This window comes from Catellatospora coxensis (assembly GCF_016862635.1).
Classification (GTDB): Bacteria; Actinomycetota; Actinomycetes; order Mycobacteriales; family Micromonosporaceae; genus Catellatospora; species Catellatospora coxensis.
In genome coordinates this window covers 57672-115342 of record NZ_BONI01000009.1, presented here as the reverse complement: position 1 = coordinate 115342, position 57671 = coordinate 57672, and the positions used below count along the sequence as shown (strand labels likewise).

Sequence of the window (57671 nt, the reverse complement as noted above, 5' to 3'; positions counted from 1 at the left end):
CCAATCCGGTTGCGGACGCGCGCACCTGAGGGCATCCTCTACCCGGACCCGGGAGGCGATCTTGGAACGGCGGTTCGTCGAGCGCGAGCAGATGGCCGCTCTCGTACGCGCGGCCTTCGGCGCGGCGCGGCGGCCGGTCGACGTCGTCCGGCTCACCGGCGGCAGCAAGAAGGGGGTGTACCGGCTCACCCTCGACGACGGCGGGTCGGTGATCCTCTACGTCTGGGGCGCCGACGAGAACTACTGGCCCGAAGGCGGCGACGACGTCGCCGATCCGTTCGCCGACGCCTCGGGCGCGGACCTGTTCGAGGCGAGCCGCGCGCGGTTCGACGCCCTCGGGGTCCGCACGCCCCGGCTGTACCTGATGGACCGCAGCGGCAGCCACCACCCGGCGGACGTGGCCCTCGTCGAGGACGTCCGGGGCGGCACGCTGGAGGCGCTCCTCGCCCGTGACCCGCAGGGGGCTGAGGCGACGCTGCAGACACTCGGTGCGGCGCTGCGGGCGATGGCGCGGCACCGGAGCCCGCACCTCGGCAAGGTCGCGCTCGTCGCGAACGGGACGGCCCCGCAGGACCGCAGGCCGGAGCAGGTCGTCCTCGACCGGGCCCTGCGGCACCTGGCGAGCGCCGCCGAACGCGCCGAGCGCCTCCGGCCGTCGCGGAGCCGGATCGAGGACCTGGTCCGCGAACGTGCCGCCGCCGTACGGCCGCGCGAGGAGTACGGCCTGATCCACGGTGAACTCGGACCCGATCACATCCTCGTCGACGGGCGGGGACGGCCCGTGCTCATCGACATCGAAGGCGCCATGTTTTTCGACGTCGAATGGGAGCACGCGTTCACGGGCATGCGGTTCGGCAGCGCGTACGCACCGCTGCGGCAGCCCGGCCTCGACCCCGCCCGCCTGGACCTCTACCGGCTCGCGCACTCCCTGGCGCTGATCGAGGGCCCGCTGCGCATCGCCGACGGCGACTTCCCCGGCCGTGAGTTCATGCTCGGCATCGCGGACTGGCACATCGAGCAGGTGCTGGCGGCCGCCGGGGCGCGCTGAACACGATCGACACTGGTGACATCGCCGATGCGGGCGCGGGCGCGGCTGGCCAGGATGCTGCTGTATGAAGCATCGTCGCTTGTGCCGCGCGGCCGTGGCCGCCGCTGTGATCGTGACGCTCGTCCCGGCCGTGCCCGCGGTCGCCGCCGAGCGCTCGCCCGTCCCGGTTCCGGTGGTCTCCGCGCCGATCCCGGGCACGGTGCCGGGCGACCGGCTCGCGCCCGCCGTCGAGGACACCTACCCGTTCTTCTCCACACCCGACGACCTGGCCGCGAAAGGCTACGTCGAGCAGGAGTTCCACCTCTCGGGCGTCGCCGACGGCTGGGACACGTCGGGCAACCAGGTCGCCACCGACGTGCCCTACCGGACCCGGATCGTGGTGCGCCGCCCGGCCGCCGACCGCGCGTTCAACGGCACCGCGCTGGTCGAGTGGCAGAACGTGACCGCCGGCTACGACCTGGACGCGCTGTGGAACGGCGCGGCCATGATGCGCGCCGGGTACGCCTGGATCGGCGTGTCCGCCCAGCGGGTCGGCGTCGACCAGCTGCGCGGCTGGAGCCCCGCGCGGTACGGCGCCCTCGACGTCACCGGCGGCGGGCGGTACGTGGCCGACGAGCTGTCGTACGACATCTTCGCCCAGGCCGCCAAGGCCCTCGGCGTGCGCGGCAACGGCGCACCGCTGGGGCGGCTCGACGTGCGCACCGTGCTCGCGATCGGCGCGTCGCAGTCCGCCGCGCGGATGACCGTCTACTACCAGAGCATCCTGCCGAAGGTCGAGCCGGTGTTCGACGGGTACGCCTTCATCGTCGGCAACGCGCCGACCCGGGTGGGCCCGGAGCCGGTGTTCCAGGTGCTGTCCGAGACCGACGTGCGCACCCCCGTCCGGCCGTCGCCGGACACCGACCGGTTCCGCCGCTGGGAGGTCGCCGGCGGCGCCCACTCCGGCTGGCGCGGCCAGCAGTACCGGGCCCCGATCTCGGTCCGCGACCTCGGGGCGGCTCCGGTCTACGACTGCGCCCAGCCGCCGTTCAGCCGGGTCCCGGTCGACCACGCCACCGCGGCGGCCTACGACCACCTGGTGCGCTGGGTCCGCTCGGGCGTCGCGCCGCCGACCGCGCCGCCGCTGCTGTTCAACGCCGACGGCACCAAGGCCCGGGACGAGCTGGGGCTGGCCCTCGGCGGCATCCGGTATTCGCAGGTGACGGTGCCGACGGCACGCAACACGGGCGACAACGCCGGGCAGTCGTTCTGCTTCCTGTTCGGCAGCCACCAGCCGTTCGACGAGGCCACCCTCGACGGGCTGTACCGCACCCGGGGCGGCTACGTCGCGAAGGTCGTGCACGCCGACCTCGGCAACGTGCGCTCCGGCTACCTGCTGCCGGCCGACGCCCTCGGCAATCTCCGCGACGCGCTCGCCTCCGGCGTGGGCGGGTGAGCCGCAGCGCTCACCGGGTCACCGCGCCGGCCTGCGCACCCATCAGCTGACCGGCCCGGACGGGCTGACGCGGCGCGCGACCCGCGCCGCGTCAGCCCTTTGCCGTCAGGTGCCGGGCGAGCACGTCGACGTGGCTGCCGGGGAACTCCTTCACCGCGGTCAGCAGGGTCACCGGGCCGTCGTGCAGGGCCCGGCGCAGCCCGGCCAGCGCCTGCTGCGCGGCGGGGTCGTCGAGTTCGGCCTCGTAGCGGGCCACGAACTCGGCCTGGCGTGCGTCCGGAGCCTCGTGATACCAGCGGCGCAGCTCGGTGGACGGGGTCAGCTCCTTGGGCCACAGCGCGATCTCCGCCCGCTCCTTGGCCAGGCCGCGCGGCCACAGCCGGTCCACGAGCACCCGCAGGCCGTCGTCGGGCGAGGGCGGGTCGTACACGCGGCGCATCCGCAGGTTCGCCGCCGGGGCGGTGCGTCTTGTCGGCATACGCCCATTGTCGCCACGGCGCGGGCTCGCCGAGGTGCGATGTCGGACGTGTCGCATGGGGGATGGCGACCGTCGATGGCGGACCGTACAGTCACCGGCAGTCATGTCGCGTCGACCCGAGGATCGGTCATGTCGTCGAAGCTCGCGCCGTTCGCCCCCGCGGTCAACACGCTCGCCGCCGTGGTGGTGCTGGTCGCCGCGGTGCCGCTGCTGGGTTGGGGCGCCGACACCGGCACCGCGCACAGCCACACGGTGACGGATTCGACGAGCTGGCTGCTCTGGCGGGCCGTCGGCGCGGCCAGCCTGCTGCTGTTCCTCGTCGTCGGCTCCCGTGGCGTGGCGCAGCTCCGGCAGAGCCGTCGTGAGTCCGATCCGGCCGGCCGGCGTCGCATCACGGTGTTCACCTGGCTGGCGCTGCTCTTCGTCGTGGTGACCGCCACCGCGGTCACCCTGGGCGCACGCGCCGTGGCCGCGCACCGTGAGCCGGTGCCGATCGGCTACGGCAGCGTACGGACCTCCGGCCTGGTCGCCATCGGCGCGCTCGCCCTGGTGCCGTGGCTGGCGCAGGTCTGGCTGGTGCACGCGCGCATCCGCGACCTCGGCCGGGAGATCAGCCAGGTGTCGATCGAACCCACCACGGCGCAGACCGGTCCGTCGCCGCTGTACGCGCCGCTGCAGCAGCTCCTCGCGCTCTGGGAGGTGATCACACGCTGCGTCCTGGCCTTCGCGCTCACCGTCGTCGCCGCCATCGTCACCACCGGAGCGATGCGCAGTGTCACCCTGGAGGCGTTCCCGCCCCCGAAGGACGGGCCCGACCCGTTCCCGTCGAGCTACGTGCTGCTGTACGGCGCGGCGTTCGCGTTCCTGCTGCTGCTGGTGACCGTGCCGATGATCGCCGCGTGGCGGGCGCGGGCGACCCTGGCCGTCGAGGCGATCGTGCCGATCCCGGACACGCTCGCCTTCGACCCCGCCTGGGACGACCAGCGCAAGCGGTGGGAGGGACTGCTGCAGCTGGACGTCTCGCTGCTGCGCTCGCCGCTGACCGCGCTGAGCGTCTTCGCTCCGCTGGCCACCAGCGCTCTGGCGGCGTTCCTGCCCGAACTGGCGAAGTAGCCCGCGAAGCGAGGCGCTATCGAGCGCGCTTGGCGTCGAGCCGCTCGGGCACCGGCCAGCGCACGTCCCGGGCGAGCCCGAGCTTCTCGAAGATCCAGATGAGCCGGGCGGCGGGGTCGAGCTGGCCGCGCAGCACGCCGTGCCGCGCTCCGGTCGGATCGGCGTGGTGGGAGTTGTGCCAGCTCTCGCCGAAGGAGAGAAGCGCCAGCGGCCAGAAGTTGGTGGCCCGGTCCTTGCTGACGAAGGGGCGCTCGCCGACGACGTGGCAGATGGAGTTGACCGACCAGGTGACGTGGTGCAGCACGGCCATCCGGACCAGCCCGGCCCAGAAGAACGCGCTCAACGCGCCCACCCAGGTGCCGGTGACCAGGCCGCCGATCAGGGCGGGGGAGAGCAGCGACACCGCGACCAGCGGGCCGAACAGGCGGTCGACCACCTGGATGTCGCGGTCGGCGACCAGGTCGGGGGCGAACCGGGCCCGGTTGCTCACCTCTCGCCGGAACATCCAGCCGATGTGGGCGTGGAACAGCCCCTTGAGCACCGCGGTGACGCTGGTTCCGTAGCGCCAGGGGGAGTGCGGGTCGCCTTCCCGGTCGGAGAAGGCGTGGTGGCGGCGGTGATTGGCGACCCACTGGGTCGGCGAACCTTCGACAGCCAGCGATCCGGCCACGGCCAGCGCGACGCGCAGCCCGCGGCGTGCCTTGAACGATCCGTGGGTCAGGTGGCGGTGGTACCCGGCCGCGATGCCGAAGCCGCTGACCAGGTAGGTGGTGATCGCCAGGGTCAGGTCGACACCGGACAGGCCCCAGCCCCAGGCGATCGGCATGGCGGCGAGCAGGGCGAGGAACGGGGTGACCACGAAGATCCAGATCGCGATCGCGCCCGCTCTGCTCTGCGGCGCGGCGAGCATCGGTTTCGGTCCCTGCACGGTACGGGGGACATCGAGGTGATCGACGACTGCCGTCGGAGTGGTCGCGCCCATGCGACTCCTGTCTGAGATCCGGTGGTGGGTTCGAGCAGGCCGGTAACGACATGGCCGGGAGCCCGACGGGTTCCCGGCCATGATCAGGTTTGCTCAGAGGACGCGAACGCCCGCCGCCTGGGGGCCCTTCTGGCCCTGCACGATGTCGAACTCGACCTTCTGGTTCTCCTCGAGGCTGCGGAAGCCGTTCGACTGGATCTCGGAGAAGTGGACGAAGACGTCGGCGCCGCCGCCGTCGACGGAGATGAAGCCGAAGCCCTTGTCGGCGTTGAACCACTTCACGGTGCCCTGTGCCATGTTTTCCTCCTAGGAAGTGGGGCCGCACTCTGCGGCGCCCAGCCGTTGTCCCGGCGGCAACATCCGCCCCAAGAGGAAGACGAAACCACCCGCGTGACCTGATTCGCGGGCGTCAAAAGATCAACTACTGAACACGCAAAATCACGACTGAATGAGTACAACTCTCCCATACGCGTGACCATTCCCGGCAGGCGGCTCCAAATTTACGGAAACCGCAGGCCGGGGCAGGTCGGAGGGGTGGTTGGCAGAATAAGATCGTCGATGTCAGGACAGCGTGCAGCGCACCGTCGGCACCTCGTTGGCGACGTTGTTCCAGCCGGCGAGGAAGCCGAAACTCGCGGTAGCGCCGGCCGCCAGGCTGCCGTTGTAGCTCACGTTGCGCGCCGTGACGCCGGTTCCGCTCTGGGTGAGGGTGGTGCCCCACGACTGGGTGATCTGCTGCCCGCCGGCGTACGACCAGACGGCCGTCCACGCCGAGGAGGCTGCCGCGGAGCTGTTGCGCACCGTCACCTCGCCTTGGAAGCCGCCAGCCCACTGGGAGACCACCCGGTAGGTGGCCGTGCAGGCGCCGCCGGTCGAGCTCGGCGATGGCGTCGGGCTGGCCGACGGGGAGGCCGAGGGGCGAGGGCTGGCCGACGGCGACGGGGAGGCCGACGGACTGGGGCTGGCCGAGGGCGTCGCGGAGGCGGACGGCGTCGCGCCGCCGAGCACCTGCGCGAGCGCCGGATACCAGCGGTCGGCCATCTTCTGGTGGCCGGTGTTGTTCGGGTGCACCCCGTCGCCGGTGTCGACCGCCGGGTCGAAGCCGGTCCACTGGTCGACGACCGTGATCGGCGACTGCGCCGTGCTGAGGCCGGCCGCCCAGCCCGGGATCGCGCTGTTGAACTCCACGATGTCGGCCGGGCAGGTGGAGCAGCTCGACGCGCTCATCGGGATGATCTTCGCGACGATGATCCGCATGTTCGGGTTGGCGGCCCGCATCTGCCCGATCAGCTTCGTGAACGCGGCCAGCTTGGTCGCGGTGGAGATGTAGTGGCCCCACATGTCGTTGGTGCCGAGGTGCATGAGCACGACGTCCGGCCTGGCCGCGCTGAGCCAGGGCGGGAGCTGGTTGTTGTCGGCGATGCCGGTGGCCGAGTAGCCGCCGTGGCCCTCGTGGTCCCAGTCGTAGGAGTATCCGGGGTTGCAGCCGCCGCCGTCGGACACGCCGCCGACGAAGTCGATGCCGGTGTACCCGGTCGTCTGCAGTCGGTGCCAGAGCATGGCACGCCAGCAGCCGGTGCCGGCGGTGATGGAGTCCCCGAGCGCCATGACGCGCACGGGTGCGGCCGCGGACCGGGCCGGTGGGGCCGCGGCGAGCACGGCCGCGCCGAGCAGGGCCGTGAGCAGTGCTGCGAGCAGGGAGTACGGGACGGATCTGCGGAACATGGGCATCCCCTTGGGAGTGGTGCGGTCAGGGATGCGGTCGCCGCGGATCGGGTCGCGTCGAGCGGCCGGTGCTGGAGCGGATTCATTGCATAGAGGGCGGTCGTTGTCTGGACGGGAACGTACACGATGGGGCGCTGGGAGCGCTACCACAGCAGGTGCGCGGTCCGCGGCCTCCTCCGGTACGGCACCGGTCGAGGGTCGTGCGCGGCTACGCTCCGGGAAGGCGGGCTGAGCCGATCGCCGTCAGCGCCGCGTACCGGCCGAGGAGGAATCGTGGCAGCCGCATCCACCGCCCCGCGCGAGCCCGTCCTGTCCGGCGCGACCGTCGTCGTGATCGGCGGCAGCGCCGGCATCGGCCTGGAGACCGCCCGGCTGGCCCGCGCCGAGGGCGCCGAGGTCATCCTCACCGGCCGCGACGCCGACCGGCTGGCCCGGGCCGCCGCGGACCTCGGCGCGCTGCGCAGCGCGGCGTTCGACGCCACCGACCCGGCCGCGCTCGAACGCTTCTTCCAGGACCTGCCCGGACCGGTCGACCACGTGCTGATCACGGCCGGCCGGCCCTACTACGGGCTGCTCGCCGACATGGACGTCGAGCGGGCACGACGCTCGTTCGACGAGCACATGTGGCTGCCCATCAACGTGGCCCGGCTGGCCCCGGGCCGGGTCCGGCCCGGCGGCACGCTCATCTTCATGGGCGGCACCGGCTCGCGCCGCCCGCACCCGGGCCTGACGGTCGCCGCGATGGGCACCGCGGCCCTGCCCGCGATGACCGCCAACCTCGCCCTGGAACTCGCGCCGATCCGGGTCAACCTCATCGCCGCCGGGTTCGTCGACACGCCGCTGTCGGCGGAACTGCTCGGCGACGACCTCGACCAGCGGCGCGAGCAGCTGCGCGCCACGCTGCCGATCCGCCGCGTCGTCGGGCCGGCCGACGTGGCAGCGCTCGCCGTGCACCTCATGACGAACACGGCGCTGACCGGGGCGACGTACGACATCGACGGCGGGCAGCAGCTCCTGCCCGGGTGACGGACCGCAGGTCAGAGCCCGTCGACGACGTCCTTCGCCTCGCGCAGGCCCAGCCCGGTGTGCTGGCGTACCAGCTTGATCGCCTCGATCGCTCGGCCCTGCCGCTTGAGGTCGCGGGCGTCGGTCATCAGTGCCGGCCCGAGCAGCGGATCCGCCGGCCGTCCGGCCGCCGCCGACAGGCCCGACTTCGGCAGGGCAGGCGTGCCGCCGGCCGCGATCAGCTCGACGGCCTTGACCGCGTCGGCGAGAGACGCCCCGGTGGCGTCGCGCCACAGCTTCACGGCAGGGATCTTCTGGCGCTGGTTCATCAGCATCCGCACCTGCTGCACGAGGAACTCGGCCTCCGGCGCGCCGGCCCCCGCGGTGCCGGCGCCGCTCGCGCGGGCGTGCTCGGCCTCGCGGGCGGCCATCGCTGATCCGAGCAGATCGGTCGAGTCGCGGCGGCTCCGCCGGCCGAGCAGCAGAGCGATGACGACAAGCAGCACCACGATGACGGCCAGCAGGATCTCGGTCATGGCGCACACGGTAGCGGGCGCCCGCCCGTCGCCGTCGGCGTCCGGCGGGCGGTGAACGGCCCGCGCCGAGAGTCGACGCGGGCCGTTCACGGGACCTGCCGCCGGCCGTGGCCGGGAGCGGGTGCGCGGCGGGTCATCCCGACCGGTGGGCCGACGCCCGCCGGGTCGCGGTCAGCGTCGCGGCCACCGCCACGGCGGCCGTGGCCAGCACCGTCGCCACCAGCACCGGCCAGTGCAGGCGCAGCGCAACCGGCACGCCGACCTCCTCCGCCAGCCCGCCGGCCATGCCCAGCAGCGGCGGGATGGTCACCGCCAGGCCGAGGCCCGTGCCCAGCGCCACCACCAGCAGCGCCTCGGCCGCCGCATAGCGCAGGGTCTGCCGTGGTGTGGCCCCGGCACGGCGCAGCACGGCCAGGTCAGGGCGTCGGCTCTCGGCCGACATGGCCATCGTGTTGACGACCGCGATACCCGTGTACCCGACGGACAGTGCGATCAGCACCGTCGCGAACAGCCACAGCAGCCGGGTGTCCTCGCTGCTCTCGCGGTCGGCGTACGCCTTCGCGTCGAGCACCTCGACGCCGGGCAGCCCGGCCGGCGCGGCGGCGTCCACCCCGATCACCGCTCCGGCCAGGGCGGACGGGTCGTGCCGGCGGACCAGCTCCCGCGGCAGGATGAGGTCGTCGTCGACCTGCCCGTCGGGGGTCAGCTTCGCGATGGTCAGCCGCTCGGCGTTCCCGTCGGCGAAGACGACGCTGAGGGTGTCGCCGACCCGCACGCCGAGGGCGTCGGCGACGTCGGCCGCCACGCTGACCGGGGCGGTGGCGGTGCCGAACGCGGCGATGGACAGGCCGTTGGCGTACACCCGGGTCGGCAGGACCGCCCGGCCGCCCGCGGCGGCCTCGGTCAACCCGGGGGTGCCGTCCGGCACCGCGACGGTGATCCCGGCCAGCTTCGCGGCCTGCCCGGCCGGGTACGCCTCCCGCATGGTGGAGACCATGCCGGACAGCAGCACCGCGAACCCGACCGTGGCGATCACCGGGGCCGCGGTGGCGGCGGTGCGCCGGGCGGCGGTCAGCGACTCGGCCCGCACCAGCATCGGCCCGGCTCCCCGGGCGCCGCGCAGCGGCCAGGAGACCAGCCGCACCAGCGGCGGCACCAGCACCGGGGCGAGCAGGGCCGCGGCGGCGGTCAGTGCCATCGCGGCGAACAGCGCCGAGTTGACGCGCTCGTCGGCCGCGGCGGCGGCGGTGCGGATCGCCAGGAAGCCGCCGAGCAGCAGCGCGCCGCCGCCGAGCAGCCAGCGGCCCGGCCCCATGGCCCGCGCCTCGACCGAGGCCTCGCGCAGCGCGTCCATCGGCGGCACCTTCGCGGCGCGGCGTCCGGCCGCGTACGCGCCGACCAGCGCGACCCCGACGCCGACCGCGACCGCCGCGAGCACCGGCAGCAGCTGCGGCCGGACCTCCAGTCCCGGCTCGGCCAGGCCCCACCGCACCAGCAGCCCGCCCGCCGGACCGGCCGCCGCGGTGCCCAGCAGCGCCCCGGCGACGCCACCGGCCGCCCCGACGAGCATCGCCTCACCCAGCACGAACCGCCGGATCTGGCGCGGGGTCGCCCCGACGGTGCGCAGCAGGCCCAGCTCACGCCGCCGCTGCGCGACGTTGAGCGCGAACGTCGACGCGACCACGAACACGGTCACGAACACGGCCAGGCTCGCCATCGCGATCAGCAGCTGGGTGCCCAGCCAGCGGGTCTTGGCCTGCTGCACCGGTTCCAGCGCGGCCCGCTGCTCGCCGGTCGCGACCACGGCCCCGGTCGCGACGTCGCGCGCGGCGGCGGCGGCACCGGCCGGATCGGCCCCGTCCCGCAGCAGCAGCCCGATCACCGGCACGCCGGGCGACAGCCGCGCCGCCTCGGCATCGGACACGTACACGCCCGGCCCGCCGACCAGCCCGGTGACGATCACCTCCGCCGGGCCGCCGGCGGTCAGCAGCGTGGTGCGCGCGCCGACCGCGAGCCCGGTCGCGACGTCGGCGGCGACCTGCCCGGCGGCGGCCGGGGCCACCCCCTCGACCAGCGGGTACGCGCCCAGCGCGGCGCTGGACCAGCCGTGCCCGGCCCCGGCGTCCTCGGCGTCGCCGACCGGCTCGCCCCCGATGACGAGCTGCGCGTAGAACGAGCGGTCGGGCACCGCCGCGGCGACACCGGGCAGCCCGGCCAGGCGTCCGGCGAGCGCGGCGGCGTCGGAGCCCGTCCACGGCCGCACCCCGCTGCCGACCCCGGCCGCGTCCGGCGCGACCGGCCCGTGCACCAGCACCGGCGCGGCCGCCAGCCGCTGGGGTGTGCGCGGCTGCGCCGAGACGTGCACGAGCAGCGCCATCGCGATCAGCGCCACCCCGAGGGTGAGGCCGGCGAACGTGCCGGCCAGCGACGCGGCCCGGCCGCGTACCGCCGCGAGCGCGATCATCGCTGCTCCAGGCGGGCCATCAGGCCGGCGATCTGCTCGGCGCGGCCGGGCACCTGGGCGGCCCCGCCGAGCCGGTCGGCGATCCGCCCGTCGCGCAGGAACACCACCTCGTCGGCGTACGAGGCGGCGACCGGGTCGTGGGTGACCATCACGACCGTCTGCCCGTGCCCGTCCACGGCGGCCCGCAGCAGGCCCAGCACCTCGCGCGAGGCCGCGGTGTCCAGTGCGCCCGTCGGCTCGTCGGCGAAGACCACGTCCGGGCGGGTGATCAGGGCACGGGCGATGGCGACGCGCTGCTGCTGCCCACCGGACAGCTCGGCGGGCCGATGCGTCGCCCGGTCGGCCAGGCCCACCTCGGCGAGCGCGGCCCGCACCGCCGCCGCTGCCGGACGGCGGCCCGCCAGGCGCAGCGGCAGCTCCACGTTCTGCGCCGCGGTCAGCGACGCGACCAGGTTGAACGACTGGAACACGAAGCCGATCCGCTCCCGGCGCAGCACGGTGCGCCGCTGCTCGTTCAGCCCGCCCAGGTCGACCCCGCCGACGCGGACGGCGCCCGAGGTCAGCCGGTCCAGCCCGGCGGCGCACTGCAGCAGGGTGGACTTGCCGGACCCCGACGGACCCATGACCGCGGTGAAGGTCCCCTGCGGGAAGGCCAGGGTCAGCTCGTCCAGCGCCGTGACGGCCTGGGCTCCGGTCCCGTACACCTTGCGGGCGCCGGTCAGCCCGACCGCCTCGGCGGCGGGGGATGGTGTGATCGTCATGCGGTCCAGTCCACTCGTGCGTCGGCCCCGGCGCATTGGCGTGGACGGGACTTCGGAGGTAGTGCGTGCACTACCGTCACGAGATCAACCGGCGGGTACCGTCGAGCCGTGCATGCGCGTACCGCCTGGCAGGCCCTGGCTCAGCGGCCGCTGCGGTTCCTGACCTCCTGGTGGCCGTGGCGCTCCCTGGCGTACCTGGTCTCCGGGGTGCTCGTCGGCGGGCTGGTCGGCACGGTCGTGCTCATGCTCGCCGCGGCCGGGCTGGTGCTGCTGATAGTGCTGGTCGGCGTGCTGGCGATCCTGGCGCTGCTGCTGTCGGGCATCTACGTGGCCCGGTTCGAGCGCTGGCGGCTGCGGCTGGTCGACCTCGACCCGGCGCCCGACCCGCACCAGCGGCCGGCCGAAGCGGGCCTGCGGGCCTGGCTGACGACCCGGCTGCGCGAGCCCGCGACCTGGCGCGAGCTGGGCTTCACCGCGCTGTCGCTGGTCGGGCTGTGGTGGATGGATCTCGGCGTGCTGTTCGGCGCGCTCGCCGTGCCCGTCATCGTGATGCTGTCCCCGGTCGACGACTCCGACGTGTGGGGGCTGGCCATCCTCGGGTTCGTCCTGCTGCTGCCGGCCCCGTACACCATCACCGCCTGGGCCGGGGCCAGGGCCGCGTTCACCCGCGCCGTGCTCGCCCCGCGCGACGACGAGCTCGGCGCGCAGCTGCGCGAGGTACGCGCCTCCCGGGCCCGGCTGATGGACGCGTTCGAGCTGGAGCGCCGCCGGATCGAGCGGGACCTGCACGACGGCGCGCAGCAGCGCCTCGTCTCGCTGAGCGTGCAGCTGGGCCTGGCCGGGCTCGACGCCGAACCGGGCTCGCCGGTCGCCCGGCACCTGGCCGCCGCGCAGGACCAGGTCGCGCTGACGTTGCAGGAACTGCGGGCGCTGATCCGCGGCGTGCATCCGCAGGTGCTCACCGACCACGGCCTCGCCGACGCGGTCGGCGAGCTGGCGACGCTGTCGCAGGTCCCGGTGGGCGTCGACATCCGGCTGCCGCACCGTCTGCCCGCGCCGGTCGAGGTGACCGCGTACTACGTCGTGGCCGAGGCGCTGGCCAACATCGCCAAGCACAGCGGCGCGCAGCGGGCCGAGGTGACCGGGCGGCTGCACACCGACCTGCTCGTACTGGAGATCCGCGACAACGGAACGGGCGGAGCCGACGCCGCCGCGGGCAGCGGCCTGGCCGGGCTGGCCGACCGCCTGTCCGTCCTCGACGGACGGATGCGCCTGTCCAGCCCGCCGGGCGGGCCGACCCTGCTGCACGTGGAGGTGCCGTGCCACTCCGGATCGTGATCGCCGAGGACAGCGTGCTGCTCCGCGAGGGCCTCACCAGCCTGCTGGAACGCTTCGGCCACACCGTCGCCGCGGCCGTCGGCGACGCCCCGGCGCTGATCGCCGCGGTCACGGCAGACCGCCCCGACCTGGTCGTCACCGACGTACGCATGCCGCCGAGCCACACCGACGACGGCCTGCGCGCCGCCGTCACCCTGCGCGCCGCCGACCCCGGCCTGCCCGTGCTCGTGCTGAGCCAGTACGTCGAGCAGTCCTATGCCGCGAAGCTGCTCGACACCGGCGGCGGCCACGCGGTGGGTTACCTGCTCAAGGACCGCGTCGGTGCGGTCGCGGAGTTCGCACAGGCCGCCGAACGGGTCGCCGCCGGGGCCACCGTCGTCGACCCCGAGGTCGTACGCCAGCTGCTGCGCCGTAGGCAGGACCCGTTGCAGCGGCTGAGCCCACGCGAACGCGAGGTTCTGGAGCAGATGGCCCAGGGCCAGGCCAACGCAGCAATCGCGCGCAGCCTGTTCGTCACCGAGGCGGCCGTGAACAAGCACGTCAGCAGCATCTTCTCCAAACTCGACCTGCCGCCGGCCGGCGACCAGCACCGCCGCGTCCTGGCCGTGCTCGCCTTCCTCCGCGCCTGAGGAAAGGAAGGGCACCTTCTACAACACATAGCGATGTGAAGGTGCCCTTCCTTACCGCAAGGCGGTTGCATCGGCGTCGGACAATGCGTGAGGGTGTCCGACGTGGATCTTCAGAAGGCTCTCGCCTGGGCCGTCGTCGTCGTGGCCGTGGTGTTCCTGGTCTGGCAGGGAATCGCCGACGCCAGGAAGGACCGGGCCCAGCGCCGGTCCACCGTCGCGGGCAAGGACATCGTGTACCGGGGCAGCGGCCACAGCCGTCTCGGCGGTGTCTGGAAGGGCCTGATCCTGCTCTGGCTCGGCGGTAACGCCGCCGTGTCATTGCTGTTCGTGCGGTACGCGCCGGAGCGCTGGCAGGTGCCGGTCGCCGCGGGCACGGCGATCGTCGCGGGCATCCTGCTGCTGCTAGCCGTGCTCTCGTTCGCCGACCAGGTGCGCACCGAGCACGTCGAAGGGCGGGTGGTGCAACGCCGGATCACCTACAGCGGCGAGGACGGGCAGACCCGCCACCACTGGATCGCCGTCGACGACAGCCGCGGGGCCACCCGGATCCGCGGTATCGCCGTCAGCCACGCCGAATACCGGCGGGTGGTCGCCGGATCCACGGTCCGGCTGCACGTCACCCCGCGCGCGCGGCGGGTCAAGGCCATCGAGGTGCTGGCCCATCCCGCCGCCGCCAACGAGTTCCCCGGTGAGCACGCCGCCCTGTTCCCGCACGGGGTGGCGGACCTGAAGGTCGGCCCGGACCGGGCCGCGGCGTTCCTCGGCGGCCCGGTCGAGGTGGTCGCCGTAGCCGTGGCCGTCCCCGGCGCTCGCCGGTACGTCTACGTGCCCGTCGGCACGCGCCTGTTCGGCGACAGCCCGGGCGGGCCGCACCTGCAGGTCACCGAGGCCGACACACCCGACGCGGCGGCCGGGGTCGACCGCCTGGCCGCCCAGCGCGGCGGCAAGCAGCCACGCTGGCGGCCCGGCGAGCGCGGCGTCATCGACTACGGCTCGGTCGCCTACGTCATGAGCTGGGGCGCGGGCGTGCTCGCCGTCGCGGGCCGGTCCGACCCGGACACCTCCGTCGGCGTGCGCAACCTCGCCCACACTCTCAAGCCGCCAAGGTCATGACGCCTGTGGCCGGTCAGTGGCGGCGCGGTGCGACGGGGGCGGACAGGCCCGCGCTGAACAGGCGGGTGTCGACCTCGTTCAGGGACAGCTTCAGTGCGCCGAGGGCGACCGAGTCGGCGCCCAGCGTGGACGCGCGCACCTCCGGCATCCGCAGGCATAGGCGCTGGAGTTCGTGGCGCAGCGGGTCGAGCACCAGATCGGCGGACCGGGAGAAGCCGCCGCCGAACACGACCACCTGCGGGTCCAGGGTGAGCACCAGCGCGGCCGCGCCGACGGCGAGGTCCTTGACGTAGCGATTGACCGCGCCACGGGCCGCCTTGTCGCCCTGCCGGGCGGCGTTGAAGACCCAGGCCGCGGCGTCGTCGGGGCTGACCGTGTCGGGCACGCCGGGGCAGTTCTGCAGGTGCGAGGGGGCGTTGAGCCAGCGCACGTGCTTGAGCGCGCCGATCTCACCGGCCGCGCCGCCGAACCCGCGCCGCAGCACCCCGTCGATGATCAGGCCGGCGCCGTTGCGCATGCCGCCGAGCAGGTAGACGATGTCGTCGGCGTCGGTCGCCGCGCCTTTCCACCGCTCGGCCAGCGCGGCCAGCTTGCAGTCGTTCTCCACCACGATCGGGCAGGAGAAGCGCCCGCCGAGGTGCCCGGCCAGGTCGACGCTCTTCCAGCCCGGCAGCGGGGTGAAGAAGCTGGTCCGCCCGGCGGCGTCCACGGCGCCGGTGACCGCGGCGGTGACGGCCCAGATGTCGCCCGGGGACTTGCCGGCCCCGGCCACGCAGGCGTCCAGCACGGCGTCGAGCACGGCGAGACGTTCGGCGGGCGCGGCCTCGGCGGCGACGGACTGCCGTACGGACTGCACGATGTTGCCGTCGAGGTCGGCCAGCAGCGCCAGGATCTTGTGCACGCCCACGTCGACGCCCACCACGTACCCGGCTCCGGCGCGGAACTGGTAGCGCCGGGCGGGGCGGCCGACGGCGCTGCTCGCGCCGGGTTCGAGTACCGTGGCCCAGCCGTCGGTGACCAGCCCCTGGGCGATGACGTCCACGGCGGGCCGGGACAGGCCGGTGCGCTGGGACAGTTCGGTGACGGTGGACGGCGGGTGGTCACGCAGCGCGCGCACGATGCTCAACGAGTTGAGCTCGCGCAGCCGCGGCAGATCCGTTCCGGTGGTAGCTAACTCTGTCACGTTCTGTCCCTTGTTTGCGTGCGGGAATGCCCGCGCAATACGCTTTGATCTTTACAAAATCGTGGAGTGATGGCAAGCCCACTGACAGTGAGCTGACGGGTCGGGCCCGGCTGCGTCCTCCCCCAGGTGGGGGAGTGCAACCGGGCCTGGTCCGCCGCCGGAGCCATCTCAGGAGATGGGGTACGCCTGCGCCGCGGGGGTGACCGCCGCGGTGAAGTCCGCCCGCCGCCCACCGACGGCGTACTCGTAACGGCCCAGCCGCCGGACGTCCGGCCGCGCCGCCAGGTAACCGGTCATGTCGTCCAGCTCGGTGGCCGACAGCCAGCTCGGCGGGTCGGACACGGCCCGGAACCGGCAGATGTCGGCCAGGTCCCGCAGCCACTCCAGCTGCTGCTCGGTGAGCAGGTTCAGCCGGCTGCGGAAGTAGATGACATCGGGGTCGACCTCGGCCAGCGGCTGCTGCCACAACCGGTGCAGCGTGTTCACGACGGCGTTGCGGGCCATCGCGTCCGACGGGTCGTCGCTGGCGTAGTTCTGCCACATCGGCGCGACGTCCGGCCCGCTGCGCAGCCCGTCGAGGATGCCCAGCGACGGCAGCAGCATCGCCCCGCTGCCCAGCAGGTAGACGTCGTCCCCGGCGACCTCGCGGATCAGCGCCAGCGCGTCGCGGTAGGACTGCTCGCGCTCGCCGCCGTCGGCGCGTACGCCCGGGGCCGCCCCGGCGTTGACGAAGTCGAGCTTCAGGTACTTGAAGCCCCACTCGTGCACCACCCGCTGGGTCAGCTCGGCCAGGTACTCGCGGGTGTCGGGCCGGGACAGGTCGAGGGCGTGATACCCGCTGCCCCAGTTGTTGCCGGCGATCACGAGCTTGCCGCGCGCGTCGCGCAGCAGCAGCTCCGGGTGCTCGCGGGCCAGCTCGGAGCCGGGCAGGGCGATGAACGGGGCCAGCCACAGCCCGGCCGTCATGCCCGCGTCGGTGATCCGGTCCGCGAGGGCCTTCATGCCGGACGGGAACTTGTGGTTGGGCTGCCAGTCGCCGACCAGCCGCTCCCAGCCGTCGTCGACCTGCACCACGTCGAACGGCAACCCGCGCAGGTCGTCGACGTCCTTGGCCAGCTGCTGCTCGGTGATGGTCTCGTAGTAGGCGTACCAGGAGCACCAGACGTTGCCGGCGCGGCGGCTGCTGCTGCCCAGGCGCTCGGCCAGCTGCCGGGTGTACGCGGCGAACACCTCGTCCTCGGGGCCGTACGCGGCGAACCACGGGTGCGCGCCGGTCTCGTACCAGCCGGAGATGGTGTCCCGGTCGGCGGCCAGCCGCGGCACGCCCAGTCCGAGCGCGCCCAGCAGCAGGATGTCGCCGTCACCGGCGTCCAGGGCGGCCACCGCGGAGGAGTGGTGGCGGGCCGGGTCGTCCCAGACGGTGTCGTCGGCGGTGAGCCGCCGCTGCGGGTTGGCGATGCGCAGCGGAGCCTCGCTCAGCCGCCGCCAGCCGCAGGGGCTCCAAGAGTTGTGCCCGTGCCGGTAGAACAGGGCATCGCCCAGTCCGTGCAGCAACGCGACCCGTCCCGGTGGCAGGACCAGGCCCCCGTCGGCTGCTTGCGGGCTGCCGGGGCCGTCGTGTTCGAGGGCGAAAGTGTGGCCGGCCAGCTCGATGAGCAGTGCCATGGTTCTCCTTGGCGGGTGAGATGCAGATGAGTCGCTGAGGTGGGGGTGCGGCGGGCCGCGACCGTGCGTCCCGCCGCACCTGTTCGTGCGGGGCCTACTTGAACAGGGCGTTGACCTGGTCGTTGGCCTTCTTCAGCGCGGTGGCCGAGTCGCTCTGGCCGAGGATCGCCGACTGGATGGCGTCCTGCACGAGCTGGCTGACCTCGTTGCCGTGCTCGGTGATCGGCACGAAGAACGTGCCACCGGGCGCGGCGGCCTCGTCGACGAACACCTTCACGTCGCGGCCCTTGGCGGTGTGCGCGGCCAGGGCCTTCTCGCTGGCGGTCTTGATGGCGGGGAAGACCACGCCGTTGCCGCCCACGATGTTCTGGCAGTCGGCCGAGCCCAGGAACTTGACCCACTTCCAGGCCTCGTCCTTGTGCTTGGTGCCGGCCCAGATCGCGTCCGACAGGCCGTTGATCGCCGTCTTGCGGCCCTGCGGGCCGGCCGGCAGCGGCGCGAACGCGAACTTCAGCTTCGCGCCCTCACCCAGGTAGCTGTTGATCATCCAGGAGCCCGCGAAGGTGATCGCGCCCTTGCCCGCGTTGAGCAGGGAGTCCCGGCTCAGCGTGGACGCCTTGTCCAGCGCGGGGGCGTAACCCTTGGCGCTCAGCGACTTGAACCAGTCGATGGTCTGGGCCAGCTTGGGGTCGTCGTACTTGTACTGGGTGCCCCACGGGTTCTTGTCGAGGTAGGTGAACCCGTTGCTGGCGGCCAGGTTGCCCCAGCCGTTCTGGCCCTGCGAGCCGTCGGCCCACTCCGGCAGGTAGCCGAACACCTTGACCTTGGTCTTGTCGAACGCCGGGTCCAGGCCGTTGCGACCCTTCTCGTCGACCGTGGCCTTGGCGATGAGCTGCTCGAAGGTGCCACCGTCGGTCGGGTTCCAGGTCAGGTTCGCCAGTGACGCGGCGTCGATGCCCTGGGCCTTGAGGTGCTCGGTGTTGTAGACCAGGGCCATGGTGTCCCAGTCCTTCGGCAGGCCGAAGCGCTGGTCGCCCTTGGTGAACAGGTCGGCCAGGCCGCCCTGGTACTGCGACAGGTCCACCTTGTCGGCGGTGACGTAGGGCTGGATGTCGAGGATCTGGCCGGAGCTGACGAACTGCGGGTAGTACGAGCCCTGGTTGGTCCACACGTCCGGCGCGTCCCCCGCGGCGATCTGCGTGGTCAGGTTCTGCCAGTACTCGTTCCAGGCCGCCTGGCTGATCTTGATGGTGATGTTCGGGTTGGCCTTGGTGAACTCGTCGGCGCACTGCTGGTAGGACGCCTTCTGGTTGTCGTCCCACAGCCAGTAGTCGAGGGTGACGGCGGCGCCGGGCTCCTCCTCGGTGGTGCTGCTGCACGCGGCCACGCCGGCCGCCACAGCCAGGGTCAGCAGCGCCGCCCCGACCCGTGATGTGCGGATCATCATTTCCTTCTTTCTCGGGGGTGGGTGTGTCACTTGCTTCCGGTGAAGTTCAGGGACTGGACCAGCCGCTTGCCCACGAAGACGAGCAGGAGCAGCACGGGCAGGACCGACAGCGTCGAGGCGGCCATCAGGCCGGTCCAGTCGGGTTGGGTGTTGGGCGACTGCTGCAGGAACACCCCGAGCGCGACGGTGACCAGGCGGTTCTCCTCGTCACGGCCGACCAGCAGCGGCCACAGGTAGTCCTTCCAGGCCCACACGGTCGTGGTGAGACCGATCGTGATCAGCGGGCCGCGGCTCATCGGCAGCGCGATGCGCCAGAAGATGCCCCAGGGGCCGTTGCCGTCGAGGATCGCCGCCTCCTCCACGTCGCGGGGCAGCGACAGGAAGAACTGGCGCAGGAAGAACACCGCGAACGGCGTCATCAGGATCGTGGGGGCGACCATACCGGCCATGGTGTTCATCCAGCCGAGGTCCTTGACCAGGATGAAGTTGGGCAGCAGCGTGAAGATCGGCGGCACCATCAGCGCCGCGATCACGATCGCGAACACCAGGTCGCGGCCGGGGAAGCGCAGCCGGGCGAACGCGTAACCGGCCATCGCGCAGAACAGGGTCTGCACGGCGGCGATGAGGCCGCAGTACACGATCGAGTTCCACAGGTAGCCGGCGAAGTCGAGGTGCGCCCCGGACCCGCCCGCCGCGCGGGCCTCGGCCTCGCTGGTCAGGCCGAGCACCCGCAGGAAGTTGATCAGCGTCGGGTGTTCCGGCAGCAGGCTCGCGTTGTCGGTGTAGATGTCGGCGGCCGGGGTGAGCGCGGTGCGGATCATCCACCAGAAGGGGAAGACGGTCACCACGATGACGACGGCCATCGCCACCCAGGCCAGCGCGCGTCCGGGGTTGAAGGTTCTGCGGGTCATGTCTGTCGTCCCCTTCACGCCAGGTCCGAGCGCGAGGCGCGCAGCAGGCGCATCTGTATCGCGGTGAGCACGCCGAGGATCAGGGCCAGGAAGACCGCCGCCGCGGCGGCGTAGCCCATGTGGAAGTACTTGAACGCCTGCAGGTAGATGAAGTAGTAGATGACCTGCGTGGCCGAGACCGGGCCGCCCTTGGTGGTGACCGCGATGGTGTCGAAGATCTGGAACGAGCCGATCAGCGACACGACCAGCACCAGCGCGAGCACCGGCCGCAGCAGCGGCAGCGTGATCCGGCGGAACATGCGCCACTCGCCGGCGCCGTCGATCGACGCGCCCTCGTACAGGTACTGCGGGATCTGCAGCATCCCGGCGTAGAGCAGCAGCGCCGTGTAGCCGGTGTACGCCCAGGTGTTGATGCCGGCCACGGTCGGCATCGCCCAGGTCTCGTCGGTGAAGAAGCCGACCGGGCCCAGGCCGACGGTGTGCAGCAGTTGGTTGACGAACCCGAGGTTGGTGTCCAGCAGCCACATCCAGAGCAGGCCGATGGTGACGTTGGGGACCAGCCACGGCAGCAGCAGCGTCGCCCGGAGCACCACCGAGCGGGTCAGCCGGTGCATCAGCGTCGCGATGCCCAGCGCCAGCAGCGTCTGCGAGCCGATGTTGAGCACCACGTACCAGGCCGTGACCAGCATGGCGTTCCAGAACTGGTCGTCTTGCAGCAGCTTGGTGTAGTTCTCCGCGCCGACGTACGTCGCCGTGTTGAGCATGTTGTAGTCGGTGACCGAGTACCACACGCCCCGGGCGGCCGGGTAGCCGTAGAAGACGGCGAATCCGACCAGCACCGGCAGCAGGAACAGCCACGCCGCCCGCCGGTCGTCTCGCGGTTTTGTCGAGCTCATCAACGTCCTCGGATCCGTCTATCGGTCGGCTCTTGCCAGCCGCCCCGCTCTCGAATAATGATGTAGACCTTCGAAATTTTGTCAACACCTCTTCGTATTACTTCGGTAACGACGAGGAGGACGACCAGCTCAGAACCGCTGCGCCAACGCTCCGACCAGGGCCTATGTGGACCCTGTGCGTCGGCTCAGTGGTGTGCCCGCGTGGCACACGCACCGCGAACAGCCCGGAGAAGTGCCCGACTCCCACCGGAGATCACCGTGAAATCACGTTCACGCGGCCGTACCGTCCTGGCCGCACTCGCCACCGCCGCCCTCGGCGCGGCCCTGACGCTCGTCGGCCCGGCCGGCGCGTCAGCCGCTCCCGCCGGACCGCCGTCCCGTCCCGCGGCGCCCGCCAGCCCCGACCCGTCCCTGCAGGTCCACGCCCTGAGCGCCGCTCCGGGGCCGGTGGACAACCCGCTCAAGGGCTGGGCCAGGTTCTACTCGCCCGGCGGTGACCAGAACAACGGCTTCCCGCACTCGCTGACCTGGGGCTACTTCGGCCTGTCCGAGATCATGACCAGCGCCTCGAACTGCGGCAGCTACAACTGGTCGATCATCGACAGCATGCTGGCCGAGACCGCCGGCTACGGCAACCAGGCCGCCATCCGCATCTACATGACGTACCCCGGGGGCACCGGCAGCCATCCGGCCAACGCCATCCCGCCGTGCTTCAACGGCAACGTCGCCACCCGCGCCGACGCCACGTGGAACGTCACGCACCCCGACTACGACAGCCCGTTCCTGATCAACGCGCTGAAGAACTTCATCGCCGCGTTCGGGGCCCGCTACGACGGCGACTCCCGGCTCGGGTTCATCCACCTGGGCCTGGTCGGGCTGTGGGGCGAGTGGCACACCTGGCCCTACGACACCGACACCGCTGACGGGCTGCCCAACTACATGCCCACCGACGCCAACGGGGCGCAGCTCGTGGCCGCCTTCGACACCGCGTTCAACACCACCAAGGTGGAGATCCGCTACGCCGACGCGGCCGGCGGCGCGGCCAACTCCCGCGACATCGGCTACCACGACGACTCGTTCTGCTTCCGGGAAGGCTCACCCCTGCAGGGCGTGACCCTGCCGACGTCCCTGGGCGGTGCCTCCTACGCCCACCTGCAGCGCAACATCGCCACCGGCACCGAGAACAAGTGGATCAGCAGCTCGATCGGCGGTGAGCTGCGCCCCGAGATCCAGACCTTCGCGTTCCAGTCCTGGCCGAACGGCTCCGGCACCGTCGACAACCTCAAGGCGTGCATCGAGCTCGCCCACGCCAGCTGGATGATCAACGAGGGGAGTGCCGCCTACTCGCCCACCGACGCCAACGTCTCGGCCGCGGTGCGCGCGATGGGCTACAACCTCAGCGTCAACAACTCGTACTTCAAGGACACCGCCTCCGGCACGACCAACGTCGGCGTGCAGATCAGCAACACCGGCGTCGCCCCGTTCTACTACCCGTGGACCATGACCCTCGGGCTCAAGAACAGCTCGGGCGCCGTGGTGCAGACCTGGGACACCCCCTGGGACCTGCGTACCGTCCAGCCGCTCTCCATCCGGGCGTTCCCCGACTGGAACGTGGGATCCGATCCCACGTACCGCAGCTTCGGCTACCCGCAGTACTTCCAGACCAGCGTCAGCCTCTCCGCGGTGCCGCAGGGCAGCTACCAGTGGGTCCTGCGCGTCAAGAACCCGCTGGAGACCGTCGACGCCGACGCCAAGAAGCTGCGTTTCGCCAACACCACCCAGAACGCGGACGGCTGGCTCGGCCTCGGCGCGGTGACCGTCGGCACCGGCGGCGGCGACACCACCGCGCCCTCGGTCCCGACGGGCATCACCTCCACCGGCCAGACGTCGTCGTCGATCTCGCTGTCCTGGTCCGCCTCGACGGACAACGTCGGGGTGACCGGCTACGAGGTGTTCCGTGGCGCGACGCTGGTCGGCAGCCCGACCGGGACGACGTTCACCGACACCGGCCTGGCCGCGTCGACGAGCTACAGCTACACGGTCAAGGCCCGCGACGCCGCCGGGAACCGGTCGGCGGCGAGCAGCACGGTCACCGCCTCCACCTCGGCGGGCGGCGGCGGTGCGGTGACCCACGAGGCTGAGGCGTCGGGCAACACGCTGTCCGGCGGCGCGCTGACGGCGTCCTGCGGCACATGCTCGGGCGGGTCGAAGGTCGGCTACCTCGGCAACGGGGCGTCGATGGCGTTCAACAACGTCGCGGGCGGCACCGGCGGTTCGCGGACGGTGACGATCTACTACCTGACGGCCGAGGCGCGCACCGCCGTGGTCAACGGGCAGACCGTCGACTTCGCCTCGACCGGTAGCTGGACCACCGTCGGCTCCACCGCCGTCACGCTCAACCTCGCCGCCGGCAGCAACACCATCACCATCGCCAACCCGTCCGGCTGGGCTCCCGACATCGACCGCATCACCGTGTCCACCGCGGGCGGCGGAGGCGACACCACCGCGCCGAGCGCCCCCACGGGCCTGGCCTCGCCGAGCAAGACCGCCAACTCGGTCACGCTGTCGTGGAGCGGCTCGACCGACAACGTCGGCGTGACCGGATACCAGATCCTGCGTGGGGGCAGCCCGGTCGGCACCTCGACGAGCACCGGCTTCACCGACACCGGACTGGCTGCGTCGACCGCCTACACGTACACGGTCAAGGCCTATGACGCCGCTGGCAACTACTCGGCCGCGTCGAGCCCGCTGACCGTGACGACCAACGCGGGCGGCACGACACCCGTCAGCTACGAGGCCGAGTCCTCCGGCAACACCCGGACCGGCACCGCGGCCGTGGCATCCTGCGCGGCCTGCTCGGGCGGTTCGAAGGTCGGCTACGTCGGCAGCGGCGCGACCCTGTCGTTCAACAACGTCGCCGGCGGCACGGGCGGCGCGCGCACCGTGACGATCCACTACCTGTCGGCCGTGGCACGTTCCGCCACGGTCAACGGCCAGACGGTGAACTTCGCGCCCACCGCCAACTGGGACACCGTCGGCACCGTCACGGTCACCCTCAATCTGGCCGCGGGCAACAACACGATCACCGTCGCCAACCCCTCCGGCTGGGCTCCCGACATCGACCGCATCACCGTCGGCTGACCCTGCCCGCGCACTCCGGCCAGGCGACGGGGGCCTGGCCGGCCCACCCCCGACCGAGGAAGCCCACATGAGAAGAGCAGCACGTATCACCGTCGCCCTGCTGGCGGCGCTCACCCTCGCCGCGGGCACGCCCGCCGCGGCCCGGCCCGCGCCCACCGAACCGCAGTGGACGCCGCTGACCTACACCTCCGCGCCCGCCGACAACCCGCTCAAGGGCTTCATGCCGTACGCGGGCAGCTACCAGACCTTCCCGTACAGCATGGAATGGTTCTACCTGCCGGTCCGCGACGTCATGACCGGCCCGGACCGGTTCCGCTGGGACGCCGTGGAACGGCAGCTCAACGCGATCGCCGCGCGCGGCCACCAGGCCGTGTTCCGGTTCTATCTGGACTACCCGGGCAAGCCCACCGGCATCCCGCAGTACCTGCTGGACCAGGGCCTGGCCACGCACGCCTACGACGACTTCGGCAACAACGGCGTCAGCGTCGCCCCCGACTACAGCGACCCGCGCCTGGTCAGCGCCGTGCAGAACTTCATCACCGCGCTCGGGCGCAGGTACGACGGCGATCCGCGCATCGGCTTCCTCACCCTCGGCCTGATCGGCTTCTGGGGCGAGTGGCACACCTGGCCGTACGACGGCTGGACCAAGCCCGAGAACTGGATGCCGTCCACCGAGATCCTCACCGGCATCCTCAACACCTTCGAGACCTCGTTCGACAGGACCCGGCTGCTGGCCCGCTACCCGAGCCCGCAGAACAAGGAGCTGGGCATCGGCTACCACGACGACTCGTTCGCCTTCGAGACGCTGCCCGTGCAGTCCTGGCACTTCGTGCAGCGCCTCATCGACGAGGGCGTCACCGGCAAGTGGCAGCGCGAGCCCGTCGGCGGCGAGCTGCGCCCCGAGATCCAGTCCTGCCTGTTCGAGCAGCCCGTCAGCTGCGGCCAGTACGAGGACTTCACGCAGTCCGTCGACCTGACCCACATCAGCTGGATGATCAACCATGCGGCGTTCGCGAACGACGGCTACACCGGCGACGAGTACTTCCGCGCCCTGGCCGCGTCGAAGTCGCTGGGCTACGAGCTGACCGTCACCGAGGCGGCGCTGTCCCGCGACCGGGTGTCGGTGCGCGTGGCCAACCGCGGCACCGCGCCCTTCTACTACGACTGGCGCGCCGAGCTGGCCGCCGTCGACGGCCAGGGCCGTGTCGTCAGGCGCTGGAAGACCGACTGGACGGTCGCCGGCATCCAGCCCGGCCAGGACCCCGCCGAGCTGACCACCCGCATCGACACCCGCGGCCTGCGCCCCGGCAGCTACGGCCTCGTGCTGCGCGTGGCCAACCCGCTGCCCAACGGCATCCCGTTGCGGTTCGCCAACACCAGCCAGGACACCCACACCGGCTGGCTGCACCTCGGCTCCGTCACCACCCGCTGACGGCGCCGCCGCACCACCCGCACCTCGGCGCCGCCGGCACCCGGCCGGCGGCGCCCGCACCGAACCCTTCCTGTTCTACGAACCTCGTCCCCGAAGGGAACACCGGTACATGCCATCCCTACGCAAGCTGTTCGCCACCACGGCGGCGGCACTGACGATCGCGCTGGTCGCCACCAGCGCGGCCGCCGCACCCGCGGGCCCGCCCGCCCGGCCGCCGGCCGGTCCCGGCCCCGACACCAGCCTGACCACCCACTCCTACACCTACGCCGACGCCGCCCTCGGCCAGCCGCTGAAGGGGTTCGCCCCCTACCTCTTCCCCGGCGACAACCTGTCCACCAAGTACCCCGGCGGCCTGGTCTGGAGCTACTTCGCCCTCAACGAGGTGATGAAGGACCCGGCCAGCTGCGCGAACATCGACTGGAGCGTGTTCGAGAAGGCGCTCGACGAGGCCGCCGTCTGGAGCCGCCAGACCGCGTTCCGCTTCTACCTGGAGTATCCCGGCGGCAGCGGCACGCACCCCGGCAACGGCATCCCGCCGTGCCTGAACGGCAAGATGGCGCTGCGCACCAACGGGTTCTGGGGCACCGTCAGCCCCGACTACGACGACCCGGACGTCATCAGCGCGCTGGTCACCTTCATCAACGCGTTCGCGGCCCGCTACGACAAGGCCGGGCCGGGCGGCACCGCCGACCCGCGCATCGGGTTCATGTCGCTGGGCCTGGTCGGCCTGTGGGGCGAGTGGCACACCTGGCCGTACGACCGGGACCTGGCCGACGGCTACCCGAACCTGATGCCGACCGACAACACGATCCGCACCATCATCGGGGCGTACGACACCGCGTTCGACAACATCCAGCTGGAGGTCCGCTACCCGCTCGCGGGCACCGAGACCGCGAACATCGGCTTCCACGACGACTCCTGGCCGTACAAGGAGTTCCGCAACGGCGGGCAGCTCAAGAGCATGACCCTGCCGATGTCGATGAACGGCTGGGAGGACGCGTTCCTCCAGCTCCAGCTCAACACCGGCACCGAGAACCGGTGGGTCACCCAGTCCATCGGCGGCGAGGCCCGGCCCGAGATCCAGGGCACCCTCTACGCCAACTGGCCGGGCGGCTCCGGGCAGGTCGACGACGTGCTGGCGGCGACCGAGCTGACCCACATCACCTGGATGATCAACCAGACCGGCGCGGGCGGGTACAGCACCAGCGACCCGAAGGTGTCCGCCGGTGTCCGCAAGATGGGTTACAACCTGCACATCCCGCAGGCCAACTTCAACGCGACCGCCTCGGGCACGTTCAAGGTCGGCGTCACGATGCAGAACGACGGCGTCGCCCCGTTCTACTACCCGTGGACGGTGCAGCTCGGCCTGCGCAACAGCGCGGGAGCGGTCGTGAAGACCTGGGACACCAGCTGGGACCTGCGCACCGTGCAGCCCTTGAAGATCCGCGCCTTCCCGGACTGGAACGTGGGCGCCGACCCGAAGTACCTCGACTTCGGCCGGCCGGTCAACTTCGCCACGACCGTCAGCACCGCGGGCGTGCCCGCGGGCAGCTACAGCCTGGTCCTGAAGGTGCGCAACCCCCTGGAGGCGGTGACCCAGGACGTGCTGCGCGCCCGTCCCGCCGCGAGCAGGCTCACCGACTGGATCATCGACCAGTGGCGGCCGCGCCTGCCGCTGTCGTTCGCCAACACCAACCAGGGCGCGGACGGCTGGGTGAACCTCGGCGCGGTCAGCACCTCGGGCACCTGCACCGGCGACTGCACCGCACCGTCGACGCCCGCGAACCTCGCGGTCACCGGGGTGACCGACACCAGCGTCGCGCTGTCCTGGTCGGCCTCGACCGACAACGTCGGCGTGACCGGCTACCAGGTGCTGCGCGACGGGGTCCAGGTCGGTTCGCCGACCGGGACGACGTACACCGACAGTGGGCGCTCGCCGGGGCAGACCTACCAGTACACGGTCCGGGCGCTCGACGCGGCCGGGAATGTGTCCGGTTTGTCTGCATCGGTGTCGGCCACCACCACGGGCTGCGCGGGTGACTGCACCGCCCCGAGTTCTCCCACTCTGTCCGCACCGTCGAAGACCGACACGAGCGTGTCGCTGTCCTGGACGGCGTCGACGGACAACGTGGGGGTGACCGGTTACGAGGTGTTCCGGGGCGCGACGCTGGTCGGCAGCCCGACGGGCACGTCGTTCACCGACACGGGGCTGACCGCGAACACGGCCTACAGCTACACCGTCAAGGCACGGGACGCGGCCGGGAACAGGTCTGCGGCCGGCAATGCGGTCGCGGTCACCACGGATGCGGCGCCGCAGCCGCCGACCGGGTTGGTGCTGGACAACTACGACGGCACGCCCGCGTACCCGTCGGCGAACCAGAACGACCTCGGCAAGTGGACCGGCGGCAACTGCTTCCTCGACGGCGGCGGCAACGGCGTCGTCACCGGCGGGGCGCTGAGCCTGCGCTACAACAACTGCGGCTGGTTCGGCTCCGACGTCGGTGTGGACCTCAGCTCGTACACCTACCTGGTCGTGCGGATCAAGGGCACGGCAGGCGGCGAGCAGAGCCACTTCAACCTGGGTCTGGGCGGCTCGACGAAGGTGTTCGGCGACTTCACCCTCGACGGCGGCGCGCATCCGGTGATCACGGCGTCCTACCAGGACATCAAGATCCCGCTGGTGGCCAACGGCATCAACCGCAACAGCCCGTCCCAGCTGGCCATGGGCTTCTGGTACGGGGGCAACTCTACCGTCACCATCGACCACATCTCGTTCCAGTAGTCGCCCGGCCGCCTGGCAGGGCTCCCGACCCGGCCAGGCGGCCTACCCTCCCGATGCACAGGAAGGCTGCCATGCCCACCCGCTTCATGCGGATGTTCACCGCGACAACGTTACTGGCCACCGTGGCCGCCGTGGCGATCGGTGCCACGCCGGCCCAGGCCGCGACCGTCACCTACCAGGCCGACCTGGCCACCGCGTTCGCCAACCCGGAGCGTGGTTACCACAACCGCTACGAGATCATCAACGACCCGGCGGTCAACGACTACGTCAACGCCGCCACCATCCCCGGCTTCAACCCGGACCTGCTCGACCGGACCTTCGCCCGCGCCAAGGCCAACGGCAACACCCTGGTGCACAGCTACGTGCACCTCGACAAGTACAAGACCCAGGCCCTGCCGCAGGCGCTGCTCGACAACCTCGCCTCCGGCCTGGCCGCGGTCCGCACCGCCGGGATGAAGATCGTGCTGCGGCCCGCGTACACCTGGGACGGCTACGCCAGCGTCGCCGAGTCGCAGATCCTCGCCCACATCGCCCAGATCAACGCCGTGATCACCGCGAACGCCGACGTCGTGCTGCACCTGGAGACGGGCTACCTCGGCGCGTGGGGCGAGTGGCACACCGGCACCCTGACCAACCCGTCCTCGGTCGAGGAGGCCCCGGCCCGGTACCGCATCGTCAAGAAGATCGCCGACACCACCCCGGCGAGCATCCCCCTGGCGTTGCGCTACCCGATCTACGTCAAGGAGATGGTCGACCCGACCTCCTGCGTCGTGCCCGAGGGCTGCGGGCTGACCCAGGCGCAGAAGGACCGGATCAGCTTCCACAACGACTGCTTCCTGGCCGACGCCAACGACATGGGCACCTACGACAACCCGTCCTGGATGGGCTGGTACTACATCGAGCAGAAGAAGCAGTGGATGTACGACCTGGCCACCTCGACCGGGTTCAACAAGATGGTCGGCGGGGAGACCTGCGGCGCCGACGGCTACAACGACGCCGCCTGCGTCAACGCGCAGACCGAGATGAACAAGCTCAACTTCACCGAGATCAACGAGGACTACGCGGCCGTCAACACCGACAAGTGGAAGGCCGCCAACCTCGCCGCCTCCGGCAGCGACCCGGCCGAGACCTGCTTCACCCGCATCAAGCGCAAGATGGGGTATCGCCTGCGCCTGCTCGACGCCACCTTCCCGACCACCGTCGCCCCCGGCGGCAGCCTGGGCCTGTCCGCGCACCTCAGCAACGACGGCTGGTCTGGGCTGATCAAGCAGCGCACCGCGTACCTGGTGCTCGACAGCGGCAGCAACCGCTACAACCTGCCGCTGACCGGCGTCGACGCCCGCAGCTGGCTGGCCGGCGCGAGCACCGTCACCGGCAGCGTCACCGTGCCCGGCGGGGCCGTCGCCGGCAACTACAAGCTGGCACTCTGGCTGCCGGACCCGACCGCGGCGCTGCAGTCCCGTCCGGAGTACTCGATCCGGCTCGCCAACACCGGCACCTGGGACGCGGCCAAGGGCTACAACGTGCTGGCGTCGGCGGTCACCGTGGGCTCCTGCACGGGTGACTGCACGGCTCCGTCGACCCCGATCGGGCTCACCGTGTCCGGGGTGACGAACACGAGCGTGTCGCTGTCGTGGTCGGCGGCCACGGACAACGTGGGCGTCGCCGGCTACCAGGTGTTCCGCGGGGGCACGCAGGTCGGCGCCCCGACGGGGACCTCGTTCACGGACACCGGCCGCTCGCCGGGGCAGACCTACCAGTACACGGTCCGGGCGGTCGACGCCGCGGGCAACGTGTCCGGCTCGTCGGCGACCGTGTCGGCGACGACGACGGGCTGCTCGGGCGACTGCATCGCGCCGAGCGCGCCGGCGCTGTCGTCACCGGGCAAGTCCGACACGACCGTGTCGCTGTCGTGGACGGCGTCCACCGACAACGTGGGCGTGACGGGCTACGAGGTGTTCCGGGGCGCGACCCTGGTCGGCAGCCCGGCGGGGACCTCGTACACCGACACCGGCCTGACCGCGTCGACCGCGTACTCGTACACGGTCAAGGCGCGTGACGCGGCCGGGAACCGGTCGGCGGCGAGCAACACGGTCCCGGTGACCACGGACGCGACGCCGCAGCCGCCGACCGGGCTGGTCCTGGACAACTACGACGGCACCCCGGCGTACCCGGCGGCCTCGCAGAACGACCTCGGCAAGTGGACGGGCGGCAACTGCTTCCTCGACGGCGGCGGTTCGGGCGCGGTCACGGGCGGGGCGCTGAGCCTGCGCTACAACAACTGCGGCTGGTTCGGCTCGGACGTCGGCGTGGACCTGTCGTCGTACACGTACCTGGTCGTCCGGATCAAGGGCGCGGCCGGTGGCGAGCAGAACCACTTCAATCTCGGGCTGGGCGGGTCGACGAAGCTGTTCGCCGACTTCACCCTCGACGGGGGAGCGCACCCGGTGATCACGACGGGCTACCAGGACATCAAGATTCCGATGGTCGCCAACGGCATCAACCGCAACTCGCCGTCCCAGCTGGCCATGGGCTTCTGGTACGGCGGCAACTCCACGGTCACCATCGACCACATCACCTTCCAGTAAGCCGACCGACGGCCGGCCGGGCGACGCGCACCCGTGGCGCGCCTGGCCGGCCCGTCTATTCGGACAATTTAGTAGTTTCACGCTCGCCGCACCCCCCGTCTGGGCAGAATGAGCACGAAAGCTCCCTGGTGGCGAGGCGGGACGAGCATGTCGAACGTAGATCTGGCCCGGATTCAGTTCGCGATGACGTCGATCTACCACTTCATCTTCGTGCCGATCACCATCGGGCTGGGCTTTCTCACCGCGATCCTGCAGACCGTCTGGCACCGCACCGGCCGCGACGAGTACCTGCGGGCCACGAAGTTCTTCGGCGTGCTGCTGGTGATCAACGTCGCCGTCGGCGTGGTCACCGGCCTGGTCCAGGAGTTCCAGTTCGGCATGGACTGGTCGGCGTACTCCCGGATGGTCGGCGACGTGTTCGGCGCGCCGCTGGCGATGGAGGGCCTGGCCGCGTTCTTCCTGGAGTCGACCTTCCTCGGTCTGTGGATCTTCGGCTGGGGCAAGCTGTCGCCCCGGATCCATCTCGCCGCGATCTGGCTGGTGGCGCTGGGCGCCGCCGGGTCGGCGGCGTTCATCATGGCCGCGAACTCGTGGATGCAGCACCCGGTCGGCTACGAGATCAACCCGACGACCGGCCGTCCGCAGCTCAACGACATCTGGGCGGTGATGACCAACCCGGTGTTCCTGTGGGGGTACGCCCACGTGCTGCTCGCCGCGACGGCCACCGGCTGCGCCCTCATGCTCGCCGTGTCGGCCTGGCACCTGCGCCGCAAGTCCCACCCCGAGGTCTTCGCCCCCACGGCCAAGCTGTCGCTGATCATCCTGGCGCCGACGATGATCTTCGCGATGTTCGTCGGCAGCGAGCTCGGCGTCGTCGAGGCCAAGTACCAGCCGATGAAGATCGCCGCCGCCGAGGCGCAGTGGGAGACCTGCCAGCCGTGCTCGTTCTCGATCATCCAGATCGGCGGCGGCAAGCAGGACCAGACCCCCACGAAGATCATCGAAGTGCCGCACGTGCTGTCGCTGCTCGCCACCAACCACTGGAACGGCCAGGTCGTCGGGCTCAACGAGATCAACGCTCAGTACCAGCAGCAGTACGGCCCCGGCGACTACGTGCCCAACGTCTTCATCCAGTACTGGGCCATGCGGGTGATGGCGTACACCGCGGTGGTGACCTTCCTGCTGTCGCTGTGGGGACTGTGGGTGATGCGGCGCAAACACCTGGAGACCGCGCGCCGGTTCCTCGCGTTCGCCGCCTGGGCCGCGGTCCTGCCGGTCCTGATGAACACCGCCGGCTGGCTGCTGACCGAGAACGGCCGCCAGCCCTGGATCGTGCAGGGCCTCATGCTGACCCAGAACGGCGTGTCACCGTCGATCAGCGCCACCACGGTCGCGATCAGCCTGACCGTCTTCTTCCTGCTCTACAACGCGCTGACCGTCGTCTGGCTGGTGCTGATGCTGCGCTACGCCCGCAAGGCCCCGCCGCCGACCGTGCCCGCCGACGACGTCCCCGCGCCCGAGCCGACCTTCTCCCGCTGAGGCCGCCATGTCACTCGCCGACCTGTGGTTCATCGCCGTCGCCGTGCTGTGGACGGGCTTCTTCATTCTGGAGGGATTCGACTTCGGGGTCGGCATGCTGCACGGGGTCGTCGGGCGTGACGACGCCGGGCGGCGCATGGCGGTCAGCTCGATCGGGCCGCTGTGGGACGGCAACGAGGTCTGGCTCGTCGTCGCCGGCGCGGCCATGTTCGCCGCCTTCCCCGGCTGGTACGCCACCATGTTCTCCAGCCTCTACCTCGCCCTGGTGCTGGTGCTCGCCGCGCTCATCGTGCGCGGCATGTCCTTCGAGTACCGCGACAAGGACAAGCACCCGCGCTGGCGGCGCACCTGGAGCACGCTGCTCACCGTGGGCAGCGTGGTCGCCCCGTTCCTGCTCGGCGTCGGGCTCGGCGACCTCCTGCACGGCCTGCCGATCGGCGCGGACCAGGAGTTCGCGGGCACGTTCGCCGACCTGCTGCCGCCGTACTCGCTGTTCGTCGGCCTCACCTTCGTGCTGCTGTGCGCGCTGCACGGGGCCACGTTCCTGGCCCTGAAGACCACCGCCGACGTGCGCGAACGCGCGACCCGCCTCACCCGCCGGCTCGCCCCGGTCACCGCGCTGGCGGTGCTGGTCTACATCACCTGGTCCCACGTGATCTCGGGCAAGGGCTTCTTCCCCAACGTCATCGAGATCGCCGCGGTGCTGGCCGTGCTCGCCGCCGCCTGGCTGGCCGGCGACGGCAAGGAGGGCTGGGCGTTCACCGCCACCACCTTCGCCATGGCCACCAGCGTGCTGGTCATCTTCACCAACCTGTACCCGCGGGTCATGGTCTCCACCATGGGCGCGGCCAACGACCTCACCCTCGCCAACACCGCGTCCGGCTCGTACGCGCTCAAGGTGATGACGGTCGTGCTCGTCGTCATGCTGCCGGTGGTCATCCTGTACCAGGCCTGGACCTATCACGTCTTCCGGCAGCGGGTCACCGCCGCCGACGTCACCGACGACTGACGATCAAGGCGGTACGCTCGCCAGGCCCCGGCCCTGGGAGGAGAGATGACCGCCGTCGACGCCGCACCCGCAGCCGCCCGGCGTGGGCGGCTGCCCGTGCTGCTGTCCCGCTGCGCGCTCGGCCTCGGTCTGGCCGTCTCGTCCGCGCTGCTCGTCGTGCGCCTCACCGGGTCGGACGCCGGCACCCCGCTCGCGGTGCCGGTGGTCCTCCTGCCGTACGCGGCCGTGCTCAGCGTGCTCGGGCTGGCCGTGTCGCTCGCCGTGCCCGCGCTGCGCTCGCGCTGGGCGGTGACCGCCGCCGCCGTGCTGGTGGCCGCGCAGATCGTGGTGCTGGCGCCCCGGTTCACACCCGACCGGTGGCAGATCCCGGCGGCGGCCGCCGAACTGCGGGTGGCCACCGTCAACGCCGACGTCGGCGCGGCGGACCCGCGGACTCTCGTCCGGCTGGTCCGGGACGAGCGGATCGACGTGCTGGCCGTGCAGCAGCTGCCGACGGCCGGGATCGCCGCGCTCACCGAAGCCGGCCTCGACGACCTGCTGCCCTACCACGAGCTGCGCCCCGAGTACGACACCTCGATCTACTCGCGGACCCCGCTGACCCGCGGCGGGCCCCTGCACGCCGACACCGCATGGCCGCAGACCACCGCGGAGGTGACCGTCGGCGGGCGCACCGTACGCCTGGTGGCCGTGCACACGTACTACCCGGTCGGCGACCCGGAACGCTGGACCCGGGACATGGCCGCGCTCGCCGCCGTCGCCCGCGACAGCGGCCCGGACACCGTGTTCCTGGGCGACTTCAACGCCACGCTCGACCACGCGCCGATGCGCGACCTGCTCGCGGCGGGCCTGGTCGACACCCACGCCGAACTGGGCCGCGGCTGGGCCCGCACCTGGCCGGTCGGCAAGACCCTCGTACCGCCCCTGGTGCAGCTCGACCACGTGCTGCACGGCCCCGGCCTGATCGGCGTCCGCGTCGGCGAGCAGACCGTGCCGGGCACGGACCACCGGGCGGTCCTCGCGGTGCTGGCGCTGCGGCCCGAAGTGACGACCGCGCTCCGGGCGACGTCGAGCGGTCACTGCTGGTCCGCGCGCGGAAGAGCGCGTCGTCAGGCGGAGAGCACGCGGGCCAGGCGCTGCCGGGCCGCGTCGGCCGCCGGGTCGCCCAGGTCCTCGTAGATGCGCTTCGCCCGCTGCCACGCCTCGGCGGCCGCGGGCAGGTCCGCCAGCTGCTCGTACGCCTCGCCGAGCCGGGTCAGCGTCTCCGCCTCGTGATAGCGGTTCGCGGACTCCCGGAAACGCTCGACGGACTGCTCGTAGCACGTCACCGCCTGGGCCAGGTCGCCGAGCCGGTGGTGGGCGAAACCGAGGCTGTCCAGCGTCGCCGCCTGGCCCACCCGGTCGGCCATCCGCCGCTGCCAGGCGAGCGCCTGCGTGCAGTCGGCGACGGCCTGCCGGTAGTCGCCGTTGAGGGCATGCAGGTAGCCCTTGGTGTTCAGGGCCCGCGCCTCGGCGTAGCCGCTGCCGATGAGCCGGGACACCCGCAGTGCCTCGACGCTGTGCGCGAGCGCCTCCGTCAAGCGCCCGCGCGCGGTGCAGTGCTCGGTCAGGTGCCGCAGGGTCAGCGCGAGACCGTCCAGGTCGCCGATCTGCTCGTACAGCTTGAGCGCCTGCTGGACATGGTGTTCGGCGGCATCGTGGTCGCCGAGTCGCATGAGCGCGCGGGCGAGCATCCGCCCCGCGAGCGCCTGCGCGGGCAGGTCGCCGATGCGCTCGGCGGCGGCCAGCGCGGCCTGCTGGGCGGCGAGCTGCTCCGCGAACAGCCCGCGCGGGGCGAGGTACGCGGCCAGCGCCCAGGCCAGCGGGCCGGCGTACCGCTCGAAGCCGGTCTCGGCGGCCTGGCGCAGCACCCGCAGCAGGACCGGGTGCTCGGCGGAGAACCACGCCGCCGCCTCGGCCCGGTCCCGGACCGGCACGTGGGGGTTCGCCGGCAGCGCGGGCACGGTCTCCACCGGTGTCCACGTCGGCTGGAGCAGCACCGCGGCGGGATGGGCGCTGTGCAGGTAGTGGTCGTACAGGCGGCTGCTCGCGGCATGCCGGCTGCCGGCCGGTTCGGACGCCAGGACCAGCTCGGCCGCGTACGAGCGGAGCAGGTCGTGCAGCGCGTAGCGCCCCGGTTGATGCTCGGTCAGCAGGTGGAGCCGGGTCAGCTCGTGCAGCAGCGGCGCGGCGGCGGCCCGGGGCCGCCCGAGCAGCGCCGCAGCGGCGTCGCCGGTCAGGTCGGGGCCTGGATGCAGGCCGAGCAGCCGCAGCAGGTGTGCCGCGTCCGCGCTCAGGGCACGGTGCGACCACGAGAACACCCGCCGGACATCCCCGTCGGCCAGCGCCGCCAGCCTGCCCTCGGCCGGACGCAGCTGCGCCGCGACGGCCCCGAGCGGGAAGGCGGGTTTGGCGGCCACCCGCGCGGCCACCAGCGACAGGGCTAGCGGCAGGCGGCCGGTCGCCTCGATCAGCTCGGCGGTGGCCGCCGGTTCCGCGGCGAGCCGGTCCGCGCCGAGCCGGCCGCGCAGCAGGTCCGTCGACTCCTCGGCGGTCAGCACGTCCAGCGTCAACGGCCGCGCCCCCTCCGCGGCGACGAGGCCGCTGAGCTGGTCCCGGCTCGTCACGACGACGACGCAACGGCCCGCGCCGGGCAGCAGCGGGCGCACCTGGCCGGCGTCGCGCGCGTTGTCGAGCACGATGAGCATCCGCCGGGTGGACAGCAGGCCCCGGTACAGCCCGGTCCGGGCGTCGATGCTGCTCGGGACGCGGCCGATCGGCACGCCGAGCGCCTCCAGGAAGGCGACCAGGGCGTCGGCCGGGGACACGGCGTCGGCGTCGTCGTAGCCGCGCAGGTTGACGTACAGCTGGCCGTCGGGGAAATGCGCGACGACCCGGTGGGCCCAGTGCAGGGCGAGGGTGGTCTTGCCGACACCGGCCATGCCGCTGACCGCCGTGATGTCCACTCCGGCCGGTCGCCCCGCACCGGGGCGCAGCCCGGCGTCGAGCCGGGCCAGCTCGGCGTCGCGGCCCGCGAATCCCGCCGGCACGAGCGGCAGCTGCCGCGGCGGCGCCTGCACCGTGCCGCCGGGGGACACCGGCCGGCCCGCGACGCGGTGGTGCAGGACGTCGTCGTGCATCCGGGTCAGCTCCGGCCCGGGGTCCATCCCGGTCTGCTCCGCGAGCACCCGCCGGGCCTGCCGGTACGCCGCGAGCGCGCCGGCGACGTCGCCGATCTGGTACAGGCACATCATCAGCTGCGCCCAGGCCCGCTGCCGCAGCGGATGGCGGTCGAGCAGGGCACGCAGCCGCGGGATCACCTCGGCCGGCTCGCCGAGCGCGATCCGCGCCACCGCATAGTCCTCCTCGGCCAGCAGCCGCCGCTCCTCCAGCTGCCCGACCCGGCCGCTGAGCAGCCGCGGCACCGGCAACCCGGCCAGCGCCGGACCGCGCCACAGCGCGACCGCGGCGGCCAGCTCCGCCTGCGCGCCCGCGGGATCGCCCTCGGCCAGCGCCGCCCGGCCCCGGGCCGCGGCGGCGTCGAACCGGTCCACGTCGCGCTCGCCCGGCTCGACGTGCAGCAGGTAGCCGCCCGGCGTGGTGAGGATGCGGCGCTCGGCGCGCCGCTGTCCGGCCAGCGCCTGCCGCAGCCCGCGCACGTAGGTGCGCACGTTGGCGGCGGCCGACGCGGGCGGCAGGTCGCCCCACAGCATCGCCGCCAGCTCGCCGGTACTGATCGCCTCGGCCGGGCGCAGCAGCAGCGCCGCCAGGATCAGCTGCTGCTTCGTCGAGCCCAGCGGGACCGGCCGGTCGTCCCGGGTCACCGTCAGCGGACCGAGCAGGTCGAAGTGGACGGACAATCCTCACCTCAGCGTGCGGTGCGCCGGCGGCCGCGGCCCACCGGTGGTGCGGCGATGTGCACGGGTTGTAGGTCGGCCACCGTACCATCCTGCCGCGCCTGATCCTTCGAGCTGCGTCGATCAGCGCGCGACCTTCACCCGCCTGACACCCCCCGTTCGCAGGCGCGGCCCGCCCCGTCGAAAGGCACCCCTTGTCCAGAAGACTCCTGCGCGCCGTCACCGGCGTGTGTGCCCTGCTGCTGGCCGTGTCGGCGGTCGGGGCCGGCCCGGCCCAGGCGGCCGGTCCGATGCCCTTCTTCCAGCTGCCGTTCCCGTGCGGCGAGACGTGGCGGCTGGCCACCTATGCAGGCCACGACGACTACGACATCGACATGACGTTCACCGGCGGCGGCAGCAACGGCCGCATGATCCTGGCCGCGGCCGGCGGCACCATCAGCGCCGGGTGGAGCAGCGGCGGCGGCAACTACGCGGTCATCGACCACGGCGGCGGCTGGCGCACCACGTACATGCACCTGCTCCAGCCGGCCACGCGCAGCTCCGGCTGGGTCGACGGCGGCACCCCGATCGGCTGGGTCGGCAGCACCGGCAACTCCACCGGCCCGCACCTGCACTACGAGGTGACCCGCGACGGCGGTAAGACCGAGGCGTACTTCAACGGCTCGCCGTCGGGCATCACCTCCGACGGCAGCGCGTCGACCGGCCCGATCTACGTCAGCGGCCCGGTGTCCCCGGCCCGCAACGTCACCAGCGCCAACTGCAACGGCGGCCAGCAGGTGTACGAGGCGCACAGCGCCAACGGGTGGCGCATGCTCCCGGTGTCCGGCGGCTACGGCCCGGTCACCGCGTCGGCGACGGCCGCGATCCAGCTCAACGGCGTGAAGATCCTGTACAGCAGCAAGGGCGGCCAGATTTTCGAGGCGGCCAGCAACGCCGGCTGGAACAACCTGTACACCGGCATCAGCGGCGCGCAGGGCACGGCGCTCGCCGCGCTCAACCTCAACGGCGAGAAGCTCGTCTACAGCGTCGTCGGTGGCTACATCCACGAGGCGAGCAGCAACAACGGCTGGCGCAACCTGAACACCGGCATCGGCGGGGTGAGCAACTCCTCGATCGCGGTGATCGGCCTCAACGGGGTCAAGTACCTCTACAGCATCGTCGGCGGGTACGTGCACGAGGCGCACAGCGCCAACGGCTGGCGCAACCTCAACACCGGCGTGCCCGGCTCGGGCGTCGCCGCGATCACCGTCGGCACCACGAAGATCCTGTACGTCGTCAACGGCGGCTCGGTGTACGAGGCGGCCAGCAACGCCGGCTGGGCGAACAACTGGACCGGCATCTCCGGGGTCTCCAGCGCGACGATCGCGGCCGCGAACCTCAACGGCGAGAAGCTGATCTACACCATGGCCGGCGGCTACGTGCACGAGGCGAGCAGCAACAACGGCTGGCGCAACCTCAACTCGGGCGTCACCGGCTCGCGGACCAGCGTGCTGACCATCAACGGGGTGAAGTACCTGTACTCCAACTGAGACCCGGGCCGGAGCCGCCGTCCGAACCATGCCGGAAAGCGGCTCCGGCCCGTACCGACCTTGGTTCGTGTGTCGGGCTCGTTGCGGAGAGATATTGACAGCATTAATTGTGAGACCTAGGGTCTGGGCACCGGCCGTGCACTGAAACGTTTTAATCCACGCGATCTTCTCATAGGAGTCGCCATGCACCGTCCCGATCACACCCCCAGCCCCCGTGGACGAGTGGCAGCCGTCCTCGCCGTCCTGCTCACCGCAACCGCCGTCCTGTCCGCCGTACCCGCAGCCGCCGCCACCCCGGTCAGCGTCAGCGGCGCGCACTGGATCTGGTATCCCGAAGGCGACCCGCGCACCACCGCGCCCGCCGCCACCCGCTACTTCCGCAAGACCTTCGCCGCGCCGTCCGGCACGGTCACCGACGCGCAGCTCGTCGTCACCGGCGACGACACCGTCGACGTGTGGCTCAACGGCAAACCCCTCGCAGGGTCGCCCCGGGCCGTCGACTCCTGGAAGAACGCCCTCTACATCGACCTGGCCCCCGCCCTCGTCAGCGGGACCAACACCCTGGCGATCGCCGCCCGGAACACCGCCTCCGGCCCCGCGGGCCTGCTCGGCCGGGTGCAGGTGACCACCGCCGGCGGCACCACCGACCTGATCACCGACGGCGGCTGGAAGGCGTCCCAGAGCCCCGCGACGGGATGGGAGCAGCCCGGATTCAACGACAGCGGCTGGCCCGCCGTCGCGGACCTGGGCGCCTACGGCATCGCCCCGTGGAACAGCTCCGTGATCGCACCGACCGGCTCCGGCAGCTCGCCGTTCGCGGTGGGGGAGGCCACCACTGAGCGCAGGGTCAACCCGCTCGGCGTCGACGCGGCCGTGCCGAGGTTCGGCTGGAAGCTGACGTCGGGCACCGGCCAGCAGTTCCAGGCCGCGTACCAGGTGATCGTGGCCACCAGCAGCGCCAACGCGGGCAGCGGCACCGGCGACGTGTGGGACAGCGGCCGGGTGACCGGACGCCAGGCCGTCGACGTCGCCTACGGCGGCCCGGCGCTGACCTCGCTGCGCCGCTACTTCTGGCGCGTGCGGGTCTGGGACACCCACGGCCGCGTCAGCGCGTACAGCACCACCCAGTTCTTCGAGACCGGACTGCGCAACCCGGCCACCGAGTGGCAGGCCTCCTACATCGGCCAGCCCGCCGTCACCGACGGCCTCAGCGGCGCCAGCTGGATCTGGTACCCCGAAGGCGACCCGATCGCCGGTCTCCCGCCGATGACCCGCTACTTCCGCCGCACCGTGAGCCTGTCCAGCGCGCCCACGCAGGCGAGCCTGGTGATCACCGGCGACGACACCGCCGACGTATGGGTCAACGGCACGCAGGTCAGCAGCTCGCCACGGGTCGTCGACTCGTGGAAGCAGGCCACCGTCGTCGACCTGGCCGGACGGCTGACCTCGGGTAACAACGTCATCGCGGTCGCCGCCCAGAACACCACCCAGTCGCCGACCGGCGTCATCGCCAAGCTCACCATCGGCGGCGGCATCACCGTCACCACCGACGCGAGCTGGAAGGCGTTCCAGTCCGGCCCGTCGGGCTGGCAGCAGACAGGCTTCAACGACAGCGGCTGGCCCGCCGCGCGGGCGCTCACCGCGTACGGCACCGGTCCGTGGGGGTCCAACGTGGTCGTGCGCCGGGCGGCTCCGCTGCTGCGCAAGGGCTTCACCATCAGCAAGCCGGTCGCCTCGGCCCGGCTGCTGACCACCGCCCTCGGCCTGCACGAGACCCGGCTCAACGGGGCCAAGGTCGGCGCGGACGCGCTCGCGCCCGGCTGGACCGACTACAACAAGCGCCTGCAGTACAAGGTGTACGACGTCACCGGCCAGCTGCGGCAGGGTACCAACGCCCTCGGCGCGTGGCTGGGCAGCGGCTGGTACTCGGGCAGCCTGGGCATGGCCGGCTCGCAGCGCTACGGCACCCAGCCGTGGTACTCCGCCCAGCTGCACATCTCCTACACCGACGGCACCGGCGCGATGATCCGCACCGACAACACGTGGAAGGTCGCCACCGGTCCGATCCGGGCCGAGGACCTGTACGCCGGTGAGGAGTACGACAACCGGCTCACCGTCAACGGCTGGGACGGCCCCGACTACAACGACGGCTCCTGGGCCACCGCCGCGGCCCGCACCGGCACCGCGCCCCGGCTGGTGTCGCAGGTGGACAACGGCGTCACCGTGCAGAGCGAGCTGCGCCCCGTCTCGCTCAACCAGCCCAAGCCCGGCGTATGGGTGTTCGACCTCGGCCAGAACTTCACCGGCTGGAACCGGCTGCGGGTCACCGGCGCGGCCGGGACCGTGGTCACCATGCGCCACGCCGAGGTGCTCAACGCCGACGGCACCATCTACACCGACAACTTGCGCGCCGCGGGCCTGGCCACCGACCGGTACACCCTGGCCGGCACCGGCGCCCAGGAGGTCTGGACACCCCGGTTCACCGTGCACGGCTACCGCTACGTCGAGGTGACCGGCTTCCCGGGCACCCCGAACCTGGACACCGTCACCGGCCTGGCCGCCTGGACCAGCGCGTCCCAGCCCGGCACCCTCACCACTTCCAACACCCTGGTCAACCAGCTCCAGCAGGCGATCGTCTGGGGGCAGCGGTCCAACATGCTGTCCATCCCGACCGACTGCCCGAACCGCGACGAGCGGCTCGGCTGGACCGGCGACATCGCCTCGTTCGCGGCCACGTCCACGTTCAACATCGACATGCAGGCGTTCCTGGACAAGTTCGCCGACGACCTGGTCGACGCCCAGCACGCCGACGGCGCGTTCACCGACACCGCGCCCGACGCCTGCTGCGGCGCGGGCACGGCCGGCTGGGGCGACGCGGGCGTGATCGTGCCGTACACCCTGTGGCAGCGCTACGGCGACCTGAACGTCGTCAACCAGCACTTCGACGCGATGGCCCGCTGGGTCGACTACCTGCGGGCCACCTCCGGCGCGGACCTGATCCGCAACACCGGCGGCTACGGCGACTGGCTCAACGTCAACGACGACACCGCCCGGGACCTGATCGCCACGGCGTTCTTCTCCTGGTCGGCGCGGCTGGTGTCGCGGATGGCCGCGGCCACCGGGCGCACCGCGCAGGCGAGCAGCTACGGCACGCTCGCCGACCAGGTCGCCACGGCGTTCACCAACCGCTGGGTCGCCGCCGACGGCACCGTCGCCGGCAACACCCAGACCGGGTACGTGCTGGCGCTGGCGTTCGGGCTGCTGCCCGCCAACCGGGTCGCCGGGGCGGTCAACAAGCTCGTCGCCGAGGTCGCGGCCGCCGGCGGGCACCTGACCGTCGGCTTCCTCGGCGTCGAGAACCTGCTGCCGGTGCTCGCCGACAACGGGCGCGCCGACATCGCGTACCAGATCCTGCTGCAGCCCGGTTATCCCGGCTGGGGCTACATGCTCAGCAGGGGAGCGACCACGATCTGGGAGCGCTGGGACGGCATCCAGACCAACGGCGCGTTCCAGACCCCGTCGATGAACTCCTTCAACCACTACGGCCTGGGCTCGGTCGGGGACTTCCTCTACCGGCAGGTCGGCGGCCTGTCCGCGGCCAGCCCCGGCTACCAGTCGCAGCTGGTCGCGCCGCGTCCCGGCGGCGGGCTGACCTCGGCGAAGTCGGCCATGCAGACGCCCTACGGGCAGGCGGTCAGCGACTGGTCGGTGTCCGGCGGGGTGCTCACGCTGCGGGTCACCGTGCCCGCGGGCACCTCGGCGACGGTACGGGTCCCGGCCGCCTCGGCGGCCGCGGTGACCGCACCGGCGCAGGCCGTGCCGTTCGGTTACGGCCAGGGCGCGGCGTCGTACCACCTGCCCTCGGGCAGCTACGTGTTCACCGCCCCGGCGTGAGCGCGCACCGCTGAACCAGGGACCGCCCCGGCCCGTCCGGGGCGGTCCCGCCCATCGACACGTGCTACCGTTCGCGCATGATCTCGCGTCGTCAGGGCTGGTGGCCCGCCACTTAGGCGGTCACTCCTGCACGCGTCACCCGCGGCCGCCTCCGGACGAGGCGGCCGTCGTCGTTGACAGGCCTCGACCGGTCGGCCCGACCTCCGAGGACGGACGATGACCTGGACCACGATTCTCGCCACGCTGCTCGCCCGGCGCGACCTCACCGCCGCCGAGTCCGCGTGGGCGATGACGCAGATCGTGCGCGGCGAGGCCAGCCCGGTGCAGCTCGCCGCATACCTGGTGGCGCTGCGTGCCAAGGGCGAGACCGCCGTGGAGGTCGCCGGTGCGGCGGACGCGCTGCTGGCCCACGCCGCGCCCGTCGACTTCCCCGGCCCGGCCGTGGACATCGTCGGCACCGGCGGGGACGGCACCGGCGCGGTCAACATCTCCACCATGGCGGCGATCGTGGTCGCGGCGACCGGGCTCACCGTGGCCAAACACGGTGGGCGGGCGGCATCGTCGACCTCGGCCGGGTCCGGTGACGTCATCGAACGCCTCGGCATTCCGCTGGACCTGCCGCCCGCGCAGGTGGCGAAGGTCGCTGAGCAGGCCGGGATCGCGTACCTGTTCGCCCCGGCCTTCCACGCCGGGATGCGGCACGCCGGGCCGGTACGCCGTGAACTGGGCGTGCCGACGATCTTCAACGTGCTCGCGCCGCTGATCAACCCGGCCCGGCCCGCGTACGCGCTGGTCGGGGTCGCCGACCCGCGGTTCGTGTCGGTGCTCGCGTACGTGCTGGCCGGCCGCGGCTGCCGGGCGCTGGTCGTACGCGGCGACGACGGCCTCGACAAGCTGTCCACGAGCACCACCTCGCAGGTCGTGGAGGTGCGCGACGGGCAGGTGCGGCACGCGGTGCTCGACCCGGAACGGTTCGGCATCGCCCGGTCCGTCCCCGGGGCGCTGCGCGGCGGGGACGCGGCCGCGAACGCGGCGGTCGTGCACGCGCTGCTCGCCGGGCAGCGCGGCCCGGTGCGCGACGCGGTGCTGCTCAACGCGGCCGCGGCCTGCGCGGCGGCCGACGGGGACGGTGACCTGGAGGACCGGATCGCGGCCGCGTTGGTCCGCTGCGCCGTCGCGATCGACACCGGTGCGGCCGACGCGACCCTCCACCGCTGGATAACCGCATCCAGTTGCTGATTCCCGCAACGGGCCTACCGGTCTCGTTCATCCAGGACGCGTTCCCACTCCCCGATCAAGCCGGTCGTAAGCGCCTCGTCCAGGTGACCGTCTTCGATGGTGCCGATCTCTTCCCCTGCGAAATCAACTACCAACGAGACATGATGCTCGCCAGAGAATCGACCGATCTCGCCGAGAAGGTCCTTGACCTCGTCCAGGTGGGCTCGGTCGATCGCGGGATCCATCACCTCGCCCCAGGGTGGCCGCGCCGTGTGGATCGACAGCACGAACCCCGGCGGGCCACCTGATTCGCTCACCAGTTCAGGTGGCCCGAGGATCCAATGCCGCCGGCGGGCCAACTGCTGAGACAACACTCGCATCGCGTCGGCGACCGGGCCGGACGTCCGCCCTTCCACCACGGCGCTAAGCCGGTCGATCGGGTGATCGTCTCGCATGGGGCCCTCCCGCGACAGTTTGCCGACCGGGCTCGCGCCGGTCGCTCCGGGTTCGTTCAGCGGGCGGTCAAGTCCAGGTCCCAGGAACCACGGATATAGCAGAACAGCTGGGGCGGCTCGTCGGCCGGCCGTGCGCCCGACCAGGCGGCGGTGATCTCGGCCCATACGGGTTCGGCCTGATCGAGGTTGTGGCCGAGTATCTGGTAGGCGAGGTCGTCGCCGTTCTTGGCCGCCGACACCAAGATGTCGTAAGCCGCCAGGTCGGCGCCGCGTCCATGCAGCACGGACGCCAGATTCGTCGCGGCGTACGGGTCGCCGTCGGCGACTGCTCGGCGGAACATTTCTTCCGCCCGCTGATCCTGCCCGGTGTCGGCCAGGACGTTGCCGAACGCGTTGGCTGCTCCAGGTACGTCGTCGATCGCGTGTGTGAGCAACTCCTCGACCTCGACGATGACGTCCGGCCAATCGCGGCCACTCTCGTGCCACAGGAACTCGGCCAGCCGCACCAGCGCAGGTCGATGTCCGGCCGCTATCGCGTCACGGAGAAGCTGCTCGGCCTCTTCCTGGTGTCCGCCCCGAGAGGCCAGGTCATCCGCTCGATCGAACCACACCTGCGCGTTGTTCACGGCGGACACGATATGCGACTGCGCCCCAACGCGCTCCTACTGCTGCCAGCCATGCTCAGCACACGAAGGCGGCCCGGGCGTCGAGCCGTTGGGCTGCGGTCCGCTGCGCCGCCGCGATCGACACCGGAGCCGCCGCGACGACCCTCCACCGCTGGATCGCGGCACATACCTGCTGAAGCTGCCCTGCCCCTTGACCGGCCCCGCGTATGCGGGCCGCCAGCGGGCCAGGGCGTCTCCTTACCGTCGCCGCACTCCAAGGTTATCGACCCAGCGTCAGCAGCATTCCGTCATAGGTCGGCGAGTCAGCGAACGGGCGGACTCCTCCCAGGCGCTGCCAGCCCCATGACAGGTAGGCAGCCTTGGCTGGCGTGTTCGTTGGGTCGACGAGGAGTGTGGCGCGGGATTCAGTGCGGTCGTGCAGGAAGGCGTCGTGGAGCCGGCGAGCGTAGCCACGTCTCCGGAACTGCTCGCGGACCATGATCTCGCAGATGGCCACGGTGCGTGTGCCATCCTCGTTCAGCATCTCGGGGTCGACGTGGTCCTGGAGCCCACTCCACCAGCCCGAGCCGGCCGGGAGTCGGAAGCCGAGGGCGTAGCCCACCAGCTCGTTGCCCAGGTACCCCATGACGAGACTGAACCCCGCGCGAGAGGCGTAGGCGTTAAGCCGCTCCCCGTAGCGGGCCAGCGAGAAGAACGGGTCGGTGGCGACCTCGTGGGCGTAGACCTCGGCGAAGGTGGCGAGGACATCGTCCATATGCGCGGCGAGACCGGCGGCATCGTGGGTGGTGATGCGCAGGTCCGGGTGGTGACTCAAGGCTTGCTCCTTGGGGGTGGCTGCTACACCAGGGCCTTGTACCTGGTGAGGAATCGTTGGGCGCTCGGCACGTCGTGGTAGCCGGCCATCCGCTGCGCGACTGCGCCCAGCTCGGTACCCAGGCGCCAGCTCGTCACGTTGCCCGAGACGTCGTCGAGCGCGGAGTGCGCGGCCGTCGCCGCCTCCTCCACATTCTTGGCGTCGAGGTTCGCCCGTGCCAGGCGTACCTTGTAGGTCGCCCTGTTGCGAGCAAAGCCGTCCGGGTGGGCGGTGATGGCCTGGCGCAACAGCCGGATGGCTCGCTCCGTCTCTCCGAGCTCCAATGCACAGGTTCCTTCGACGCCATCCAGTTCGTGCCAGGTTACGAAGGCCCGCCACTCGGCCACAGGTGTATCCCCGTCCCGGTTGAGGTGCCTTCGGGCGCTGGCGATGGCCTTCTCGAAGGCTGGCTTGTCCGCGGTCAGCGCGGTCGACATCGCCATGCGCAGCATCGGGAGGACCGGCAGCCTCGCGTGCTCGCCCGTCGGTTTGGCAGCACGCTCGGCTGCGTCGGCCCATCGGCGAGCCTGCTTGGGGCTGCCCAGGTAGTTGGATAGGTAGGCGAGGTTGACCAGTGCGTGGGTTTCCGCTTCCGCGTTGTCGGCCTGCTGCGCCAAGCCCAGGGCCTCATTGAAGCTGTTCCGCGCCACGTCGTGCTGTCCAGCGTCGAAGGAGAGCCACCCAGCGCACATCTGGACGCGGCTGGTAACCCGAAGCAGTGCTGATTCGACCTCTTCCGTGAAGGTGCCGTTGTCCAGCCACCAGTACGCCTCACGGGCGTAGCCGACCGCCGCTTGCCACAGGCCCTCGCCGCCGAACTGGTAGTCCATCGCGATGAGTCGGTCGATGTGGCGCTGGATCTGGGTAACGTCGGCGAGGCCCAGGCGGTGGCCGGCCTCCGCTCGCCCCGGCAGCAGCCCGCCGAGGATGAGGCCGGTGGTGCCAGCCATCAGGGTGCGACGCTTCATAGCTTCCGACGTTACCTCCGCCATCCGCCGCCGTGCGTCCTCAGCCTGCCACGCCAACATCAACTCGCCGCCTGCTTGAAGCGCTACATCGAGTGCCTGGGCAACACCCTGTGAGACCGCCACGTTGCGGTTGCTGATCTTGCTGATGAATCCGGAGTCCACCTTGGCTGCGGCGCCAAGGCGTCGCAAAGACAAACCGGATGCTGCCCGCATTCGGGCCAACGCCTGGCCGAAGGTCTCGTCCACGGCCTCGCTCCCTTCGATCCCGCGGTGTTGCCTGGATTCCAAAGCCACAGGCAACGCCTACCTGCCCTGTCGTGAAACGCGCACGCTGGGTTCAGGCGCGGGGCGGTGGAGCCGACCAAGACCTTCCGCCTCGTAGCCACTTACGACCGTACGCGGAGTCCGAGGGGAGATCAACGATGGTCACTGACGCGAGTCGCGATCTGGTGCCGGCACTTCCTCAGGCGTTCGCCGTGCTCGAAGCGCATGTCGCCGACGTGACGGGGTGTTGCGTCGGCTGCTATGGGGACCACGGCATCTGGACGCCGCACCCCTGCACCGCGCATCGCTGGGCAGAGCACGTGCGGATGACGACAGAGGGGACACCTGCATGACCACCGAGACCCTGGCGAAGGGCGTTGCCCGGCTTCCCGCCACGGTCCACGAGGCGCAGGAACTCGTCGAAGCGCACCTGGATTGTCAGCCATACACAGGCAAGTGCAGCAATTGCGGCGAAGCAGCGCCGTGCCGTGGGCGCGAACTGGCTCACGCAGCATTCCGAAGCCTGGGCACTTTGCCCCGGCGGAGAGTCCAGCAACACCGCACATCCCGATAGATGCACAACGGGGAAGGGCTGCCGCCTAGCAACGTCGCCCTCCCCGCCGGTAACCAACACCCGAAGTGGAGGTCACATGACCACGCTACTCGACCCGATCACGGTCGGTGCGGTCCTCGACGACGACCTTGCCGCACTGCTGGTCGAGGACGTGCAGAAGAAGTTCCCGGAGTGGAGCGACGACTACTGCCGCAGGGGCGTTGCCCAGATGGTCGGCTTCCTCGCCGCATGCGCCGTGGCGGCCGAGCCGCTGTCCCCGTCCGAGCCGGTCGACGAGTTCTGGCACGCGTTCATCGTCCGGACGGTGCCCTATGCCGCGTTCTGCGAGCGCGTCGCCGGGCGGTTCATCCACCACCAGCCCGACGACGACCGTGAGAAGGATGAGCAGGAGTCGCGCATCCCGAAGGCCGAGGCCATGCGCGCCCGTGCGGTTGAGGTGATCACGGCCGCCGGTCACGAGGTCGACGAAGAGTTCTGGCCAGAGCTGGCGGCAGACTGCAACTCCAAGTGCACGCAGTGCTACCAGGGCTGCCACAACAGCCCGAAGTGACAGAGTGAGAGGCTGGGGCCATGGCTTCTGGGAAGTGGGACCGGTACGCAGAGCGCAGCCCGTCCCGACGGCTCGTCAACGCCGGCGGGGCGAGTACTTGGTTCAACTGGACTCAATACCCGGATCATGGCCCCGGCCTCGAAGTTCTCAACCTCGAGCCTGGCGTGCGGGTGCTCGAGCTGGGGTGTGGAAAGGGCGGCAATCTCGCCCACGTCGACGCGATGGGGTACCGCGCAGTCGGCGTCGATGTGTCGGCGCTGCAGGTGGCTCACGCTCGGAGTCGGTGGCCACACCTGAATGTCGTCCAAGGCGACGCCGCTGCCTACCTGGAAGGGGGCGACGAGCCCTTCGCCGCGGTCTACTCCGTGTTCGGGGCAGTCTGGTTCGTCGACCCGGAGGTGTTGCTTCCGGCGATCAACCGTCGCCTGCGTGGCACACTCGCGTTCTCGTGGTCCCCGATGAACGTGGTCCCGACACTTCCTCGCTGGGATCTGGAGGCCGCCGAATGGGGCGACCGCCTGGACAAGCACGGCTTCGTGGACATCGAGCACCGGGAGGTGGCCCCGCCCGCCGACGGCGAGGGAGGGCAGCCGACCTTCCTGGTTCGGGCCACGCGGCCGGCCTGAACAGAAGCCCCGGGCGCAGCAGGATCCTTCGTGCTGCGAACTCGCAGCTGGGCCCGGTTGCGTCCGCCGGGTACGCTTCGCACCCGTGAGCCGCGGCAAGGGCATGGTCTGGATCAGTCGAGTCGCGGCCGGCCTTGCGGTGGCCGGTTTCGCCGTCATCGGTCTGCGCTACGCGGTGATGCTCCCGATGTGGGTGTCTTACGCCCATGCGATGGCCGTCGCCGGGACGGTGTGCATCGGGGTCGTCCTGTGCCACCCATACCTCGAGGTACGCGGACCGGGTTTCGCCCTCAGTGACAAGGCGGGTGATTCGCCTTGGTGGTCGAACGCCCTCATGATCTTCGCCGTCGTCGTGGTGGTCGTGGTGGTCGCCACCACTCGAAAGAATGACGTTCGGGCGTTGACAGGGATCTTCAGCTTCTTCGCATGCTTCATCGGTCTGTGGTGCAGCGCTGCCGCCAACGCCAAGCCTGGCGCTGCCGCGCCGGATCCGGGAACGACCGTCGAATCCGTGTCGGGCCAGCTTGATGCGTGACGGATGACAGGTCACGCCAGGCTGGGCGGTCGTCAGTCTTCTTGCACCTGATCTTGGCCGCTCTCCAGGATTGCTTGCAGGAGGGCGGTCGGTAGGTGTTTGCGGGCACCGAGGATCTCCAGGCCGAGAATGTGGCCGTCGGCGTCGGCATCGAGGTTGAACATGCCATCCGTGGGGTCGAAAGCAATGATCTGCTCCACCGCCGCCCCGGATGCGATGGGGTGATCGAGGTAGACGTACGCCGCGTCGGCTTCGCTGTCGTAGGTGCAGACCAGCGGGATTCGTGCCTTCAGGTACATAGCCGTCAGGCTCGCATGGAACGAGTGTCGCCGCTGCCCTGCCTACGCCTTACTGCGTCTCGGCGGTCTGATCGGGTGCGGTCTCCGGCTCGGCGGCGGGTCCGGCCATCGGGATGTTGCGCAGGCTGAGCACCAGGATCAGCGCCACGCCCCCGACCAGGGCGATGTCCGCGACGTTGCCCACGAACGGGCCGTAGTCGATGAAGTCCACCACGTGTCCGCGCATGAAGCCGGGCTCGCGGAACAGCCGGTCGAGCAGGTGGGTGAACGCCCCACCCAGCATCATGCCCAGCCCGATCGCCCAGGCCCGCGACTGCACCCGGCGCGAGACGACGATGATCGCCACGACGGCCGCCGCCGCGATCAGCGTCAGCACCCAGGTGTACTCGGTGCCGATGGAGAAGGCTGCGCCCGGGTTGTAGGTCAGCCGCAGCTGCAGCAGCTCGCCGATGACGTCGATCGGCGCGCGGCCGGTCAGCTCCGCCACCGCCCACCACTTGGTCAGCTGGTCCACCACCACCAGCACGGCGGCCAGGGCGAGCACCAGCACGAACAGCCGCGAGCCGCGGCGCTCCGCCACCGGGACGGTGGGAGCAGACTGCCCTGTTGCCATCACGATCTCTCCGTACGCCGTTGACCGACTCGCCGGCTGGCAACCTTAACCTACGCGCGAGCCGCCCAGGCAGTGGTGATCACAGCTCGGGCGCCGCCCCGGTCCGGACGTGCTCGTGGACCGCCGCCCGCAGCAGATCGAGGAAGCCGACCAGGTGCGGGGCGACGACGCCGGCCCGCGGGTCGTCGGTGCGGTATACGCCGTCGTGCATCTCGCCGGGCGGGAGCCGGTGGACGGCCGTGCCGGTGGGGTTCAGCGCGTACAGGGTGCCACCGCCGTCGCTGCCGAACACCACCACCCGCTCCCGGCTGCCGTCCCCGTCGATGATCCACTGCACGCCTTCGACCAGGGCGTGGGCCACGATGAGGTCCGGCGGGTGCAGGAAGTAGCCGGCGCCCACGTCGGGCAGGCTGACCTCGCGCACCCGGCGGCACCAGGTCAGCAGGTCCGAGGGCATGACGTCGTGTAGTTCACCCGCCGTCATCGCGACCAGTTCGGCCTGGCCGGCGGCCGCGCCGAGGGTGTGCTCGCCACACGGGTAGCCGCGGTCCTGCTCGAACGTCGTGGTGAACGTGGCGAGGACGGCTGACAGGTCACGCACCCACTGGTCCGCGTACGCCCAGGTCACGTACCGCTGCGGGGTCGGGCCCGGAACACGTCCCGGCAGCTCGGTCAGCGCCTGCTCCGCCGCGGCTCTGACCTCGGCTCGCGGGTCGGCGCGGTGGGTCCGGATGATGTCCTCGGCCGCCGGGTCGTACGTGCAGGCCAGGATGTCGAGCACGTCTTCCAGGATCGCGGGCTCGTCCGTCGGCAGGGCGGTCAGGCGCCGGACCAGTTCCAGCGGTGGCCGGTAGCAGGCCGTGGCCTCGCCGATGGCGTAGCGGGCGGCCGAGGCGTCCGCGCCTGGGTGTTCCGCCACGGCGACCTCGGCGAGCCTGCTGATGACGTGCTCCGCCTGATCCTGGTGCAGCGCGCCGGAGCGCAGCAGGTCGGCCAGGTGCTCGGCGGCGGCCTCCCGGGTGCGGCGGTCGGGCCCGGAGAGGCGCGCCAGCAGCGGGGTGAGGTCGGTCGGCAGCCAGGTCACCGGAGGAGCGTAGGACAGCCGCCGCCGGGTGCGGTGATCGTCTGTGGCGGGCAGGGGTCTTGCTGATTCGTGCATAACATCTCAAATCAGTACGAGACACTGTAATTCCGATGTCCCGCACATCGGGGCGACCGCCTGCCGACGTGAAGGGTGCGTTACGTGCTGATTCTTGCGATCTTGGTATGGGGCTTCCTGGTCGGCTGGCTGGCATGGTTGATCGTGCGCGGCGGCGGTTTCCGGACCATCCGCTGGCCGCAGGCCGTGGCCGCCGGGCTCATCGGCTCGTTCGTCGGCGGCCTCGGCATCAGCCTGCTCAACGGCGACGGCCTGGCCCTGCGCCCGTCCGGCCTGATCGGCTCGGTGATCGGCGCCGTCATCGTGCTCCTCATCTGGGGCTCGATCCAACGCCGCCGCGCCCGCTGACCCCCGCCCCGCCGACACCCCAAGATCGCGACGATCTTGCGTGAACTGTGGGTGTGACACGCCCATAACGGTCATATGAGCCACAGTTCAAGCAAGATCGTCGCGATCTTGGGGCGGGCGCGGGGTCAGGGGTCAGGGGTTGGCGGCTTCGACCAGGTGGGCGATCGCCTCGGGGGTGAGGGGGCTGCCGGGGAAGGCGGCCATGCGGATCAGTGGGACTCCGGCGAGCAGGGTGAACATCTGCGGGTCGGCGGCCATGCCGACGAGGCCGCCGCCCTGGGCCGCCGCTGCGGCGAAGGCCTCGGCGAGCACATGGCCGCCCAGCGGGTCGGACAGCCACTCGCCGAGCGTCGACTCGGCCGTCAGCGGCACCCGGGTGTCGTCGCCGTCGACCTTGACGGTCACGGAGGTACGCAGGTCCCGGGACGACGCGCCGACGGCGAGCAGGTAGTCGCCGCCCTCGACGGCCCAGCGGCGCAGGCTCGGGTCCCAGTAGGCGAGGTCGTCGCGGTCGATCCGGACCAGCACGTCTGCCGTCTCGCCGGCGGCGATCGCGACGTGGGTGAAGCCCTTCAGCTCCCGGGGCGCGCGCCGGACGCGGGAACCCGGCAGGCTCGCGTACACCTGGACGACCTCGCGCCCGTCCCGCCCGCCGGTGTTGGTCACCGGGACGCGCACCTCGATCCCGCCGTCGACGGCCGTCGCGGTGGCGTCGCCGTACGCGAAGGTGGTGTAGGACAGGCCGAAGCCGAACGGGTATGCGACCTCCTGCTCGCGGGCGTCGAAGCCCCGGTAGCCGACGTGGATGCCCTCGCCGTAGCGCACGTGGCTGGCCTCGCCCGGGAAGTCCAGGTGGGACGGGTGGTGCGCGAGCTTGAGCGGGATCGTCTCGGTGAGCCGCCCGGACGGGTTGGCGACGCCGAACAGCACGTCGGCGACGGCTCCGCCGCCCGCCTGGCCGAGCAGCCAGCCCTCGACGAGCGCGGGCACCTCGCTGTCCCACGGGCTGGTGAGCACGACCGCACCGTGCGACAGCACCACGACGGTGCGCGGGTTGGCCGCCACGACCCGGGCGACGAGCGCAAGCTGCGCGGCGGGCAGCTCCAGGGTGTCCCGGTCGGCGCCCTCGGTCTCCTGGGCGGTGCCGATGAACACCACGGCCACGTCGGCGGACCGGGCCGCGTCCTCGGCCTCGGCGACCAGGCGCTCGACTGCCGTGCCGTCGACGGTGTAGCCGGCCGCGAACGTGACCTGCGCGCTGGTCAGCGCGGTGATCTCGGTGAGCGCGTCGTCGAGCCGGGTCGGGATCATCTGCGAGCTGCCGCCGCCCTGGAAACGCGGGCTGCGGGCGAACTCGCCGATGACGGCGAGCGAGGCGCCCTGAGCCAGCGGCAGCAGGCCGCCGTCGTTCTTGAGCAGCACGATGCCGCGTCCGGCGGCCTCGCGGGCCAGGGCGTGGTGGGCGTCGGCGTCGTAGCTCGCGGCCGGGTCCAGGGCCGCGACCGAGCGCTCGACCAGGGCGCGCATCCGCGCGGCGGAGGTGTCCAGGGCCGCCGGGTCGAGCGTGCCGTCGGCGACGGCCCGCACCAGCGCCTCGTCCCCGGTGGGGTCCGGGCCGGGCATGGTCAGGTCGAGTCCGGCGCGTACGGCGGCGACGCGGTCGACGACCGCGCCCCAGTCGGACACGACCAGTCCCGTGAAGCCCCACTCGTCGCGCAGCACCGTCGTGAGCAGCCACGGGTCCTGCGAGGCGTAAACGCCGTTGATCCGGTTGTAGGAGCACATCACGGTCCACGGCTGGGCCTGCTGCACGACACGCTGGAAGGCGCGCAGGTACATCTCGCGCAGCGTGCGCTCGTCGACGTCGGCGCTGACCCGCATCCGGTCGGTCTCCTGGCTGTTGACCGCGAAGTGCTTGAGCGACGCGCCGACGCCCCGGCTCTGCAGGCCGCGTACCCACTCGGTGGCGAGCACGCCGGTGAGCAGCGGGTCCTCGGCGTAGTACTCGAAGTTCCGGCCGCCGAGCGGGCTGCGCTTGAGGTTGATGCCGGGGCCGAGCAGCACCGACACGCCCATGGCGCGGGCCTCGTCGCCGAGCGCCTCGCCGACCCGGCGGACCAGGTCGGGGTCCCAGGTGGAGCCGAGCGCCACCGCGGGCGGGAAGCACGTCGCGGGTTCGCTGTCCAGCAGTCCGGGCTGGCTGGCGTCGGCGATCTGCTTGCGTACGCCGTGCGGCCCGTCCGTCAGCATGATCTTCGGCAGGTCGGCGACGGCGGCGCTGTGCCAGAAGTCGCCGCCGCTGGTGAGTGCGGCCTGCTCGGCGGTGGTGAGCCGGGATGATCCCGCGTCGGTGGTCAAGTGGTTCCTCCCTGGGGTGGGGCTCCGGCGAAACGTTACCTAGCACCTAGTAGGTAGTAGCCTGGCTGTAACCTAGGGCCTGTGCCGCGCCGCGGCAAGGGGTGCAGCGAAAGGTGGCGTGCCGATGACCGTGCCGGTGTACCGGCGGGACCGCGCCCGCCTGCCCGCGGCTGAGCGCCGCCGCCAGATCATGGAGGCGACCGCGCAGCTCATCGCCGAACGCGGGTTCTGGGGTTTGTCGATGCAGGACGTCGCCGACCGGTGCGGGCTGACCGTGCCGGGGCTGCTGCACCACGTCGGCTCCAAGGACGGCCTGCTGGTCGCCGTCCTGGAGCACCGTGACGCGGAAGACGCCCGCTCGCTGGCCGCGCAGCTCGGCGTCGACGACCTCACCGCCCCGTGGGCCGGCGGCGAGCTGCCGCCGGGCGTGGACCTGCGGCGGATGTGCGCCGCGCTGGTGCGCCGCAACGCCGGGCAGCCCGAGATCGTACGGCTGTTCGCCGTCCTCGAGGCCGAGTCGCTCGCGCCCAGCCACCCCGCGCACGACTACTTCGCCGCCCGCCAGGAGCACACGCTGGCCGTGTTCGCCGCGCTCGCCAAGGACCTCAGCCCCGAGCCGCACGCGCTGGCCCGCCAGCTCATGGCCATGATGGACGGCCTGCAGATACAGTGGCTGCGCTCCCCGCAGACCAACGACCTGGTCCAGGCCTGGGAGGACGCGGCGGAGCTGCTCTTCGTCGATCGCTGACCCTTCCGGGCCGGTAGCGTTCAGGGAGAGCGGCGTCAACGGCACCCGTCCTCGGCCTTCCGAGTTCCGTGCCGGGCGAATAGGCTAGCAATCCGGTCGGAGATGTGGGAAAGCGCGGGCCGGTAGCCGAGGAGAGCACCATGACGTTCCACTGGTTCCTGCCCACGTCGGGCGACGGCCACGAGGTCGGCGCGTCCGCCGCCGCCGAGCAGGTGGCGGCCAGGCTGTCCGACGTGTACCTGATGTGGGGCGAGCCGCCGGCGGCGATCGGCGAGCGAGCCGCCCGGATGCGCGCCCTGGCCGCCGAGCAGGGCCGCACTCTGCGGCTGGGCCTGCGCATCCACGTCATCGCCCGGCCGACCGCCGAGCAGGCCTGGGCCGAGGCCGACCGGCTGCTGTCGGGCATGGACCCCGCGCGCATCGCCGCCGCGCAGCAGCGTTTCGCCCGGATGGAGTCGGTCGGCCAGGCACGCATGGCGGCCCTGCACGGCGGCCGGGCCGACGGCCTGGTCATCGCGCCGAACCTGTGGGCCGGGGTGGGCCTGGTCCGGGAGGGCGCGGGCACCGCCCTGGTCGGCAGCTACGCCGAGGTCGCCGAGCGGATCGGCGAGTATGCCGCGCTCGGCGTCGACGAGTTCATCCTGTCGGCGTGGCCGCACCTGGAGGAGGCCCGCCGCGTCGGCGAGCACGTGCTGCCGCTGGTACGCACCACAATGGACAGGGCCGAGGTTTGACCACACCCCCTACATCAATTTCGGATTCCGATGGATCACCTACAGCTCGCGCGGCGTCTCCGGATCACACCGCGCATGTTCCTGCCCGACGACCGGTATGCGACGCTCGTCGCCTTCCTGGAAGGCGGTAATGCGGTCACGAATGGGGATTTTCTGCGGGGCTTCAACGAGTGGGTGCAGGAGCGACTCCACGGCCCCGGCTACCGGAGTTCCGTGCACTGGTCGGCTGAGATAGCCGAGTCGGTCGCCGGCCGTGCTCGCAACGGGCTGACCATGACCGAAGCGCTGGAGGAGCAGGCGAAGGAACGGCTTCTGGACGAGCTCGACGGGTTCCTGTCGGCCGACCCTCGGCCGGCGACGGTCGACTGACAGACGTGAGCTGCCGGTTTCGGATCCGGCAGGGCTTCGGTCCTGCCGGATCCGAGACTCCGGTCGCGGTCACGCGAGGAGCGCGCACCACTAATCCGTTCCCGCTGCGGCGGGGTGGCGATCCTGGCATCCTGAAGCTGCGGCAGCCGTATGCTGCCGCGGTGGGCGGGTCAGAGCATGAAATATGACGAGTCGGTGATCGACCCGAGCGTGCCGCCGAGCGGCCCGGGGTGCGTGGAATGCGAGCAGACCGGCGGCTGGTGGTTCCACCTGCGGCGCTGTACGGCCTGCGGCCACATCGGCTGCTGCGACAACTCCCCGGCCCAGCACGCGACCGGCCACGCCAAGGCGACCGGGCACTCCGTCATCTGCAGCTTCGAGCCGGGCGAGGACTGGTTCTGGGACTACCGGACCGAGCAGTTCATGCGTGGGCCGGCGCTGGCCGCGCCCACGCACCACCCGAACGACCAGCCCGCGCCCGGCCCTCGCGGCCGGGTGCCCGCGGACTGGCAGTCCAAGCTCAACCCGTGACCGGTTCCTCGCGGAGCAACGGCAGCAGCCGCTCGCCCTGACGTCTGATCTCCGGCAGGTACGGCGTGTCGGACAGCACGAAGTGCGTGACCCCGAGTTCCCGGTACCGCCGCAGCGAACGGGCCACGTCCTCGGCGGATCCGACCAGCCAGGTGGTGCCCGCGCCGCCACCGCCGAACCGGCCGGGAGCCGTGTACAGGTTGTCGTCGAGCACCTCGCCGCGGGCGGCGAGGTCGAGCAGCCGCCGCTGCCCGACGGCGGCCCGCCAGCGCGGGTCGCGCGCCGCTGGGTCCTGCCCGTCGGCCATCTTCGCGACCTTGGCCTCGGCGTCGGCCCAGGCCTGCTCCGTCGTGTCGCGGACCAGCGTGGTGATGCGCAGCCCGAACTCCAGTGGCGCGTGCTCGCGTTCCAGCTTCTGCTCCAGTTCCCGCAGCCGTTCGATGCGCTCGCGTACGCCGTCGAGCGGCTCGCCCCAGAACAGCTGCACGTCGGCGTCGGTGGCGGCGACCTGCTCGGCGGCCTCGGACGCGCCCCCGAAGTAGAGGCGCGGGTGCCTGCGGTCGCCGCGTACGACCGTGCGGGGCACCACGGTGGCGCCGGTGACCCCGAAGTGCTCCCCGTGGTACGTCACGTTCTCCTCGGTCCACAGCCTGCGGACGATCCGGAGGAACTCCCGGGTGCGGTCGTAGCGCTGCGCCTGCTCACCCTCCTGATCGCCGTACGCGGCCAGGTCGTCCTTGCCGGACACGATGTTGACCAGCACCCGCCCGCCGGTGAGGTGGTCCAGGGTCGCGGCGGCCGAGGCGAAGTGGGCCGGCCGCCAGTAGCCGGGCCGGATCGCGATCAGCGGCTGGAACGTCGTGGTCTGCGTGGCCAGCGCGGTGGCGACGGTGAAGGTGTCCGGCCGTCCCCAGCCGGTCCCGAGCAGCGCCCCGCCCCAGCCGTGCTCCTCCAGCGCCTTGGCGTGCCCGACCAGGGTCTGCAGGCTGTTGTGGCCCTCGACGGCGTCGTCGCCGCGATGGCCGGGTCTGGCCTGGTTGGGGATGTACCAGAGGAACTCGGCGCTCATCACGCCTCCTTCGCGCCGCGGCGGCGCTGCGCGGGGTCGGCCAGCGACGGCGGCACGTAGCCGGCGTCGGCCTGGTTCAGCGTGGTGCCCGGCGCGACGATGGCGTCGATGCGGTCGAGCACGTCCGCGGACAGCGTCACCTTGCCCGCGCCGAGCTGGGACTCCAGGTGCGCCAGGGTGCGCGGCCCGATGATCGCCGAGGTGACGGCCGGGTGCTGCAGGACGAACGCGAGCGCGA

Annotated in this window: 48 protein-coding genes and 1 pseudogene (1 of these 49 only partly in view); 26 read left to right on the top strand and 23 right to left on the bottom strand. The window is 71.7% G+C overall.

What is annotated here, in order from left to right; genetic code table 11:
• Positions 1–61 precede the first annotated feature (61 nt).
• Both Cco03nite_RS07760 and Cco03nite_RS07755 read left to right on the top strand, forming a co-directional pair.
• Positions 62–1048: a phosphotransferase family protein gene (locus Cco03nite_RS07760; protein WP_373314220.1), complete on the top strand. Its 987-nt coding sequence runs from the start codon at positions 62–64 to the stop codon at positions 1046–1048.
• A 64-nt stretch (positions 1049–1112) separates the two neighbouring features.
• Complete coding sequence (locus Cco03nite_RS07755) at positions 1113–2483, top strand: alpha/beta hydrolase domain-containing protein (RefSeq protein WP_203690337.1); 1371 nt, start codon at positions 1113–1115, stop codon at positions 2481–2483.
• A gap of 91 nt (positions 2484–2574) precedes the next feature.
• On the opposite strand, the gene Cco03nite_RS07750 is transcribed toward Cco03nite_RS07755, so the two are convergent.
• Positions 2575–2961, bottom strand: a complete 387-nt coding sequence (locus Cco03nite_RS07750) for a DUF488 domain-containing protein (protein ID WP_203690335.1) — start codon at positions 2959–2961, stop codon at positions 2575–2577.
• 129 nt (positions 2962–3090) lie between these two features.
• Here Cco03nite_RS07750 and Cco03nite_RS07745 point away from each other — a divergent pair, with 129 nt between their 5' ends.
• Entirely contained in the window at positions 3091–4074 is a 984-nt protein-coding gene (locus Cco03nite_RS07745; protein WP_203690334.1) for a hypothetical protein, read from the top strand.
• Positions 4075–4090: 16 nt separating this feature from the next.
• Here the strand turns inward: Cco03nite_RS07745 and Cco03nite_RS07740 are convergent, their stop codons facing one another.
• The 3 genes from Cco03nite_RS07740 to Cco03nite_RS07730 all read right to left on the bottom strand — a co-directional run bounded on the left by Cco03nite_RS07740 (position 4091) and on the right by Cco03nite_RS07730 (position 6781).
• A complete protein-coding gene (locus Cco03nite_RS07740) occupies positions 4091–5056 on the bottom strand; it encodes an acyl-CoA desaturase (RefSeq protein ID WP_203690332.1) in 966 nt (321 codons plus the stop codon).
• A gap of 93 nt (positions 5057–5149) precedes the next feature.
• Positions 5150–5353, bottom strand: coding sequence for a cold-shock protein (locus Cco03nite_RS07735; RefSeq protein ID WP_155368292.1), 204 nt, complete (start codon positions 5351–5353; stop codon positions 5150–5152).
• Between the two features lie 264 nt (positions 5354–5617).
• Positions 5618–6781, bottom strand: a complete 1164-nt coding sequence (locus Cco03nite_RS07730; protein ID WP_203690330.1) for a cellulose binding domain-containing protein — start codon at positions 6779–6781, stop codon at positions 5618–5620.
• A gap of 273 nt (positions 6782–7054) precedes the next feature.
• Between Cco03nite_RS07730 and Cco03nite_RS07725 the strand changes: the two genes are divergently transcribed.
• On the top strand, positions 7055–7807 hold the full coding sequence (locus Cco03nite_RS07725; protein WP_239167194.1) for an SDR family oxidoreductase: 753 nt from the start codon (positions 7055–7057) through the stop codon (positions 7805–7807).
• 11 nt (positions 7808–7818) lie between these two features.
• Here Cco03nite_RS07725 and Cco03nite_RS07720 read toward each other — a convergent pair whose 3' ends face one another.
• The 3 genes from Cco03nite_RS07720 to Cco03nite_RS07710 all read right to left on the bottom strand — a co-directional run bounded on the left by Cco03nite_RS07720 (position 7819) and on the right by Cco03nite_RS07710 (position 11547).
• Positions 7819–8322 (bottom strand): ribosomal protein L7/L12, encoded by a 504-nt coding sequence (locus Cco03nite_RS07720; protein WP_203690326.1) that lies wholly within the window; start codon positions 8320–8322, stop codon positions 7819–7821.
• Between the two features lie 133 nt (positions 8323–8455).
• The gene (locus Cco03nite_RS07715) at positions 8456–10786 is read right to left on the bottom strand and encodes an FtsX-like permease family protein (RefSeq protein WP_203690324.1); all 2331 of its coding nucleotides are present in this window, start codon (positions 10784–10786) and stop codon (positions 8456–8458) included.
• Positions 10783–11547 carry an ABC transporter ATP-binding protein gene (locus Cco03nite_RS07710; RefSeq protein WP_203690322.1) on the bottom strand — a complete coding sequence of 255 codons (765 nt, stop codon included), beginning with the start codon at positions 11545–11547 and terminating at the stop codon, positions 10783–10785. Before Cco03nite_RS07710 ends, Cco03nite_RS07715 begins: the two co-directional genes overlap by 4 nt.
• Before the next feature lie 108 nt (positions 11548–11655).
• On the opposite strand from Cco03nite_RS07710, the gene Cco03nite_RS07705 reads away from it, so the two are divergent.
• The 3 genes from Cco03nite_RS07705 (at position 11656) to Cco03nite_RS07695 (ending at position 14627) form a co-directional block, all read left to right on the top strand.
• Positions 11656–12885: a sensor histidine kinase gene (locus Cco03nite_RS07705; protein ID WP_203690320.1), complete on the top strand. Its 1230-nt coding sequence runs from the start codon at positions 11656–11658 to the stop codon at positions 12883–12885.
• The gene (locus Cco03nite_RS07700) at positions 12879–13514 is read left to right on the top strand and encodes a response regulator (protein ID WP_203690438.1); all 636 of its coding nucleotides are present in this window, start codon (positions 12879–12881) and stop codon (positions 13512–13514) included. Before Cco03nite_RS07705 ends, Cco03nite_RS07700 begins: the two co-directional genes overlap by 7 nt.
• Positions 13515–13616: 102 nt before the next feature.
• Positions 13617–14627: a hypothetical protein gene (locus Cco03nite_RS07695; RefSeq protein WP_203690318.1), complete on the top strand. Its 1011-nt coding sequence runs from the start codon at positions 13617–13619 to the stop codon at positions 14625–14627.
• A 13-nt stretch (positions 14628–14640) separates the two neighbouring features.
• On the opposite strand, the gene Cco03nite_RS07690 is transcribed toward Cco03nite_RS07695, so the two are convergent.
• From Cco03nite_RS07690 to Cco03nite_RS07670, 5 genes are all read right to left on the bottom strand, one after another.
• Entirely contained in the window at positions 14641–15810 is a 1170-nt protein-coding gene (locus Cco03nite_RS07690; RefSeq protein ID WP_203690316.1) for an ROK family transcriptional regulator, read from the bottom strand.
• Positions 15811–15978: 168 nt separating this feature from the next.
• The gene (locus Cco03nite_RS07685; RefSeq protein WP_203690315.1) at positions 15979–17475 is read right to left on the bottom strand and encodes a glycoside hydrolase family 36 protein; all 1497 of its coding nucleotides are present in this window, start codon (positions 17473–17475) and stop codon (positions 15979–15981) included.
• Between the two features lie 94 nt (positions 17476–17569).
• Positions 17570–18919, bottom strand: a complete 1350-nt coding sequence (locus Cco03nite_RS07680; RefSeq protein WP_203690313.1) for an ABC transporter substrate-binding protein — start codon at positions 18917–18919, stop codon at positions 17570–17572.
• Between the two features lie 29 nt (positions 18920–18948).
• Entirely contained in the window at positions 18949–19833 is an 885-nt protein-coding gene (locus tag Cco03nite_RS07675) for a carbohydrate ABC transporter permease (protein ID WP_203690311.1), read from the bottom strand.
• Positions 19834–19847: 14 nt separating this feature from the next.
• Positions 19848–20729 (bottom strand): carbohydrate ABC transporter permease, encoded by an 882-nt coding sequence (locus Cco03nite_RS07670; protein ID WP_203690309.1) that lies wholly within the window; start codon positions 20727–20729, stop codon positions 19848–19850.
• 258 nt (positions 20730–20987) lie between these two features.
• Between Cco03nite_RS07670 and Cco03nite_RS42780 the strand changes: the two genes are divergently transcribed.
• The 7 genes from Cco03nite_RS42780 (at position 20988) to Cco03nite_RS07635 (ending at position 34396) form a co-directional block, all read left to right on the top strand.
• Positions 20988–23870 carry a fibronectin type III domain-containing protein gene (locus Cco03nite_RS42780; RefSeq protein WP_203690307.1) on the top strand — a complete coding sequence of 961 codons (2883 nt, stop codon included), beginning with the start codon at positions 20988–20990 and terminating at the stop codon, positions 23868–23870.
• Positions 23871–23937: 67 nt separating this feature from the next.
• On the top strand, positions 23938–25302 hold the full coding sequence (locus Cco03nite_RS07660) for a DUF4832 domain-containing protein (RefSeq protein ID WP_203690305.1): 1365 nt from the start codon (positions 23938–23940) through the stop codon (positions 25300–25302).
• Between the two features lie 109 nt (positions 25303–25411).
• The gene (locus Cco03nite_RS07655; RefSeq protein ID WP_203690303.1) at positions 25412–28084 is read left to right on the top strand and encodes a fibronectin type III domain-containing protein; all 2673 of its coding nucleotides are present in this window, start codon (positions 25412–25414) and stop codon (positions 28082–28084) included.
• Positions 28085–28155: 71 nt separating this feature from the next.
• A complete protein-coding gene (locus tag Cco03nite_RS07650) occupies positions 28156–30672 on the top strand; it encodes a DUF4832 domain-containing protein (protein WP_203690295.1) in 2517 nt (838 codons plus the stop codon).
• Positions 30673–30819: 147 nt separating this feature from the next.
• Complete coding sequence (locus tag Cco03nite_RS07645) at positions 30820–32211, top strand: cytochrome ubiquinol oxidase subunit I (RefSeq protein ID WP_203690293.1); 1392 nt, start codon at positions 30820–30822, stop codon at positions 32209–32211.
• 7 nt (positions 32212–32218) lie between these two features.
• Positions 32219–33220: a cytochrome d ubiquinol oxidase subunit II gene (cydB, locus tag Cco03nite_RS07640; protein ID WP_203690291.1), complete on the top strand. Its 1002-nt coding sequence runs from the start codon at positions 32219–32221 to the stop codon at positions 33218–33220.
• 45 nt (positions 33221–33265) lie between these two features.
• Positions 33266–34396, top strand: a complete 1131-nt coding sequence (locus Cco03nite_RS07635; protein ID WP_203690289.1) for an endonuclease/exonuclease/phosphatase family protein — start codon at positions 33266–33268, stop codon at positions 34394–34396.
• Here Cco03nite_RS07635 and Cco03nite_RS07630 read toward each other — a convergent pair.
• Positions 34327–37116 carry an AfsR/SARP family transcriptional regulator gene (locus tag Cco03nite_RS07630; protein ID WP_203690281.1) on the bottom strand — a complete coding sequence of 930 codons (2790 nt, stop codon included), beginning with the start codon at positions 37114–37116 and terminating at the stop codon, positions 34327–34329. The genes Cco03nite_RS07635 and Cco03nite_RS07630 overlap by 70 nt on opposite strands.
• 191 nt (positions 37117–37307) lie before the next feature.
• Between Cco03nite_RS07630 and Cco03nite_RS07625 the strand changes: the two genes are divergently transcribed.
• From Cco03nite_RS07625 to trpD, 3 genes are all read left to right on the top strand, one after another.
• Positions 37308–38642 (top strand): M23 family metallopeptidase, encoded by a 1335-nt coding sequence (locus tag Cco03nite_RS07625; RefSeq protein ID WP_239167192.1) that lies wholly within the window; start codon positions 37308–37310, stop codon positions 38640–38642.
• 183 nt (positions 38643–38825) lie between these two features.
• On the top strand, positions 38826–42536 hold the full coding sequence (locus tag Cco03nite_RS07620; RefSeq protein ID WP_203690274.1) for an alpha-L-rhamnosidase: 3711 nt from the start codon (positions 38826–38828) through the stop codon (positions 42534–42536).
• Between the two features lie 216 nt (positions 42537–42752).
• Complete coding sequence (trpD, locus tag Cco03nite_RS07615) at positions 42753–43775, top strand: anthranilate phosphoribosyltransferase (RefSeq protein ID WP_203690264.1); 1023 nt, start codon at positions 42753–42755, stop codon at positions 43773–43775.
• 14 nt (positions 43776–43789) lie between these two features.
• Here the strand turns inward: trpD and Cco03nite_RS07610 are convergent, their stop codons facing one another.
• The 4 genes from Cco03nite_RS07610 to Cco03nite_RS07595 form a co-directional block, all read right to left on the bottom strand.
• On the bottom strand, positions 43790–44209 hold the full coding sequence (locus Cco03nite_RS07610) for a hypothetical protein (protein ID WP_203690256.1): 420 nt from the start codon (positions 44207–44209) through the stop codon (positions 43790–43792).
• A gap of 56 nt (positions 44210–44265) precedes the next feature.
• Positions 44266–44835 (bottom strand): tetratricopeptide repeat protein, encoded by a 570-nt coding sequence (locus Cco03nite_RS07605; protein ID WP_203690254.1) that lies wholly within the window; start codon positions 44833–44835, stop codon positions 44266–44268.
• A gap of 259 nt (positions 44836–45094) precedes the next feature.
• The gene (locus Cco03nite_RS07600) at positions 45095–45649 is read right to left on the bottom strand and encodes a GNAT family N-acetyltransferase (RefSeq protein ID WP_239167191.1); all 555 of its coding nucleotides are present in this window, start codon (positions 45647–45649) and stop codon (positions 45095–45097) included.
• A gap of 23 nt (positions 45650–45672) precedes the next feature.
• On the bottom strand, positions 45673–46902 hold the full coding sequence (locus Cco03nite_RS07595; protein ID WP_203690252.1) for a helix-turn-helix domain-containing protein: 1230 nt from the start codon (positions 46900–46902) through the stop codon (positions 45673–45675).
• Positions 46903–47078: 176 nt separating this feature from the next.
• On the opposite strand from Cco03nite_RS07595, the gene Cco03nite_RS07590 reads away from it, so the two are divergent.
• The 4 genes from Cco03nite_RS07590 to Cco03nite_RS07575 all read left to right on the top strand — a co-directional run bounded on the left by Cco03nite_RS07590 (position 47079) and on the right by Cco03nite_RS07575 (position 49205).
• On the top strand, positions 47079–47273 hold the full coding sequence (locus Cco03nite_RS07590; RefSeq protein WP_203690250.1) for a hypothetical protein: 195 nt from the start codon (positions 47079–47081) through the stop codon (positions 47271–47273).
• 297 nt (positions 47274–47570) lie between these two features.
• Positions 47571–48044 (top strand): glycine-rich domain-containing protein, encoded by a 474-nt coding sequence (locus Cco03nite_RS07585; protein WP_203690248.1) that lies wholly within the window; start codon positions 47571–47573, stop codon positions 48042–48044.
• Between the two features lie 20 nt (positions 48045–48064).
• A complete protein-coding gene (locus tag Cco03nite_RS07580) occupies positions 48065–48670 on the top strand; it encodes a class I SAM-dependent methyltransferase (RefSeq protein ID WP_203690246.1) in 606 nt (201 codons plus the stop codon).
• A gap of 85 nt (positions 48671–48755) precedes the next feature.
• Positions 48756–49205 carry a hypothetical protein gene (locus tag Cco03nite_RS07575; RefSeq protein WP_203690244.1) on the top strand — a complete coding sequence of 150 codons (450 nt, stop codon included), beginning with the start codon at positions 48756–48758 and terminating at the stop codon, positions 49203–49205.
• A 32-nt stretch (positions 49206–49237) separates the two neighbouring features.
• Here Cco03nite_RS07575 and Cco03nite_RS07570 read toward each other — a convergent pair whose 3' ends face one another.
• From Cco03nite_RS07570 to Cco03nite_RS07560, 3 genes are all read right to left on the bottom strand, one after another.
• Positions 49238–49504 carry a DUF2283 domain-containing protein gene (locus tag Cco03nite_RS07570; protein WP_203690242.1) on the bottom strand — a complete coding sequence of 89 codons (267 nt, stop codon included), beginning with the start codon at positions 49502–49504 and terminating at the stop codon, positions 49238–49240.
• A gap of 49 nt (positions 49505–49553) precedes the next feature.
• Positions 49554–50117 carry a signal peptidase II gene (locus Cco03nite_RS07565; RefSeq protein ID WP_203690240.1) on the bottom strand — a complete coding sequence of 188 codons (564 nt, stop codon included), beginning with the start codon at positions 50115–50117 and terminating at the stop codon, positions 49554–49556.
• Positions 50118–50196: 79 nt separating this feature from the next.
• Entirely contained in the window at positions 50197–51201 is a 1005-nt protein-coding gene (locus Cco03nite_RS07560) for a hypothetical protein (RefSeq protein WP_203690238.1), read from the bottom strand.
• A gap of 159 nt (positions 51202–51360) precedes the next feature.
• On the opposite strand from Cco03nite_RS07560, the gene Cco03nite_RS07555 reads away from it, so the two are divergent.
• Positions 51361–51624, top strand: coding sequence for a GlsB/YeaQ/YmgE family stress response membrane protein (locus tag Cco03nite_RS07555; protein WP_203690236.1), 264 nt, complete (start codon positions 51361–51363; stop codon positions 51622–51624).
• Positions 51625–51756: 132 nt separating this feature from the next.
• Here the strand turns inward: Cco03nite_RS07555 and Cco03nite_RS07550 are convergent, their stop codons facing one another.
• Positions 51757–53982 carry a glycoside hydrolase family 3 C-terminal domain-containing protein gene (locus Cco03nite_RS07550; RefSeq protein WP_239167190.1) on the bottom strand — a complete coding sequence of 742 codons (2226 nt, stop codon included), beginning with the start codon at positions 53980–53982 and terminating at the stop codon, positions 51757–51759.
• 124 nt (positions 53983–54106) lie between these two features.
• Here Cco03nite_RS07550 and Cco03nite_RS07545 point away from each other — a divergent pair, with 124 nt between their 5' ends.
• The 4 genes and pseudogenes from Cco03nite_RS07545 to Cco03nite_RS07530 all read left to right on the top strand — a co-directional run bounded on the left by Cco03nite_RS07545 (position 54107) and on the right by Cco03nite_RS07530 (position 56364).
• Positions 54107–54730, top strand: coding sequence for a TetR/AcrR family transcriptional regulator (locus tag Cco03nite_RS07545; RefSeq protein ID WP_203690234.1), 624 nt, complete (start codon positions 54107–54109; stop codon positions 54728–54730).
• Between the two features lie 188 nt (positions 54731–54918).
• A pseudogene (locus Cco03nite_RS07540) lies at positions 54919–55464 on the top strand (LLM class flavin-dependent oxidoreductase); the annotation flags it as partial.
• Positions 55465–55539: 75 nt separating this feature from the next.
• A complete protein-coding gene (locus Cco03nite_RS07535) occupies positions 55540–55833 on the top strand; it encodes a hypothetical protein (protein WP_203690232.1) in 294 nt (97 codons plus the stop codon).
• A 177-nt stretch (positions 55834–56010) separates the two neighbouring features.
• Positions 56011–56364 carry a UBP-type zinc finger domain-containing protein gene (locus Cco03nite_RS07530; RefSeq protein WP_203690230.1) on the top strand — a complete coding sequence of 118 codons (354 nt, stop codon included), beginning with the start codon at positions 56011–56013 and terminating at the stop codon, positions 56362–56364.
• Here Cco03nite_RS07530 and Cco03nite_RS07525 read toward each other — a convergent pair.
• Both Cco03nite_RS07525 and Cco03nite_RS07520 read right to left on the bottom strand, forming a co-directional pair.
• Complete coding sequence (locus Cco03nite_RS07525) at positions 56354–57433, bottom strand: LLM class flavin-dependent oxidoreductase (RefSeq protein ID WP_203690228.1); 1080 nt, start codon at positions 57431–57433, stop codon at positions 56354–56356. The two genes, Cco03nite_RS07530 and Cco03nite_RS07525, sit on opposite strands and share 11 nt — an antisense overlap.
• On the bottom strand, positions 57433–57671 hold the end of the coding sequence (locus tag Cco03nite_RS07520; RefSeq protein ID WP_203690226.1) for an aldo/keto reductase. It continues 805 nt past the right edge of the window; only the last 239 of its 1044 coding nucleotides appear in the window; its start codon lies off the right edge, out of view; its stop codon occupies positions 57433–57435. Before Cco03nite_RS07520 ends, Cco03nite_RS07525 begins: the two co-directional genes overlap by 1 nt.

Excerpts from the sequence above, each read along its gene's own strand:
- Cco03nite_RS07525 (WP_203690228.1), bottom strand. The coding sequence starts at position 57,433 with ATGAGCGCCGAGTTCCTCTGGTACATCCCCAACCAGGCCAGACCCGGC.
- Cco03nite_RS07650 (WP_203690295.1), top strand. The coding sequence starts at position 28,156 with ATGCCCACCCGCTTCATGCGGATGTTCACCGCGACAACGTTACTGGCC.
- Cco03nite_RS07565 (WP_203690240.1), bottom strand. The coding sequence starts at position 50,117 with ATGGCAACAGGGCAGTCTGCTCCCACCGTCCCGGTGGCGGAGCGCCGC.
- cydB (WP_203690291.1), top strand. The coding sequence starts at position 32,219 with ATGTCACTCGCCGACCTGTGGTTCATCGCCGTCGCCGTGCTGTGGACG.
- Cco03nite_RS07675 (WP_203690311.1), bottom strand. The coding sequence starts at position 19,833 with ATGACCCGCAGAACCTTCAACCCCGGACGCGCGCTGGCCTGGGTGGCG.
- Cco03nite_RS07680 (WP_203690313.1), bottom strand. The coding sequence starts at position 18,919 with ATGATCCGCACATCACGGGTCGGGGCGGCGCTGCTGACCCTGGCTGTG.
- Cco03nite_RS07740 (WP_203690332.1), bottom strand. The coding sequence starts at position 5,056 with ATGGGCGCGACCACTCCGACGGCAGTCGTCGATCACCTCGATGTCCCC.
- Cco03nite_RS07745 (WP_203690334.1), top strand. The coding sequence starts at position 3,091 with ATGTCGTCGAAGCTCGCGCCGTTCGCCCCCGCGGTCAACACGCTCGCC.
- Cco03nite_RS07750 (WP_203690335.1), bottom strand. The coding sequence starts at position 2,961 with ATGCCGACAAGACGCACCGCCCCGGCGGCGAACCTGCGGATGCGCCGC.
- Cco03nite_RS07545 (WP_203690234.1), top strand. The coding sequence starts at position 54,107 with ATGACCGTGCCGGTGTACCGGCGGGACCGCGCCCGCCTGCCCGCGGCT.
- Cco03nite_RS07590 (WP_203690250.1), top strand. The coding sequence starts at position 47,079 with ATGGTCACTGACGCGAGTCGCGATCTGGTGCCGGCACTTCCTCAGGCG.
- Cco03nite_RS07635 (WP_203690289.1), top strand. The coding sequence starts at position 33,266 with ATGACCGCCGTCGACGCCGCACCCGCAGCCGCCCGGCGTGGGCGGCTG.
- Cco03nite_RS07610 (WP_203690256.1), bottom strand. The coding sequence starts at position 44,209 with ATGCGAGACGATCACCCGATCGACCGGCTTAGCGCCGTGGTGGAAGGG.
- Cco03nite_RS07535 (WP_203690232.1), top strand. The coding sequence starts at position 55,540 with ATGTTCCTGCCCGACGACCGGTATGCGACGCTCGTCGCCTTCCTGGAA.
- Cco03nite_RS07710 (WP_203690322.1), bottom strand. The coding sequence starts at position 11,547 with ATGACGATCACACCATCCCCCGCCGCCGAGGCGGTCGGGCTGACCGGC.
- Cco03nite_RS07685 (WP_203690315.1), bottom strand. The coding sequence starts at position 17,475 with ATGGCACTGCTCATCGAGCTGGCCGGCCACACTTTCGCCCTCGAACAC.
- Cco03nite_RS07715 (WP_203690324.1), bottom strand. The coding sequence starts at position 10,786 with ATGATCGCGCTCGCGGCGGTACGCGGCCGGGCCGCGTCGCTGGCCGGC.
- Cco03nite_RS07730 (WP_203690330.1), bottom strand. The coding sequence starts at position 6,781 with ATGTTCCGCAGATCCGTCCCGTACTCCCTGCTCGCAGCACTGCTCACG.
- Cco03nite_RS07585 (WP_203690248.1), top strand. The coding sequence starts at position 47,571 with ATGACCACGCTACTCGACCCGATCACGGTCGGTGCGGTCCTCGACGAC.
- Cco03nite_RS07720 (WP_203690326.1), bottom strand. The coding sequence starts at position 8,322 with ATGACCGAGATCCTGCTGGCCGTCATCGTGGTGCTGCTTGTCGTCATC.
- Cco03nite_RS07580 (WP_203690246.1), top strand. The coding sequence starts at position 48,065 with ATGGCTTCTGGGAAGTGGGACCGGTACGCAGAGCGCAGCCCGTCCCGA.
- Cco03nite_RS07670 (WP_203690309.1), bottom strand. The coding sequence starts at position 20,729 with ATGAGCTCGACAAAACCGCGAGACGACCGGCGGGCGGCGTGGCTGTTC.
- Cco03nite_RS07570 (WP_203690242.1), bottom strand. The coding sequence starts at position 49,504 with ATGTACCTGAAGGCACGAATCCCGCTGGTCTGCACCTACGACAGCGAA.
- Cco03nite_RS07620 (WP_203690274.1), top strand. The coding sequence starts at position 38,826 with ATGCACCGTCCCGATCACACCCCCAGCCCCCGTGGACGAGTGGCAGCC.
- Cco03nite_RS07755 (WP_203690337.1), top strand. The coding sequence starts at position 1,113 with ATGAAGCATCGTCGCTTGTGCCGCGCGGCCGTGGCCGCCGCTGTGATC.
- Cco03nite_RS07735 (WP_155368292.1), bottom strand. The coding sequence starts at position 5,353 with ATGGCACAGGGCACCGTGAAGTGGTTCAACGCCGACAAGGGCTTCGGC.
- Cco03nite_RS07660 (WP_203690305.1), top strand. The coding sequence starts at position 23,938 with ATGAGAAGAGCAGCACGTATCACCGTCGCCCTGCTGGCGGCGCTCACC.
- Cco03nite_RS07655 (WP_203690303.1), top strand. The coding sequence starts at position 25,412 with ATGCCATCCCTACGCAAGCTGTTCGCCACCACGGCGGCGGCACTGACG.
- Cco03nite_RS07530 (WP_203690230.1), top strand. The coding sequence starts at position 56,011 with ATGAAATATGACGAGTCGGTGATCGACCCGAGCGTGCCGCCGAGCGGC.
- trpD (WP_203690264.1), top strand. The coding sequence starts at position 42,753 with ATGACCTGGACCACGATTCTCGCCACGCTGCTCGCCCGGCGCGACCTC.
- Cco03nite_RS07645 (WP_203690293.1), top strand. The coding sequence starts at position 30,820 with ATGTCGAACGTAGATCTGGCCCGGATTCAGTTCGCGATGACGTCGATC.